This is a genomic window from Cupriavidus cauae, assembly GCF_008632125.1.
Taxonomy (GTDB): Bacteria; Pseudomonadota; Gammaproteobacteria; order Burkholderiales; family Burkholderiaceae; genus Cupriavidus; species Cupriavidus cauae.
Window position 1 is genome coordinate 115,343 of the sequence record NZ_VWRN01000031.1, and the last position, 56,477, is coordinate 171,819.

A 56,477-nucleotide genomic window follows, 5' to 3' on the forward strand; every position below is an offset into this window, starting at 1 on the left:
CCGATATCGGCATGCGCGGCATGGGCGGTATCGCGCTGGCGGACGCGCTGCACCAGCGCTATCCCGAGATCGCGGTGCTGATGCTGTCGATGCACGACAACCTCGAATACGTCCGCCAGGCGATGCGCGCCGGCGCGCGCGGCTACGTGCTCAAGGACGCCCCGGCCGACGAACTGCTGGCCGCGATCGACGCCGTGCTGGCCGGCCGCGTGTTCTACAGCGCCCGCATCGCGCGCCGCATGATCGAGGAAGGTCCGGCTCCGCATCCGCTCGATGCACTGACCCCGCGCGAACGCGACATCCTGAACGGCATCGGCCGGGGCCTCGCCAACAAGGAGATCGCGGCGTCCCTCGGCGTGTCGGTGCGCACGGTGGAGACGCATCGGCTGAACCTCAAGCGCAAGCTCGGCATCGAGGGGCGCGCGGGCTTGGTCAAGTATGCGGTGGAGCAGTTGGGGGGCGAAGCGAATGGCGGGTGAGGCGAAGGCGAAGCGTTGATGGCGCCCAGGCTGGCCTGTCGAGCAAAAACGCCGGACGAAAAAAAACCCTCGCTCACAAGATCGCGAGGGCTTCGTTTTTTGCCGTCGCGCTTGCCGATGGCAAGCGCGACGTGCGGCACTACCGCATCAGGCCGCCAGCCGCTTGGCCAGCGCGTCCTTGGTTTCGGACAGCGCCTGCGGCAGATGGTGCTTGAGCTGGGTGAACAGCTCTTCGTGCAGCGCCAGTTCCTGTTCCCAGGCGGCGCGGTCGATCGAGGTCACCTTCTGGAACTGCTCGGGCGAGAAGTCCAGGCCTTCCCAGCGCAGGTCCTCGTAGCGCGGCGAGGTGCCGAACACGTGCTCGGTGCCCTGGCCGCGGCCTTCGACGCGGTCGATCATCCACGACAGCACGCGCATGTTCTCGCCGAAGCCCGGCCACACGAAGTTGCCGGCCTCGTCCTTGCGGAACCAGTTGACGCAGTAGATCTTCGGCAGCTTGGCGCCGGCGGCCTCCAGCTTGTTGCCCAGCGCCAGCCAGTGGCCGAAGTAGTCGCTCATGTTGTAGCCGCAGAACGGCAGCATCGCGAACGGATCGCGGCGCACCACGCCCTGCTGGCCGGCGGCCGCGGCGGTGGTTTCCGAACCCATGGTGGCGGCCATGTAGACGCCTTCGGTCCAGTTGCGGGCCTCGGTCACCAGCGGCACCGTGGTCGAGCGGCGGCCGCCGAAGATGAAGGCGTCGATCGGCACGCCGGCCGGGTTGTCCCAGTTCGCGTCGATCGACGGGCACTGCGATGCCGGCGCGGTGAAGCGCGCGTTCGGGTGGGCGGCCTTGGCGCCCGTCTGCCTGGCGATCTCCGGCGTCCAGTCCTTGCCCTGCCAGTCGATCAGGTGGGCCGGCGCTTCCTTGGTCATGCCTTCCCACCAGACGTCGCCGTCATCGGTCAGCGCGACGTTGGTGAAGATGACGTTTTCCTTCAGCGTCGCCATCGCGTTGAAGTTGGTCTTCTCGCTGGTGCCCGGGGCCACGCCGAAGTAGCCGGCTTCCGGGTTGATCGCGTACAGGCGGCCGTCCTTGCCCGGCTTGATCCAGGCGATGTCGTCGCCGATGGTGGTGACCTTCCAGCCCTCGAAACCCTTGGGCGGAATCAGCATCGCGAAGTTGGTCTTGCCGCAGGCCGACGGGAATGCCGCCGCGACGTGGTACTTCTTGCCCTCGGGCGAGGTCACGCCAAGGATCAGCATATGTTCGGCCAGCCAGCCCTCGTCGCGGCCCATGGTCGAGGCGATCCGCAGCGCGAAGCACTTCTTGCCCAGCAGCGCGTTGCCGCCGTAGCCCGAGCCGAACGACCAGATCTCGCGCGTCTCGGGGAAATGGACGATGTACTTGGTCGGGTTGCACGGCCACGGCACGTCCTTCTCGCCGGCGGCCAGCGGCTTGCCGACGGTATGCACGCAAGGCACGAACTCGCCGTCGGCGCCCAGCACGTCGTACACGGCGCGGCCCATGCGGGTCATGATCCGCATGTTGACGGCGACGTACGGGCTGTCGGACAGCTCCACGCCGATGTGGGCGATCGGCGAACCGAGCGGCCCCATCGAGAACGGCACCACGTACAGCGTGCGGCCGCGCATGCAGCCATCGAACAGCCCGCTCAGGGTCTGGCGCATTTCGGCCGGCGGCATCCAGTTGTTGGTGGGGCCGGCGTCCTCCTGCTTCTGCGAGCAGATGAAGGTACGGTCCTCGACGCGCGCGACATCGGAGGGGTCCGACAGGGCCAGGAAGGAGTTCTTGCGCTTGGCGGGGTTGAGCCGCTTCATCGTGCCGGCGGCGACCATTTGCTCGCACAGGCGGTCGTATTCCTCCTGGGAGCCGTCGCACCAGTAGATGCTGTCGGGCTTGGTCAGCGCGGCGATCTCGGCGACCCAGGCGACCAGCTTCTGGTGCTTGACCCAGGCCGGAACGTTCAGCGCCGGTGTGCCTTGCATGGTGGGGTGGTTCATGGTGGTACTCCAAAGCAAAAAGAAATCTTTGGCAAAGCCTGGCCCGGGGCCGCGCTCTGAATATCGTCAAACAGCCGGGTGAAACGCGGAGCCGACGAGAACGCGTGCCATGGCCGCATGCTTGAGGGACCACTTCTTGTGGAAGCGGTTCCGCATGTGGGGCGGGCGTTGTGCCCGCATGGCGACCGCATGGTGGCCGGTCCTCGACCACGCTCGCTCGGGACCGTCACATCCCGTTACAAGTCCGGCGCGATCCTGTGGTGAATCGATCGCGGGGGTCCTTGCGGCTGCGCTACAGTGGCGGTTTTCCCGCGGACGTGTCGCAGCGGGTGCCAGTCAAGCTTTGTCCGGCGACAAACCGGCTGCGGGAGCGAAGCTCGACCGACAATCCGGGACGTCACCGAAGGCGGCAAGGATACCACCGCTGTCGTCCTCCGTTTTTTGCTCTGCAGCAAGCGGCGGGCGCGGAAATCGGTCGGAACGCCCTGTCGCCATGGCTTGTCGCAGCACTTTGGTGGCCCACCTTACTGGCCGCGGGCATGCCGGTCTGTGGGTACGCGTACCAACCGGATTGCTGGGTCAATTGCACCGCAATCGGGCATCCGGCCGCTCACCGCAGCGGACCGAGCCGCCCCGCCGGAACCGCCTTACCGAACCGCTTCACCGAATCGCCTCACCGAACCGCCTCACCGAACCGCCTCACCGAATCCGACGATGAAAATTGCCGTTCTCGACGACTACCAGGATGCCGTGCGCAAGCTGGCCTGCTTCCAGCTGCTGCAGGGGCATGACGTCAAGGTGTTCAACAACACCGTCAAGGGCGTGGGCCAGCTGGCGGCGCGCCTGTCCGATGTCGAAGCCGTGGTGCTGATCCGCGAGCGCACCCGCATCACGCGCCAGCTGCTGGAGAAGCTGCCGAAGCTCAAGATCATCAGCCAGACCGGCCGGGTCGGCGGCGCCGGCAGCCATATCGACGTCGACGCCTGCACCGACCGCGGCGTGGTGGTGCTCGAAGGCGTCGGTTCGCCGGTCGCCCCGGCCGAGCTGACCTGGGCGCTGATCATGGCGGCGCAGCGGCGGATCCCGCAGTACGTCGCCAGCCTGAAGCACGGCGCCTGGCAGCAGTCGGGTCTGAAATCGACCACGATGCCGCCCAATTTCGGGCTTGGCCAGGTGCTCAAGGGGCAGACGCTGGGCATCTGGGGCTACGGCAAGATCGGCCGCCTGGTGGCCGGCTATGGCCGCGCCTTCGGCATGAACGTGCTGGTGTGGGGCCGCGAGGGCTCGCAGACGGCCGCGCGCGAGGACGGCTTCGCGGTGGCCGAGTCCAGGGAGCAGCTGTTCGCCGACAGCGACGTGCTGTCGCTGCTGCTGCGGCTGAACGACGAGACGCGCCATATCGTCAAGCTGGCCGACCTGACCTCGATGAAGCCGACTGCACTGTTCGTCAACACCAGCCGCGCCGAGCTGGTCGAGGAAAACGCGCTGGTGGCGGCGCTGAACCGGGGCCGGCCCGGCATGGCGGCGGTCGACGTGTTCGAGTCGGAGCCCATCCTGCAGGGCCACGCACTGCTGCGCATGGAGAACTGCATCTGCACGCCGCATCTGGGCTACGTCGAGCGCGACAGCTACGAGCTGTACTTCCGCACCGCGTTCCAGAACATCCTCGACGTGCTGTCCGGCGAGCACGGCAGCGTGGTCAATCCCAAGGCGCTGAGCCCCGCCTTGACGCGCTAGGGGCAGCCCGCCGGGGCGGACCGGCCCGCCCGTCCCCCGCGCGCGCGGCCGCGGCGGCGCCCGACCCGATTGGCGCAAAACCGCTACACTGCCGGGATTTCGCGGGCAGCCCCCGCGACCGCCCGCGCCCCGCGGGCCGACTCCCCGCACGCGCCCCATCATGGACCCCAGGCTTCTGACGCTTTGCGTCGGCAATTTCGTCATCGGCACCGGTGCGATGATCGTCACCGGCATGCTGAACGACATCGCCGGCGATTTCCATTTGAGCGCCGCCACCGCCGGCCAGCTGATCTCCGCCTTCGCGCTGGCCTGCTGCGTCGGCGCGCCGCTGTTTGCCACGATCGGTTCGCGCATCGACCGCCGGCTGCTGCTGGCCGGCGCCCTCGCGCTCTATGGCGTGCTGCATCTGGCCTCGGCGCTGGCGCCGAACTTCGGCACGCTGGTGGTGCTGCGCTTCGTCACGGCAATCGGCGCCGCGATCTATACCCCGCAGGCCGCCGCCACGCTGCCGCTGCTGGTCGACGCCAGGCTGCGCGGCCGGGCGATCAGCTTCGTGTTCCTCGGCTGGAGCGTGGCCAGCGTGGTCGGCGTGCCGATGGGCACCTGGATCAGCACCACGCTGGGCTGGCGCGTCAGCATGGGCGTGGTCGGCGTGATGGCGCTGGGCGTCGCGCTCGCGCTGTGGCGGGTGCTGCCGCGCGGGCTGATGGTGGCGCCGGTGGGCCGCGCGGCCTGGGGCGCGGTGCTGCGCCATACGCCGCTGCTGATGGTGGTCGGCGTCACCATGGTGTCGTCGGCCGGCATGTTCACGATGTTCACCTATATCGCGCCGATGCTGCGGGACGTCCATGGCGTCAGCGGCGGCGCGCTGAGCCTGATGTTCCTGGCCTACGGGGCCTGCGGCGTGCTCGGCAACGTCGTCGCCGCGGCGCGCATGGACCGCGCCACGCCGGCCCGCGTGGTGCACGTCGCGCTGGGCACCTCGCTGGCGGCGATGCTGCTGTGGCCGCTGACCGGCGTCGGCGCGGTCGCGCTGGTGCTGATCTTCATGCTGTGGGGCGTGGGCGGCTTCGCCACCAACAGCGCGCAGCAGGCGCGGCTGGTGGCGCTCGCGCCGGAGCGGGCGGCGGTGTCGATCTCGCTCAATTCCTCCTCGATCTATCTGGGCCAGGCGATCGGCGCGATGGTCGGCGCGGCGATCTACGCCACTGCGGGCGCGCACGCGCTGCACTGGGGCGCGGCCGCCCTGATGCTCGGCGCCTTGCTGCTGTCCGGGCGAGCCCGCGCCCTCGGCTGCCGCTGGCTGCGCCGGCAGGCGCCGCAGCAGGCCTGAAGGCGCTGGCCTGAGCGTCGGCCAGAGCGCGCCGGCCTGGCGCGCGGTCCTTGCGTACCCGGTCGCGTACCCGTTTCACGTACCTCTTCGGTGCCGCGGCGCACGGCCCGCAGCCACCCGTGCCCCTGGCGGCCGGCCCGGCAGGTCCGTTTTCTGCTAATGTTTGATCCCTGATACAAAGACGGCCCCTCCCCTGTAATCGTTTGTAATACGGACGCGTCTGCCAACGCTTGCCAGATACGGCGCCATGGCGGTACCACTGGGGGCGGCCGGCCGCCCACCGGTTCCCAGAAGCCGGCGGCGGCCGTCCGGATGGGCACGGCGACAACGGGAGCGAACACGCGCATCAACAGCGCGGCGCAGCAGAGGGTCCTCGCATGAAATCGAAGGGTATCGACCAGGCCAAGGGCTTCGTCGAAAGCAACTGGAGCCAGGCCATGGGTACCGGCAGAAGTCGTGTGTCGCCCTGGCTGGCGCTGGCATTGGTCGTCCTGCTGGCGGGGGCCGGCTGGTTCGGCTGGAAGACATGGTTCGCCCCGAAGCCGCAGGCACAGGGACCGGCCCCGGTGGCGGTGACCACCGCGCTGGCGCGCCAGGGCGACGTGCCGCTGCAGGTCAGCGTCAACGGCAACGTGACGGCGCTGTCCACCGTCGAGGTGCGTCCGCAGGTCTCCAGCACCGTCCGCACCGTCCATATCCGCGAAGGCCAGACCGTCAAGCCCGGCGATCTGCTGTTCTCGCTCGACACCCGCATGGACGAGGCCAACCTGGCCCGCGCCCGCGCACAGCTGCTGCGCGACCAGGCCGATCTGGCCGACGCCCGCCGCTCGCTGGCGCGCAGCGAGGAACTGGTCGCGCGCAACTTCATCTCGCGCAGCGCCGTCGATACCGCGCGCGCCAAGGTCGATGCGCTGGAGGCCACGGTACGCGCCGACCAGGCCGCGATCGAGGCCAGCCGCGTCGCGGTCAGCTACGGCGCGATCCGCGCCACCATCAGCGGCCGCACCGGCGTGATCAACGTCTTCCCCGGTTCGCTGGTGCTGCCGACCGCGGCCCAGCCGATGGTGACCATCGCCCAGATCCAACCGATCGCCGTCACCTTCACGCTGCCCGAGCGCCAGCTCGCCGCGCTGCGCGACGCGCTGCGCAGCGGCCCGGTGCCGGTGAAAGCGCAGCCCAACGACGGCAATCCCGAACCGGTGCAGGGCCGCATCACCTTCGTCGACAACACCGTCGACCCGCAATACGGCACCATCCGCGTCAAGGCGCAGTTCGACAACGAGGCCCAGCGCCTGTGGCCCGGCACCTATGCGCGCGTCGAGGCGGTGGTGCAGACGCTGACCGGCGTGGTGTCGGTGCCGCCGCAGTCGGTGGTGACCGGACCCGAAGGCCGCTTCGTCTATGCGGTGCAGGCCGACGGCAAGGTCCGCGCGATGCCGGTGAAGATGCTGGCGGCGACCGCCGCCGCGGCAGTGGTCGAGGGCGTGCCGGCCGGCACGCGCGTGGTGGTCGAGGGTGTGCAGAACCTGCGCCCGGGCAGCGCCGTGCGCGAGGCCAGCGCCGCCGCCCCGGCGCCGGCCCCCGGGAAGCACTGACGCCATGACGCTGTCCGAACTCTGCATCCGCCGGCCCGTGATGACGGTGCTGCTGGCGATCGCGATCGTGGTCACCGGCATTGTGCTGTACCCGACCATCCCGATCGCCGCGCTGCCCAGCTTCAATTCGCCGGTGATCCAGGTCACCGCGCGGCTGCCCGGGGCGAGCCCCGAGACGATGGCCGCGTCGGTGGCCACGCCGCTGGAGAAGCAGTTCGCCACCATCCCGGGCGTGTCGGTGATCAGCTCGGCCAACACGCTGGGCAATTCCAGCATCACGATCGAGTTCAACAACGACCGCGACATCGATGCCGCGGCGGTCGACGTGCAATCGGCGCTGTTCCGCGCCCAGCGCTCGCTGCCGACCGAGATGAACGAGCCGCCGTCGTACCGCAAGGTCAATCCGGCCGACGCGGCGGTGATCCTGCTGGCGATCAATTCGCCGGCGATGAGCCTGGCCGAGCTGAACGCCTTCGGCGACAACCTGATCGCGCCGACGCTGTCGACGCTGCCCGGCGTCGCGCAGGTGCTGGTCTACGGCCAGAAGCGGTTCGCGGTGCGGGTGCGCGCGCGTCCCGATGCGCTGGCCGCGCGCGGCATGACGCTCGACGAGCTGGCCGGCGCAATCTCGCGCGCCAACGCCAACACGCCGGTGGGCACGCTCGACGGCGCGCGCCAGATGCTGACGATCCAGGCCAACCGCCAGCTGGCCGATGCCGACGCCTTCCGCAACATCATCGTCGCCAGCCAGCCCAACGGCTCGCTGGTGCGGCTCTCCGACGTGGCCGAGGTCGAGGACAGCGTCGAGACGCTGAAGACCGGCAGCTGGCTGAACAACGAACGCTCGATCGTGCTGGCGGTGCAGCGCCAGCCCGACGCCAACACGGTGGCGGTGGTCGACGCGATCCGCGCGGCGCTGCCGCGGCTGGTGCAGCAGATGCCGGCCTCGGTCAACGTCAACGTGGTCAATGACCGTTCCCGCTCGGTGCGCGAGTCGATCCACGACGTGCAGTTCACGCTGGCGCTGACCGCGGCGCTGGTGGTGATGGTGATCTTCCTGTTCCTGCGCCGCGCCGCGGCCACGCTGATCCCGACGGTGTCGCTGCCGATCTCGCTGATCGGCACGGTCGCGCTGATGAAGGCGTTCGGCTACAGCCTGGACAACGTGTCGCTGCTGGCGATCACGCTGGCGGTGGGCCTGGTGGTGGACGACGCCATCGTGATGCTGGAGAACATCGTCCGCCATATCGAGGAAGGCATGGCGCCGTTGAAGGCGGCGCTGGTCGGCTCGCGCGAGATGGGCTTCACCATCGTGTCGATCTCCGTGTCGCTGGTGGCGGTGTTCATCCCGATCTTCTTCATGCCGGGCGTGATCGGCCTGCTGTTCCACGAGTTCGCCGCGGTGGTGTCGCTGTCGATCCTGGTCTCGGCGCTGGTGTCGCTGACGCTGATCCCGATGCTGTGCGCGCGCTTCCTGTCGGCCGAGAACGTGCCGGTCGACGAATCGCAGCACGCCTACGGTGATGCGCCCCGCCATGCGCCCGCCCACGCCGCCGCGCCCGCCCAGCGGCAGAGCATCGGCCTGCGTTCGACGCAGTGGTTCGAGAACCTGTTCGAATACACGCTGCACCGCTATGCGCGCGGGCTCGACTGGTGCCTGGCGCATCGCCGCACCGTGCTGGCCGCGGCCGGCATGACCTTCGTGCTGACCGCGGTGCTGTTCGTGCTGATCCCCAAGGGCTTCTTCCCCGAAGAGGACATCGGCCAGATTCAGGTCAATGCCGACGGCCCGCAGGACATCTCGTTCGACGCGATGTCGACGCTGATGCGCGACGCGGCCGAGCGGATGCGCGCGAATCCGGCGGTCAAGAGCATCGTGGTGGCGATCGGCGGCGGCCCCTCGCCCGCCATCAATACCGGCCGCATGTTCATCGAACTGAAGCCCGGCGGCGAGCGGCCGAAGATGCCGCAGGTGGTCGAGTCGCTGCGCCGCGACGTGGCCGGCATTCCGGGGCTCAACGTCTATTTCCGTCCGGTGCAGAACCTGCAGCTGGGCGGCCGCGTCAGCAAGGCGCGCTATCAATACACGCTGCAGAGCGTGCAGTCGGGCAATCTGCAGACCGCCGCCGACAAGCTGATGGCCCGCATGCGCGCCGATCCGCTGTTCCGCGACGTCACCAGCGATTCGCAGCAGGCCGGCCTCGAGGCGCAGCTGGCGATCGACCGCGACAAGGCCAACTCGCTGGGCGTGCAGATGCAGGACGTGCGCACCGCGCTCTATACCGCGTTCGGCGAGCGCCAGGTGTCGACGATCTATACCTCGATCGACAGCTATTACGTGATCCTGCAGGCCGCGGACGTCGACCGCGTCGACGAGACCGCGTTCTCGAAGATCTATGTGCGCAGCACCAACGGCACGCTGGTGCCGCTGTCGGCGTTCGCGACCACCGAGCGCCGCGTCGGTCCGATCGCGGTCAATCACCAGGGCCAGCTGCCGTCGGTCACGGTGTCGTTCAACCTGGCCCCGGGCGCGGCGCTGGGCGACGCGTCGGCGCGCATCGACCGCTTCAAGCAGGAAACCGCGATGCCGCAGGAGATCTTCACCAGCTGGGGCGGCGATGCGGCGGTGTTCCAGTCGTCGCAGGCGACACAGGTGATCCTGCTGATTGCGGCGATCGCGGTGATCTACGTGCTGCTTGGCGTGCTGTACGAAAGCTATATCCACCCGCTGACGATCCTCGCTGGGCTGCCCTCGGCGGCGGTTGGCGCGCTGCTGACGCTGTTCCTGTTCCGCGTCGAGCTGTCGCTGATCGCGATCATCGGTGTGCTGATGCTGATCGGCATCGTCAAGAAGAACGCCATCATGATGATCGACTTCGCACTGGCCGCGCAGCGCGAGCAGGGCATGCCGCCGGCGAAGGCGATTCGCCAGGCCTGCCTGCTGCGCTTCCGTCCGATCATGATGACCACGCTGGCCGCCATCATGGGTGCGCTGCCGATCGCGCTCGGCCTCGGTGCCGGCGCCGAGCTGCGCCAGCCACTGGGCCTGGCCGTGGTCGGCGGGCTGCTGTTCTCGCAGGTCATCACGCTGTTCATCACGCCGGTGATCTACCTGGCGCTGGACCGCTTCTCCGGCAGCGGCCCGCTGGAGATCGACGCGGACGGCAATCGCGTGCCGGCGACGGTGGGAGCGGATGCGGGCCGCTGACGGCGGACCCCGCGGCATGGCGAAGGTCGCCGCCATGGCGGCCGCGCTGGCCCTGCTTGCCGGCTGCGCCACGGCGCCCGCGCATCCCGAGGGCGATGCGCATGGCTACGCGCATGACGGCGCGCATGTCGGCGCGCACGACGGCACGCATCGGCTCGCAGCGTTCCGCTATGTCTTGCTGGGCGAGGTCCACGACAACCCCGAAGGGCATCGGCGCCGGCTCGCGTCGCTGACCGAGGCGATCGACGCGGGCTGGCGGCCCGCCATCGCGATGGAGCAATTCGATCGCGAGCGGCAGGCGGACCTGGACCGGGCACGCCGCGAGCGGCCGGGCGATGCCGATCATCTGATCGCGCGGGCCGGCGCCGCCGGATGGGACTGGTCGCTGTACCGGCCCGTCATCGCGCTGGCGTTGCGGCACGACCTGCCGCTGATCGCCGCCAACCTGTCGCGCGACGATGCCCGCGGCGTGATGCGGGGCGGCGACGTGTTCGGCGCGGCCGAGCGCGAACGGCTCGGGCTGGCGCGGCCGCTGCCGGCCGATCTCGCCGCCGCGCAGACGGCGGTGCTACACGGCAGCCATTGCGGCCATTTCCCGCGCGCGATGCTGCCCGGCATGCTCAACGCCCAGGCCGCGCGCGATGCCGTGATGGCGGCCGCGCTGAGGGCGCACGCCGCGCACGGCGTGGTGCTGCTGGCAGGCAACGGCCATGTGCGCGAGGACATCGGCGTGCCGCGCTGGCTCGGCGCGAAGCCGGCCGAGGTGCTGACGGTCGCGTATCTCGAGAGGGCCGCGCCAGACGAGGCCGGCGCCTACGACCACGTGGTGCTGGTGCCGCCGGTGCAGCGGGCCGATCCCTGCGGCAACGCGCGCCCGGCCCCACGCTGAACACGCGAGGTCCTGCGCTGAGCGCGCCAGATTCTGTGCTGACGGGGCCGTTCCTGCGCCGAGCGCGCATGCCCCCGCGCTAGTCGTGACGGCGGCCCGTGCCGCCACCCCCCGTGCCGCCGCCCATCAGATGCGGCCACGGCCCCTGCCCCGCCAGCGTGTCGCCCGGATTGCGCAAGGGGCACGCCTTCAGAGACAGGCAGCCGCAGCCGATGCAGCCGTCGAGCTGGTCGCGCAACTGGGTCAGCGTGCGGATGCGCTCGTCCAGGTCTTCGCGCCACGCCGCCGACAGCCGGCGCCAGTCGGCCACCGTCGGCGCGCGTCCTTCCGGCAGCCGCGCCATCGCCTCGGCGATCGCTGCCAGCGGCAAGCCCATGCGCTGCGCCACGCGGATCACCGCCAGCTGCCGCAGCACCGCGCGCGCATAGCGCCGCTGGTTGCCGGCGCTGCGGGTGCTGCGGATCAATCCCTTGGACTCGTAGAAATGCAGCGCGGACACGGCCAGGCCCGTGCGTGCCGCTACCTCGCCGACCGACAGCAGGTCGGCGGCCTTGGGGCCGCGCTGGCGGACCGGCCGTTCGATCGGCTCGTCGCTGGATGGCTGGCGTCGACGGCGTTCGATCGATTCGTCGTTGGATGGCTTGCGTGGCGGCCGTTCGATCGATGGGTCGTTGGATGGCTTGCGTGGCGGCGGTTCGATCGATGGGTCGTTGGAAGGCTTGCGTGGCATGGCGGGATTGCGTCGGTCTTCGCGCGAAAGTCCCAATGCTAGCAGGGTCACGGTTGACCTCAGGTTAACTTGAGGTTCGATACTGGCGCCACTCCGTTTCCTCAACGGGCGAGCGCGCACTGAACCGCTGCGCGCCCTGCAACCCGATCCTCTCCTCTTCGAGAACCAAGCCATGATCGAATCGCGCCGTCCCGCCTGCAGCCTGCACTTCGTCAATCCGCACGGCCTGTACGACCCCAGTCCGAATGCCTACTCGCATGTCGCGGTGGCGACCGCCCCGGGGCGCATCGTGTTCGCCAGCGGCCAGGGCGGCGAGGACCAGCACGGCACGTTGGCGCCGGATTTCGCCGGACAGGTGCGGCGCGCGCTGGAGAACCTGGAGATTGCGCTGCATGCCGGCGGCGCGGACCTGCGCGACGTGGCCAAGCTGACCGTGCTGATCGTCGACCATTCGCTGGAACGCCTGCAGGAATTCGGCGCCGAACTGCGGCGCATGTGGGGCACGCGTCCGCCGCCGGCCTGCACGCTGATTCCGGTCTCGCGGCTGGCGCTGGACGGCATGCTGTTCGAGATCGAGGCGACCGCGGTGGTGTCGCGCTAGGCGCGGCGGAACGGCAGAGCGCGGGGCAGCGCAGCAGTGGAACGGCAGAGCGGTGAGCGACGAGCGGCGAGCGGCCGGGCGCAAACCCGCAGTGCCGCGGATCTGTGGCGACTCAGCCGAACAGCTCCTCGGCGACCGTCGGGTGCAGCTGCATCGTCGTCTCCAGATGCGACAGCCGCACGCCCAGCCGCAGCGCGACCGCGATCGACTGCGCGATCTCGGGCGCGGCGTTGTCGAGCAGATGCACGCCGAGCACGCGCCCGCTGCGCGCGTTGTAAACCACCTTCATCACCGACGGCATCGTGTTGCCGGCGAAGCGGTTCTCCAGCGAGACGAAGCGCTTGATGCGCGTGCCGATGCGTTCCGGCTTGCCGGCGGCTTCGATCGCCGCCGCTTCGGTCAGTCCGACGCTGCCGATCGCGGGCTCACAGAACACCGCGGTGGGAATCACGTCGAAGTCGGCGCGCTCGCCGCGCCGGCCGAACAGCCGGTCGGCCAGCCAGCGGCCCTGCGCGGTGGCCACCGGCGTCAGCTGCGGTCCTTCGGTGACGTCGCCGATCGCATGGATGCCGCGCACGCTGGTGCGGAACTGCCGGTCCACGCGCAGGCCGCGCTGTCCGGGCGCCACGCCCAGCGCCTCGAGGCCCAGCCCGTCGAGATTGGGTTCGCGCCCGATCGCGGCCAGCGCCGCCTGCGCGCGCACGCTGTGGATCCGTTCCCTGCCCTTGCCGTTCTTGCCACCGTTCCCGCCGCTTCCGCTGCTGCTGCCGCTGCTGCCGCTTCCGCTGATCGCGCCCTCCTCCACCTGCCGGTAGCAGACCTCGATCGCGCCGTTGGCCTGGTCGAGCAGCGTCACGTCGGTATTCAGATGCAGCCGCACGCCCTTGGCTGTCAGGGCCTCGGCCAGCGCGAGCGCGATGTCCTCGTCGAAGTTTTCCAGCAGCCGCGACTCGCGCACCAGCATGTCGACCTTGACGCCGTAGCGCGACAGGATCGATGCCATCTCGACCGCGATATAGCCGCCGCCGATCACCACCAGCGAGGCCGGCACGCCGTTCCACTGGAACACGTCGTCGGAGGTGCTGGCCAGCTCGCCGCCGGGCACGGGCAGCGGTGCCGGCCGCGAACCGGTAGCGATCAGGATGCGGCGCGCCTGCAGCGTGTCGCCGCCGACCCGTACCTCGCCCGCCGCGGTGACCATCGCCTCGCCGCGCAGCACCTGCACGCCGGCTTCCTGCAGCCGCTGCGTATAGCTGGCGTGCAGCCGCGCCATCTCGGCCTTGACGCGAACGATGGCGTCGTTCCAGTCCTCGCGTCCGCCGGTATGCGACAGGCAGCCCGACAGGATCGCGGCCCAGGTCGCGCCGTAGTGCAGCATCTTCTTGGGAATGCAGCCGCGGTTCACGCAGGTGCCGCCGATCTGCTCGCGCTCCACCAGGATCACGCTGGCGCCGTGCGAGGCCGCCCGCATCGCCGCGGCCACGCCGGCCGAGCCGCCGCCGATCACGACGAAGTCGGCCTGGCGCGCGCGGCCGGCGCCGGCGTTGCCCTTGCCGCGCGGCACGCGCTCCATCCGGGGTTCGGCCGATACCTTGCTTGCGCGCTTGCGTTCGTTGTCGTTGCCAGCTTGCCGCTTCGTCATCTATGCCTCCTGCCGCGGCGCGCCGGCCGCGAGAATTCCGCAAGAACACCGAAGGGAGCAGCCGCTGCGCCGCTCCCGCGCTACGAGGCCGGCGCCAGATCCGCTGGCGCCTGCGCCGTCCATTCGCGCAGGAAGGTTTCGCCATCGCGCCGGCCCAGGTCGTAGGCCAGCGTCATGCCTTCCGGGCGCGTGTAATCCCAGCTCGAGATCGGCACCCGCCGCGACGGTTGCACATACAGGCGCCGCTGGCCGTTCCACTCCATCACGAAACGGCGCGGGCGCGGATACAGCCGGGTCATCAGCACCAGCACGTCGCCGGGCGCGGCGTCCAGCGCGTCGACCGGCACGTTGTCGACCAGGCCGCCGTCGAGCACCGCGCGGCCATCGCGCCGCAACACGGGCGTGAACGGCGGCGTGCACGACGATTGCAGCAAAAGGTCTGCCAGCTGCTCCGGCGTGGCGCAGTCCTGGGCCCGCACGAACTCGGGATGAAAGCCCAGCGTGCGGCCCAGCCGCGGATGCAGCGTCTTGAGCAGATGCTTGTCGATGTTGTAGGCCAGCAGTCCCGCCATCACCGCCAGCCGCGGTCCGCACCAGCGCGGAATGTGGGCGACGCCGACGCGGATCTCGGGCGCCGCCTGCAGCCGCTCCAGGCGGCCGTCCCCCAGGATCGACAGCAGGGCCGCCCGGTAGATGCCGTAATGCGGAAACACGCGCTGGTTGCCGAGCAGGTTGCGCCAGTAGACGTTGCGCTTGTTGCCGGCCAGCACGCCGCGGTAGTAGTCCATCACCTGCCGCGACTCGTGCGTGTAAATCATGCAGGCGGTGGCAGCACCGGCCGAGATGCCGGCGATCACGCGCGGGCGCAGCCCGAGCTCGGGGGCGACGGTGTCCCACCAGCCCGCCTGCCACCAGCAGCGATTGCCGCCGCCGGCGAAGACCACCTGCTCGAAGGGCCCGCCGTACTGCGGCGCGCGCGACGGCGTGCGCGACGGCGCGGTGCTGGCGTCGGTGGCCATGTCCGGGCGGGCGGCCGACCCCGTCATAGCAGCGCGTAGGTGGTGGTTGCCTGCACGGCCAGCTTGCCGTCGGGGCCGCGCAGCGCGATCTCCCCGAACACGACGGTCTTGCCCAGCCGCAGCACGGTGGCCTGCACCAGCATGTCGCCCTCGATCACGGGGCGCATGAAATTGGTGGTCAGGCTGACGGTGGTCATCGGTCGGAAGCCGCCGAGCGCGCTGGAGATCGCGACGATCATCGCGGTGTCGGCCGCGGACATCAGCACCTGGCCGCAGACCACGCCGCCGGCGTGGCGAAGGGAAGGATCGAAGGGCAGCCGCAGCGTGACGCTGTCGGCGTCGACGCGCTCGGCGCGCAGGTTCAGCTGGCGGACCCAGGGCGCCAGCACGCGCTCCAGGATGGCGTCGATGTCGGCGATGGCAAGCGTCGTCTCTGGCATGGCGGCCCGTCGGTGGTCCTCGGTTGTCCTGGCCGCCCGGCTACTCGGTCTCCTCCGGGGCGGCGCGATGTTTCAGCCAATGATACAGGGGGCCGGTACACAGCACCACGAAGGCCATCCGGATCACGTGGAAGGCCGTGACCAGCGGCACGCCGAGCTCGAGCACCTTGGCGGTGATGCACATCTCGGCGATGCCGCCCGGCGTGGTACCGAGGATCACGGTGGCCGGATGCGCGCCGGACAGCGCCGCCAGTCCCCAGCCGAACAGCGCCGATATCACCAGCGCGACCAGCGTGTACAGCGCCACGCCGCCGAGGAAGCGCGGCGCGGTATGCAGGAATTCGCGCGAGAAACGCACGCCGAGCGAGACGCCGATCAGCAGCTGGCCGGCATGGCTCATCGAGGTGGGGATCGCGGACAGCTCGATGCCCGAGGCGGTCAGCACCGCGGCGGCGATCAGCGTGCCGATGACGAAGGGGTTGGGCAGGTTCAGCCGGTTCATCAGCAGCGCGAAGGCCACCGTGATGGCGATCAGCGCGGCCAGCCCGAGCGCATCGACGGTGCGCGGTCCCGGGATATAGGTATCGAGGCCATGAATACCACCATACTGAAAAAGCGCAGGCACGATTACTACCACCAATAACACGCGCAGCGAATGCGCGGCCGCGACCTGATCGATGCGCGCGCCGTTGCGCTCGGCAAGATTGGCCATCTCCGAGGCGCCGCCGATCGCGGTGGAGAAGAACGCGGTCTTGAAGGCGACCCCGGTGGTCCGGCGCAGCATCAGCGCGCCGGCGGTGCCGAGCACCAGCGCGAACAGCGAGCCGGCGATCACGTAGGGCGAGAACTCGACCAGCTTGGCCACCACGTCGGGCGTGAAGTAGAGCCCCAGCGAGGTACCGATGGCCCATTGGCCGGCGTTGCGGGCCTGCGATGGCGCGCGCAGGTCGGCGCCCATCATGCGGGCGGCGGCCACGGCCAGCAGCGGGCCGATCATCCAGGGCAGCGGCGTGCGCAGCCATTCGCACAGCAGGGCGGCGGCCAGTCCAAGCAGCAGCGTCAGCAGCGTCGGACGCCAACGGGAGAGTACGGATCGCATGGCGGTGGCAGGCTGGCGCAGGGCGCCGCCGCTTTCTTATGGTGAGAGGAGAGCAGGCAAACGACAAGGCCCGGGAGCCCCGGGCCTTGTGGCGTCACGCGCATTGTCGCGCATTGTGGCGCGGGATGTCGCGCTTCATGTCACCGCTTCATGTCGCCGCTTCATGTCGCGCCCGATGCCACGCCTGATGCCGCGCGACCCCTGCCCCCGCGCCGATCAATTGGCCGCGTCGGCCACGCCCCGCATCGCCGAACGCCGCGACAGCCAGCGCAGCAGGCGCGGGACCACGACGACCGCCACCGTCAGCGCCAGGATCGAGGCCGAGATCGGATGGCGCAGGAACATCGTCCAGTCGCCCTGGCTGATCGACAGCGCGTTGCGCAGCTGCTTCTCGGCCATCGGCCCGAGGATCATGCCGACGATCACCGGCGCGGTCGGGAAGTCGAAGCGGCGCATCGCCATGCCGAGCAGGCCGATCAGGAACAGCAGCAGCAGGTCGAAGGCCGACTGGCGGATGCCGTAGGCACCCAGACCCGCGAAGATCAGGATGCCGCCATAGAGCAGCGGCGTCGGGATGCGCAGCATGCGGACCCACAGGCCGATCGCCGGCAGGTTCAGCACCAGCAGCATCACGTTGCCGATATAGAGCGAGGCGAGCAGGCCCCAGACCAGGTCGCCCGAGGTCTGGAACAGCATCGGACCGGGCTGCAGGTTGTAGTTCTGGAACGCCGCCAGCATGATCGCCGTGGTGTTCGAGGTCGGGATGCCCAGCGTCAGCAGCGGCGCCAGCGTGGCGGTTACCGCGGCGTTGTTGGCCGCTTCGGGCCCGGCCACGCCCTCGATCGCGCCCTTGCCGAATTCCTCAGGATGCTTGCTCAGCTTCTTCTCGCTGGCATACGACAGGAAGGTCGGGATCTCGGCGCCGCCCGCCGGAATCAGCCCGAACGGAAAGCCGATGAAGGTGCCGCGCAGCCAGGCCGGGATCGAACGCTTCCAGTCCGAGCGCGACATCATCACCTGCCCGACCTTGTTGAAGGTGCCCTCCGGCTGCGGGAAGAAGGCGTTGAACAGCGCCTCGCCGACCGCGAACAGGCCGACCGCGACGACGACGATGTCGATGCCGTCGTACAGCTCCTGGATGCCCAGCGTGTAGCGGGTCTGGCCCGACAGCGAGTCCATGCCGATCAGGCCGATGCCCAGGCCCAGGAACAGGCTGGTCATGCCGCGCAGCAGCGAGGAGCCCAGCACGGCCGACACCGTGGTGAAGGCCAGCAGCATGATCATGAAGTACTCGCCCGGACCGAACTGCAGCGCGACGTCGGCCGCGACCGGCGCGAACAGCGACAGCAGCACGGTGGCGATGGTGCCGGCGACGAAGGAGCCGATCGCCGCGGTGGCCAGCGCCGGACCGGCACGGCCGCGCTTGGCCATCAGGTTGCCTTCCATCGCGGTGATCATCGTCGACGACTCGCCCGGCGTGTTCATCAGGATCGAGGTGGTCGAGCCGCCGTACATCGCCCCGTAGTAGATGCCGGCGAACATGATCAGCGCCGCGGTCGGCTCGACCTTGGCGGTCAGCGGCAGCAGCATCGCCACCGTCAGCGCCGGGCCGATGCCGGGCAGCACGCCGATCGCGGTGCCCAGGAAGCAGCCGACCAGGGCCCACATCAGGTTCAGCGGCGTGATGGCGACGGCAAAGCCGTTCATCAGTTGATTCAGCGTATCCATTTGCGTGTCTCCGGCCTTGCAGGCCCGCGATTTAGAGGCCGCGATTTACAGGCCGACGATCGGCAGCAGCGGCAGGTTGATGCCGAGCAGGAAATCGAACAGCAACCACATCGGCACCGTGATCGCCAGCCCGATCAGCGCGTCGCGGACGACGCGGCGGCTGCCGTAGCCGCGCGCGACGCAGACCATCAGCAGCGTGGACGCCAGCACGAAGCCCAGCGTGCCGATCAGCGCCATGTTCAGCAGCAGGCCGGCGGCAACCCACAACAGGCCGCGCAGGCTGTGCGGCTGCGACGGCAGCTCGGCGTCCTCCTCGGGCATCGCCCGAAAGCCGCCGCGCACGCCCTGCCAGGTCAGCAGCGCGCCGCAGATGGCCAGGCCCACGCCGACCAGCGTGGGAACGAAACGCGGCGACAGGCCGGCGTAGCCGGATTCGCCCGAGATGCCGCCCAGGCCGGCGAAGAAGCAGGCCGACAGCAACAGCACGACGATGCCGATGGCAGTGTGGGAAGGTTTCACGATGGGCTCCGGATCGAGGCCGGATGCGGGGTGCGCATCCGGCGGGGCGGAAAACGAACGGGCCGCGGTCCGGGAGGCCGCGGCGCCGGGGCAGCTGTCAGGTCCAGATCGGCCGGTAGGGCGGAAGGGCCGGAACGGCCGAATGGACCGGGTCGACAGGAAAGGCGCGCAAGGCGGGGAAGGCGAAAAATCCCCGAGGCCGCGACGGCCTTACTTGGCCACGCCCAGTTCGCGCAGCATCGCGCCCAGGCGGGCCGATTCGGCGTCCACGAACTTGCCGAACTCGTCGCCGGTCAGCAGGAACGGCGTCCAGTCGTTCTTGGCCAGCGCCTGCTTCCACGACGGCGATTCGGTCGCCTTGACCACCGCGTCGATCAGCGCCTTGCGCTGCTCGGGGGTGATGCCCGGCGCGCCATAGACGCCGCGCCAGTTGTAGATCTCGACGTTGATGCCCTGCTCCTTCAGCGTCGGGATATCGGCGACGCGGTCCTTCGAGGTCACCGCCAGCGCGCGCATCTTGCCGCTCTTGATGAAGGGCAGGAACTCGGACACGCCGGCGATGCCGGCCGTCACGTGGCCGCCCAGCACCGAGGCCGAGGCCTCGCCGCCGCCCTGGAAGGGCACGTAGTTGATGCGCTTCGGATCGACGCCGATGTCCTTGGCGATCAGGCCCGCCAGGATATGGTCGATCGAACCCTTGGAGCCACCGCCCCAGCTGACGCTGCCCGGATTGGCCTTGAGCTGCGCGGTCAGGTCCTTGATCGACTTGATCGGCGAGCTGGCCGGCACGGTGATCACCATCGTGTCGGTGAACAGCCGCGCCACCGGGGTGGCGTTCTTCAGCGTGACCGGCGGCTTGTTGGTCTCGATCGCGCCGACCATCACCGCGCCGGTGACCAGCAGCGCGTTGGGATTGCCCTTGTCGGTGTTGACGAACTGGGTCAGGCCGATGGTGCCGCCCGCGCCGCCGCGGTTGTCGTACGAGGCCGACTTGGCCACGCCGGCGGACACCATCGCGGCGCCCAGCGTGCGCCCGGCCTGGTCCCAGCCGCCGCCGGGGTTGGCGCCGATCATGAACTTGGCGGTGTCGACGGCGAAGGCCGGGCCGGCCGCCACGGCGGCGCCGATCAGGGCAAATTGGAAAAGGCGGGGAAGTCGGACGAGGGTGCGGCGCATGGCGTCTCCTGCTTGCGATATCGTGGTTTTATCGTTCAGTGGCCGCTTGTACGGCCATGGCGGCGATTCTAGGAGCCGGAAACTGTCAATAAGCTGTCAAAACGACAGCTTTTGGACTGGGGTTTACGCGGATCGGGTGGAGGCGGCGAGCCGGTGCCGGCGGGGTGTCGGGCGGGTAGTGCCCGCTCGTTGCGTCGGCTTGCCGTGCCGGCTTCCTGCGTTCGGCGCAAGCGTCCGCCCGCCGCGTTCGCCCAACGCGTCGGCCCGCTGCCTCCGCCTACGTATCGCCCACCAGCGGCAGCCGCAACTCGGCCCGCAGTCCCCGCCCCTGGCGGGCCTCGTGCAGCGTCACGCTGCCGCCGAAGCGCGCCGCCATCTCGCGCGAGATCGCCAGGCCCAGGCCCGAGCCGGGCTCGTCGTGGCCGACGCGGCGATAGAACCGCGCGAACACCTGCTCGCGTTCCTCGGCCGGAATGCCGGGGCCGTCGTCCTCGACCGCGAGGCAGGCGCTGTCGCGCTCGCGCGCGGCCGACAGCGTGATACGGCTGCCGCGCGGCGAATACTGGATCGCGTTGTGGACCAGGTTGGCCAGCGCCTCGCGCAGCAGCGCCGCGTCGGCGCGCACCGGCAGCGGCTGGCCGCCGCCGTCCTCCCAGCCGAAGTCCTGCTGCTTGGCGCGCGCCAGCGGCAGATAGTCGAGCGCGACCTGGCCGGCCACGGCGGCGGCGTCGATCACGGTGTCGGGCACGGCCGCTTGGCCGCCCGCTTGGCCCGCCTCGGCGGCCTGCGCCTCGTGCTGGCGTACCCGCGCCAGCGCCAGCAACTGGTTGGCCAGGCGCGAGGCCTGTTCCAGCTGCGACACGATGCCGTCGACCGCCTCGCGCGCGGGGGCCGCGTCCCCGTCCCCGCTGCCGTCGAGCTGACGGCGGGCGAACTCCGCCTGCGTCTTCAGGATTGCCAGCGGCGTGCGCAGCTGGTGCGCGGCATCGGCGATGAACTGCGCCTGGGCCTGCGCCATCGCCGCCGAGCGCGACACGTGCCGGTTGACCGCATCGACCAGCGGCCGCACCTCGGCCGGTACCGGGCCGACCGCGAGTGGCGTCAGGTCGTCCGGCGTGCGCGCTTCGACATCGTCGCGCACGCGCTTGAGCGGGCGCAGCACGAAGGTCACGCCGCCCACCAGGATCAGCGCGCTCGCCACGATCAGCAGTGCGTCGCGCGCCAGCGTGTTGCGCCATACGGCGCCGACCAGCGCCGCGCGCGGCTCGGCCGATTCGGCGACCTGGATGATCACGCGCATGTGGGCGTCGGGCCGGTAGACCGGGCGTGCCATCGCGGCGATGCGCACCGGTGCGTCGCGATAGACCGCGTCGTAATAGCGCGGCACGTTGTTGGCCAGCGTGCCGCGCGGCAGCGGCAGGTCGTCGTAGCCGGTCACGGTCTCGATGGCGCCCTCGCGTTCCAGCGCGACGCGATAGAACACGCGCGTCTGCGCCGCGGTCTCGAACATCTCCATGGCGGCGTCGGGCAGCGTCAGCTGCACGGTCTCGCCGGCCATGCCGATCGCGTTGTCGATCGCGCGCACCGAGCCGAACAGCGAGCGGTCGTAGGCGGTATTGGCGGCGTCGCGCAGCGTGCCGTAGGTCAGCCAGCTGTCGAGCGCCATCATCGCCGCCAGCGCCGGCAGCAGCAGCACCAGCAGCTGGCGGCGCAGGCTGCCGCGCAACCAGCGGCGCAGGGGACCGCTTCGGGGTCCACTTTGATGGCCATGGCGGTGATCACTGCGGTGACCACTGCCATGATCGCGCGGGGGACCACTTCGAGGATCGCCCCGAAGTTCGCCCCGCGGCCCGTCCGGCGCGCTCAAGCGGCGGCCTCCGCTTCGAGCAGATAGCCGAAGCCGCGCAGCGTGACGATGGTCACGCCGTGGCCGGACAGCTTCTTGCGCAGCCGGTAGATTAGCACCTCGATGGCATCGGGATTGACGTCGGCGTCGAGCGAAAACACCTTGTCGAGCAGTTGCGCCTTGGTCAGCGGCTGGCCGCTGCGGGCCAGCAGCGCGCCGAGCAGCGTCGATTCGCGCGGGGTCAGCGCCAGCGGCGCGCCGTCCAGCGTGAAGCTGCGCGTCTCGCCGTCGAATACCAGCGCGCCGCATTGCAGGCGCGGATGGGCGCGGCCGCGGCTGCGGCGGATCAGCGCCAGGATGCGGGCCTCGAGTTCGGCCAGCGCGAAGGGCTTGGGCAGGTAGTCGTCGGCGCCGAGATTCAGGCCGCGCACGCGTTCGTCGAGGGTGTCCTGCGCGGTCAGGATCAGCACCGGCGTGCGGTCGTCGCGGCCGCGCATCGCCTTGAGCACCGACAGGCCGTCCTTGCCGGGCAGGCGCAGGTCCAGCACCACGGCGTCGTATTCCTCGGCCTGCAGGCGCGCGTCGGCGAGCAGGCCATCGGCCACGTGCTCGACCACGAAGCCGCCCTGCTCCAGCGCACGCGCCACCCAGTGCGCGAGTTCGGTTTCGTCTTCGACCAGCAGAATGCGCATGCCGGCCTCCTGCCGGAGTTGGAACGCGGAAATAGGATGTCTGACGGAGGCGGAAATCGCCGCGGATTGCCGACGAAGGCCGGCCCGCGCGAGCCCGGCGTCGCCGTATCTTTGGCGGACGCTGTCGCCATGCGGGCGTGGACTCGTGCCCGATCCGGGCGCCTATAATACCGCTCCACCGTCGCGCCGGTTTGCCGCTTCCGCGCGCTGCCGCGACACCGTCCGCGCCCTGCCCGCTTGCCCGTCCTGCCGCCCTCCATGCCCGCCGATCCGACCGCGCCAGCCGAGCGCGGCGACCCGCCCTCCGCGCTGCGCCGCCGCTTGCTGGCGGGCGCCGGCGCGCTGGCCTGGCAAGGCGCGTTCGCGGCGACCGGCACGGGGTCCGGCACCGGGTCCGGCACTGCGCCCGGCCCCGCGCCGAACCCGCCTGCCCCGCCGCCTGGCTATCCGGCCGACTATCCCCAGATCATCGCGCGCGCCCAGCGCGAGGGCATGGTCACGGTCTATGCCTCGACCGACGAGGACGTTGCGCGGCCGCTGCTCAATGCCTTCGAGGCGCGTTTTCCCGGCGTCAAGGTCGCCTATCACGACCTGAACACGATCGAGCTGAACCAGCGTTTCCTTGCCGAGTCCGCGCAGCCGGTCCGCGCCGACCATGCCGACGTGCTGTGGAGCACCGCGATGGACCTGCAGATCAAGCTGGTCAACGACGGCCACGCGCTGCACTACCCCTCGCCCGAGCGCGCGGGGCTGCCGGGCTGGGCGAGCTGGCGCGAGGAAGCCTGGGGCACCACCTTCGAGCCGGCGGTGATCGTCTACAACCGCCGCCATTTCGACGGCATGCCGGTGCCGCGCAGCCGCAGCGCGCTGGCGCGGCTGCTGCAGGACAACGCAACGCGCTGGCGCGGCCGCGTGGTGACCTACGACATCGAGCGCTCGGGCGTGGGCTATCTGCTGGCGCAGCAGGACGCGCGCATGGGCGGCGAATTCTGGTATCTGGCGCAGGCGCTGGGACGCGCCGGCGTGCGGCTGTCGGCGTCGACCGCCGACATGGTCGAATCGGTGGCCAGCGGCGAACTGGTGCTGGCCTACAACCTGCTGGGTTCGTACGCGCTGTCGCTGATGGAGCGCGGCGCGGCGATCGGCGTGGTGGCGCCGAGCGACTACACGCTGGTGATGTCGCGCGTGGCCTTCATCGCCCGCCGTGCGCCGCATCCGTGGGCGGCGCGGCTATGGCTGGATTTCCTGCTGTCGCGCGAGGGGCAGGCGCTGCTGGCGCGCTCGGCCTCGCGGCTCTATACGATCCGCACCGATACGAAGAGCGGCCACACCGCGGCGGCGCTGGCCGAGCGGCTGGGCTACGCGTTCAAGCCGATCAGCGTCGGCCCGGGCCTGCTGGCCGCGCAGGACACGCTGCGCAAGCAGGCCTTCCTGGCGCGCTGGCGCGAGGCGATGAAGGGGTGAGGTCCGCACGAAGGTAGATGCGGGCCAATGCAGGGAGATGCGGTGGATGCGCTGCGGCGCGTCAGCCGCCCGAACACTGCTGGACCTTGAGCCGCAAGGCCGCCATTTCCTCGTCCAGCTTGGCCATCGGCCGCGGCACATAGCCCTTGCGCAGCGAGGGCGCGAGGCGCAGCGTGTCGACGAAGACATCGGCGAGCCGTTCCGCGTCGGCATTCAGGTCGAAGTCGCCCGGCGCGAACAGCCAGTGGGCCAGCACGCCGCCGATGGCGGCATGGAAGGCGTTGACCGCCAGGTCCAGGTCGAGGTCGGCCGACAGCTGGCCGCGCTCGACCGCGAGGCGCAGGTGCTCGCGCATCTTCAGCAGCCCCTGCTCGTGCGACTGGCGCTGGCGCTCCAGGATCGCGCCGTTGTCGTCCACCATCTCGCACTTGTGGAATACGATCTCGAACACGCGCCGCCATTGCGGATTGACCACCGTCTCGCGGAACACCAGCGCGACGATGTCGCGGATGCCGCCGAGCGGGTCTTCCTGGCTGGCGATCCGCTCCGGTTCGCACAGCGCCTCGACCGGCAGATGCACGCGGTCGCACATGGCGGCGAACAGATCGCTCTTGTTCTTGAAATGCCAGTAGATGGCGCCCCGGGTCACGCCGGCGGCTTCGGCGATATCGGCCAGCGAGGGCCGGGCCACCCCACGCGCATGGAACACGGCCTCGGCCGCGTCGAGGATGCGATGTCGCGTCTCGAGGGCTTCTTCCTTGGTACGTCTGGCCATAAGCGGTGTCTTCAGTGGGCGGTGGGGACAAATGGGACGGCTTCGCCCGGGATCGGGGCGGCGGCGCGCGGTCGCCGGCCAGCCACGAAAGAAACGAATCCGTCACGAAACTGCGATACCACTGGACTTCCTGCCTCTGTTTTGCTGCGGTGCGACGGGCGGCATGCTAACCGATCCGGGTCACACCCGCATATGCGGGCGATGCCCGACTGCAAAAGGGGACGGGCAAGAGACAGGCCATCCTTGCGGTGCAATATTTCTCTTACATACATGCTTGAATGTATATATACTACGCGCTAGCCACAATTTGGACCAGCCCCGCGCATCTTTCTACCAAGAGACCTTGACCATTCGGGTCCTGCGGGCTGCATGTTGTGACGCATACGCGACCATCTGTCGCAATCCATACGGCACCATTGCGGTTTGTGGCTAGTATTGTTCTTTTTCTCCACGACGGTCCGTCGTGGGGTTCTGCCGCACAGGACGTCCACGCCGGCCCCTTAGCTCTGGGCCGGCGTTTGGCGTATCCGGCCGATCTCAAATTGCCATCACGGGGTTATCGATGAGGAAGTCCCAACGTTCGAGTTTGCTTGCCGTTACCGCTGCGCTGACGGTTCTGACGCTGTCCGCCTGCGGCAACGACGCCCCGCAGGGCGGCGCGATGCCGCCGCCCGAGGTGGGCGTGGTGACGGTGACGCCGACGGCGGTACCGGTCGTCAACGAGCTGCCGGGCCGTCTCGAAGGCGTACGTACCGCCGAAGTGCGGGCGCGGGTCGAAGGTATCGTGCTGTCGCGCAACTACCGTGAGGGCGGCGAGGTCAAGGCCGGCCAGGTGATGTTCAAGATCGACCCGGCGCCGTACCAGGCCCAGCTGGCGTCGGCCAAGGCGAGCCTGGCGCGCGCCGAGGCCAACGCGGTCGCCGCGCGGCAGAAGGCCGAGCGCTACAAGCCGCTGGTGGCGGTCAACGCGGTCAGCAAGCAGGAATATGACGAGGCCGTCGCCGCCGCGGGCCAAGCCAGCGCCGAGATCGCCTCGGCCAAGGCCGCGGTCACCACGGCCCAGATCAACCTGGGCTATACCACGGTCACCGCGCCGATCTCCGGCCGTGCCGGCCGTGCGCTGGTAACCGAGGGCGCGCTGGTCGGCAACGGCGAGGCGACCCGCCTGGCGCTGGTCGAGCAGGTCGATCCGATCTGGGTGACCTTCACCCAGCCCGCCACCGAAGTGATGCGGCTGCGCCGCGGCATCGAGTCGGGCGCCATCAAGGGCGTCGACGGCGGCGCCAAGGTGCGGCTGTTCCTGGAGGACGGCACCGAATACAGCGAGACCGGCAAGCTGCTGTTCTCGGACATGACGGTCGACCCGAGCACCGGCGCGATCACGCTGCGCGCGCAGTTCCCGAATCCGCGGCGCGAGCTGCTGTCGGGCACCTACGTGCGGGTGCGGGTCGAGCAGGGTGTCGACGAGAACGCGCTGACCGTGCCGCAACGCGCGCTGATCCGCAACGCCCAGGGCGCCGCGGTGATGGTGGTCGGCGCGGACGGCAACGTCGCCGCGGTGCCGGTCAAGGCCGGCGCGGCGATCGGGGACCGCTGGATCGTCACCGAAGGCCTGAAGGGCGGCGAGAAGGTGATCGTCGAGGGCCTGCAGAAGGTCAAGCCGGGTGCGCCGGCCAAGGCCGTGCCGTTCCAGGCGCAGGCCCCGGCAGGCGGCGCCAGCGGCGCGGCGGCTGCGGCCGGCCAGGGCGGCGCTTCGGCGCCGGCGGCCGCTTCGGCGGCCCAGGCCAAGCAGGGCTGAGCACGGCTCCGGCAACGGGACCAGCGGTAAGCGCAAGTCAAGCGCAAGCAGATAGCGGAATACACAGGGAGCCAGCCTCATGGCCAAGTTTTTCATCGACCGGCCGGTGTTCGCGTGGGTGATCGCGCTGATCATCGTGCTGGGCGGGATATTGTCGATCATGCAGTTGCCGATCGCGCAGTATCCCAATATCGCGCCGCCGACCATCTCGGTCACGGCGACCTACCCCGGCGCCTCCGCCAAGACGCTCGAAGACTCGGTCACCTCGGTGATCGAGCAGGAGCTCAATGGCGCGCCCGGGCTGATGTACTACCAGTCGACCAGTGAGTCGACCGGCCTGGCGACCATCACCATCGCCTTCCAGCCGGGTACCAACGTCGACCTGAATTCGGTCGAGGTGCAGAACCGCCTGAAGCGGGTCGAGGCGCGTCTGCCGGCGGAAGTGCGCCAGCAGGGCGTGCGCGTCGAGAAGGCCGGGAACAACTACATGATGTTCCTGACCGTGACGTCCAAGTCCGGCAATGCCAGCGCGATCGAGCTGGGCAACTACGTATCGGCCAGCGTGCTGGACTCGATCCGCCGTGTGCCCGGCGTCGGCCAGGCCGACCTGTTCGGTACCGAGTACGCGATGCGGGTGTGGCTGGATCCGGCCAAGCTGACCGGCTACAACCTGACCCCGCTGGACGTCACCGCGGCGATCTCCGAGCAGAACATCCAGGTCGCCGTCGGCGAGCTGGGCGGCACGCCGTCGCCGCGCGGCACCGAGCTGAACGCCACGGTGACCACGCAGAGCCGGCTGTCGACGCCCGAGGAATTCGCCAACATCCTGTTGCGCGTGAATCCGGACGGCTCGCAGGTGCGCATCCGCGACGTCGGCCGCGTGGAACTGGGCGGCGCCGACTATTCGACCGTCGCCCGTACCAACGGCAAGCAGTCGGCCGCCATCGCCATCAAGCTGGCGCCGACCGCCAACGCGCTGTCCACCGCCACCGCGGTGCGCGCGAAGATGGAGGAGCTGTCGAAGTTCTTCCCGGCGGACTACGAGTACACCGTTCCGTACGACACCTCGGCCTTCGTCAAGATCTCGATCGAGGAAGTGGTCAAGACCCTGCTCGAAGCGATCGTGCTGGTGTTCCTGGTGATGTACCTGTTCCTGCAGAACTTCCGCGCCACGATCATCCCGACGCTGGTGGTGCCGGTCGCGCTGCTGGGTACGTTCGGCATGCTGCTGGCGTTCGGCTTCTCGATCAACGTGCTGACGATGTTCGGCATGGTGCTGGCCATCGGTATTCTGGTGGACGACGCGATCGTGGTGGTCGAGAACGTCGAGCGGATCATGAGCGAGGAAGGGCTGTCTCCACGCGAGGCGACCCGCAAGGCGATGGGCCAGATCACCGGCGCCATCGTCGGCATCACGCTGGTGCTGACCGCGGTGTTCATCCCGATGGCGTTCTTCGCCGGTTCGGTGGGCAACATCTATCGCCAGTTCTCGCTGTCGCTGATCGCCTCGATGGCGTTCTCGGCCCTGATGGCGCTGACGCTGACGCCGGCACTGTGCGCGACGCTGCTCAAGCCGGTCGAGGCGGGCCATCACCACGAGAAGAAGGGCTTCTTCGGCTGGTTCAACCGCAGCTTCGCGCGCGCGGCGACGGGCTACCAGAGCATGGTGGCGCGCATCCTGGGCCGCACCGGCCGCTACCTGATCCTGTACGGCGTGATCATCGTCGCGGTCGTGCTGCTGTTCCAGCGCCTGCCGTCGTCGTTCCTGCCTGACGAGGACCAGGGCTACACCATCACCGTGGTGCAGCTGCCCAATGGCGCGACGCAGGAGCGCACTCTCGGCGTGCTCAAGCAGATCGAGGACTACTACCTGCAGAAGGAAAGCAAGATCGTCGACCAGATGATCACGGTGGCGGGCTTCTCGTTCTTCGGCCGCGGCCAGAACGGCGGTATCGCCTTCGTGCGGCTCAAGGACTGGAAGGAGCGCAGCGGCTCGGACGAAACCGCGCAGGCCCTGGTCGGCCGGGCGTTCGGCGCGCTGTCGTTCATCAAGGACGCGATCATCTTCCCGCTGAACCCGCCGGCGATTCCGGAACTGGGCAACTCGTCGGGCTTCGACTTCCGCCTGCAGGACCGCTCGGGCCAAGGCCACGCCAAGCTGATGGAAGCGCGCAACATGATGCTCGGCATGGCCGCGCAGAATCCGGTGCTGGCCGGCGTGCGTCCGGAAGGCCAGGAAGACGCGCCGCAGCTGCAGATCGACATCGATCGCGAGAAGGCGCGCGCGCTGGGCGTGTCGATCGCCGACATCAACTCCACGCTGTCGATCGCGTTCGGCTCCTCGTACGTCAACGACTTCATCTACGAAGGCCGCGTGCGCCGCGTGATCGCCCAGGCCGAAGGGGCGGACCGCCGTCTGCCGGACGACCTGACCAAGCTGCGCGTGCGCAACAGCAACGGCGACATGGTGGCCTTCGCGGCGTTCGCGACGTCGAAGTGGATCATGGGCTCGCCGCGCCTGGAGCGCTACAACGGGCTGCCCGCCGTCAAGCTGGCCGGCCAGGCCGCGCCGGGCCGCAGTACCGGCGAGGCGATGGCGGCGATGGAAGAGATGTTCGCCAAGCTGCCGCCGGGCTTCGGCTTCGAGTGGTCGGGCCAGTCGTACGAAGAGCGCCTGGCCGGCGCGCAGGAACCGATGCTGTACACGCTGTCGCTGATCATCGTGTTCCTGTGCCTGGCCGCGCTGTACGAGAGCTGGTCGATCCCGGCCGCGGTGCTGCTGGTGGTGCCGCTGGGCGTGCTCGGCGCGCTGCTGGGCGTGACGCTGCGCGGCATGCCGAACGACGTCTACTTCAAGGTGGGCCTGATCGCCACCATCGGCCTGTCGGCGAAGAACGCGATTCTGATCGTGGAATTCGCCAAGGACCTGCAGGCGCAGGGACGCGGGCTGATCGACGCGACGCTCGAGGCGGTGCACCTGCGCTTCCGGCCGATCCTGATGACGTCGTTCGCGTTCATCCTGGGCGTGCTGCCGCTGGCGATCTCGACCGGCGCCGGTTCGGGCAGCCAGCGCGCCATCGGTACCGGCGTGATGGGCGGGATGATCACGGCGACGCTGCTGGCGATCTTCCTGGTGCCCGTGTTCTTCGTGGTGATCCGCAAACGCTTCAAGGGCAGCGAGCGTCAGCGCATGCTGGACCAGAAGTGGCTGGACCCGAAGGAGGAAATCTGACATGACGAAAACACTGACCGCGCTGCTGCTGGTGGCCGGCGTGCTGTCCGGCTGCACCCTGGCGCCGCGGTATGAGCGTCCGGCCGCGCCGGTGGCAACCGACTTCCCGGCCGCGCCGGAAGGCTACGGCCAGTCCGAGGTGAAGACCGGCGAGAGCCGCCGCGCGGCCGACATCGGCTGGCGCGAGTTCTTCCGCGATCCGCGCCTGCAGGCGATGATCGCGACCGCGCTGGACAACAACCGCGACCTGCGCACCGCCGCGCTGCGCATCGAGGAAGCGCGTGCGCTGTACCAGGTGCAGCGCTCCGACCTGCTGCCGACCGTCAACGCGACCGGCGGCTACACGCGCCAGCAGGTCTCGGGCGCCGCCTCGCCGCTGGGCCAAGGCTATATCGCCGAGTACTGGCAGGCCGGCGGCGCGATCACCTCGTACGAGCTCGATTTCTTCGGCCGCGTGCGAAGCCTGTCCAATGCCGCGCTGGCGCAGTACTTCGCCACCGAGGAAGCGCGCCGCGCCGCGCAGATCTCGCTGGTGTCGGAAGTCGCCAAGGCCTATCTGGCCGAGCGCGCCTACGACGAGCAGTACGCGATCGCGCAGAACACGCTGAAGACCCGCGAGGAAACCTTCCGCCTGGCGCAGCAGCGTTTCGAGGCCGGCGCCACCTCGGCGCTGGACCTGCGCGACAACGAGTCGCTGGTGGCCCAGGCTCGCGTCTCGGCCGCCGAGCTGGCGCGCCAGCGCGCGCAGGCACGCAACGCGCTGGAGGTGCTGGTCGGCACGCCGCTCGGTTCGATCCCGAACCTGCCGCCGCCGCGCACGCTGTCGGAGGAACGCTTCGTCACCGACATCCCGCCGGGACTGCCTTCGGACCTGCTCGAGCAGCGTCCCGATATCCGCCAGGCCGAACAGGAACTGCTGTCGGCCAACGCGAATATCGGCGCCGCCCGCGCCGCGTTCTTCCCGCGCATCACGCTGACCGGCACGCTCGGCAGCATGAGCCGCGACTTCTCGGGTCTGTTCGAGGCCGGCACCAAGGCGTGGTCGTTCGCGCCGCAACTGGTGCTGCCGATCTTCGACTTCGGCCGCAACATGTCGAACTTGGATCTGGCCAACGTGCGCAAGAACATCCAGGTGGCCAACTACGAGAAGACCATCCAGGTGGCCTTCCGCGAGGTGGCCGACGCGCTGGTCGCGCGCGGCACGCTGGAAGAGCAGGTCAGCAGCCAGGAGCAGGTGCGCAACGCCGAGGCGGCGCGCTTCGAACTGGCCAATCTGCGCTTCCGCAGCGGCATCACCGGGCAGATCGAGGCACTGGACGCGCAGCGGCAGCTGTTCACCGCCGAGCAGGCGCTGATCCAGGCGCGGCAGCTGCGGCTGAACAACGCGATCGACCTGTATCGCGCGCTGGGCGGCGGGCTGTCGGAAACCGGCCCGGTGGCCGCGGCGCCGACGCCGCAGAACGGCACCGCGCGCTGAAGGCGCGGCAGCCGGCAGGACAAGGAAAGCGCCTTCGGGCGCTTTCTTTTTTTCACTGACAGGCATCCCGGGTGCTGTTGCCCCGGACCCTGGCCAATGCTAGATTCGCCTGCATCCAGCCCTTGGCAGTAAGCCGTTGCAATCATCCAGCAGCGCGCCGAACCCCTGGGCTTTTTTCATTCTGGCGTAGCAACGCAGGCCGCAGGAGTCAGCATGCCGACAGCCATCCTTATCGACGGCGCCTTCTTCATCAAGCGCTTTCGGGCAATCGAGCCGCAGAACGCCCATGACGCGCGCCGGGCGGCGGAGTGCGCCCATCGATGGGCATGTGCCCATCTGTCACCACGTCGAAACGGCACTGGAGGCGATGCATTCCCGGATCGCCAGAGACGGCGGCTGGATCGTCGCGAGTTGTATCGCATCTTCTTCTACGACTGTCCGCCGCTGACAAAGAAGATGCACAACCCGATCAACAAGCGAATTGTCGACTTCGCCAAGTCGGCCGAGGCTGCTTTCCGGCTTCAGCTCCATGAGCATCTGCGAGGCATGCGCAAGGTCGCACTGCGGCTCGGGCATCTTTCCACCTACAGCCAATGGACCATCAAGGCGTCCAGGGTCGCCGACCTGTTGGCCGGCAAGATGCAGATGGCCGAGCTGACGCCCGACGATGTAATGGTCGATATCCGCCAAAAAGGCGTCGACATGCGAATCGGCGTCGATGTGTCCTCGTTGGCGTTCAAGAAGCAGGTTGACCAGATCGTGCTGATAGCGGGCGACGCCGACTTCGTGCCGGCGGCAAAGCAGGCCAGGCGCGAAGGAATCGACTTCATCCTCGATCCCATGTGGCAGCGCATTCCACCAAACCTCAACGAGCACATCGATGGTCTGCGATCGACTTGCCCGCGGCAGAGAGTCCTCGAATGCCGGGGCGATGCTTCGCAACCGTAGTTGCGTTTTGCCGTGTATGTGCGGGCTGTTCCTGGGGCGAAACATCGATAGCGGACAGGAGGTGGCCTGAGCGGCTCGCGGACTGTTAAAGCCCGGCGCGCTTTTCTACAGAACCGGCCGGCCGATGCACCTACGATCGCGTTTGTCGGTTCGCCCGTCAACGCTTGCGGGAGCCAGCTACCAACCCCAGCTCCTCGTTGGGTCGCACGTCATCCTTCCTTTGGTAGTTGGCTTTTTTTCTTCCCAGCCTTTTCCCGGCGGTTCCCTCCCCTCCCCTCGCCCGCTCCCTTCCGGTGCCGTTGCGATTCCATTTCGCTCGCGTTTTTCCCGGGCGCAGGCAGCATTAGCTTTCACGCGAAATTCACTAAAAAGCGTCGCCCGATCGGCGCCAGCTGTACGTGCACTCCTTCGGAAAGCGATACCTTGCGTCTCCACATCGTTCTTCAACGCCGGAGACCATGGGACATCGACCATGACAGACAATGCCAACGCCGACGGCGCCGACCGGCGCTACTACCAGACCGAGGACTCGTTGACGCGCATCGCCTGCCGGGTGCTCGACGGCAAGCTGTGGATGACGCTCGACAATATGGCGGCCCTGTACCGGACCTCGGAGCAGGATGTCGCCAGGCAATTGAAGGCCGCCTTCTGCGGGCGCCGGCTCGGTTCTGCTTCGATCCGCAAGGAGGCCCAGCGCGACGATGGCGTGGCGCCCGGCCCGACCTGCTACGCGCTCGACGCGGTGCTGCTGGTCGGCGTGCGGCTGGGCTCGTCGCGCGGCGAGGCCTTTGCGCAATGGGCGGCCGACGTGCTCGCCAACGAGCCGGCCGGGCCGGTGGAGGAGTCAGCGGGCGAGTCAGCGGACAAGTCAGCGGACGAGCCGGCGGCGCAGCGGGCAGCGCCGGAGGCAGGCACGGTAAAGTAGCCCACCGAACAACCTGCCGTGGGCAAGGACGCAGATGAAGCTGATTGAAACAGAGCGTTTGCAACAGGTGCTGAACGACTTCATCCGCGCCCGGGATTGGGCGCGGTACCACTCGCCGAAAAACCTGTCGATGGCCCTGAGCGTCGAGGTGGCCGAGCTGGTGGAGATCTTTCAGTGGAAGACGGAGCAGCAGTCCCACACCGTGATGGCGACGGACGAGCGCGAGCATGTGCGGCAGGAGCTGGCCGACATCCTGATCTACCTGGTCGAGCTGGCCAGTGTGCTGGAGGTCGATCTCGACGCCGCGGTGCGCGACAAGATCGCGCTCAATGCCGCCAAGTACCCCGCGATCACGCCATCGGAGTGAATCGCTAAATCGGAGGAGGATCGTCATGGCAGCGAATGCATCGACTCAGGCCGGCGCCATCCGCGTCGGCATCGGCGGCTGGACCTATGCCCCCTGGCGCGGCACGTTCTACCCGGAGGACCTGACGCAGGCGCGCGAACTCGAGTTCGCCAGCCGGCGGCTGACCGCGATCGAGATCAACAGCACCTACCACGGCACGCAGAAACGCGCGTCCTTCATCAAGTGGAAGGAGCAGACCCCCGACGATTTCGTTTTCTCGGTCAAGGCGTCGCGTTATGCGACCAACCGCCGGGTGCTGGCGGAGGCCGGGGAGTCGGTCGAGCGCTTCATCGACAGCGGTATTACCGAACTGGGCGTCAAGCTCGGGCCGATCGTCTGGCAGTTCGCGCCGAGCAAGGTGTTCGATCCCGAGGATTTCGAGGCCTTTCTCGCCTTGCTGCCGCAGGAAGCCGACGGCATCGGGTTGCGCCATGTGGTCGAAGTGCGCCACGCCAGCTTTGCCTGCCCCGAGTTCCTGGCGCTGGCCCGCCGCTACAAGGTGGCGACGGTCTTCACCGATGCCGAGAAATTCCCCTCGTTCGCGGATGTGACCGGGGACTTCGTCTACGCACGGCTGATGCGCAGCAACGCCAAGCTCAAGTACGGCTACGCGCCGAAATTGCTCGACGCGTGGGTCGAGCATGCCCAGGCGTGGGCGCGCGGCGAGGCGCCGCAGGGGCTGCCGCGGGTCGAGGACAACGACGCCCCGGCAAGCCGCCGCGACGTCTTCGTCTTCTTCATCAACGGCGACAAGGAGCGCGCGCCGGCCGCCGCGACCGCCCTGCTGTCGCGCCTCGATCCGGACTACGAGGCGCGCGTGCGGGTTTCCGGCAGGAACACGGCCAGCACGCCGAGCAGCGGCAAGTAGGCACACCAGCGGTAGACCGTCTCGATGCCGTGCGCGTCGGCGACCCCGCCGAGCACCGCGGCACCGATGCCGCCCATGCCGAAGGCCAGGCCGAAGAACAGGCCCGACACCATGCCGACCTTGCCCGGGATCAGTTCCTGCGCGAACACCAGGATCGCGGAGAACGCCGAGGCCAGGATGAAGCCGATCACCAGCGACAGCGCGGCGGTCCAGAACAGGTCGGCATGGGGCAGCATCAGCGTGAACGGGGCGACGCCGAGGATCGAGAACCAGATCACGCGCTTGCGGCCGATGCGGTCGCCGATCGGGCCGCCGAGGATGGTGCCGACCGCGACGGCGAACAGGAAGGCGAACAGATAGAGCTGGGCCGAGCGCTGCGGCACGCCGAAGCGCTCCATCAGGTAGAAGGTGTAGTAGGTGCCCAGCGACGCCATATAGAAATACTTCGAGAACAGCAGCACCATCAGCACGGCCATGGCGCGCGCCACGGTACGGCCCGGCAGCCGCGGCGCGCTGGCCATCGCCTTGCGCGCGGCGCGGGCATGCTCGGCGAGGCGCTGGCCATACCAGCCGCCCACGCGCCACAGCACCGCGATCGCCAGCAGGGCCGCCAGCGACAGCCAGGCGATGCTGCCCTGCGTGTGCACCACCACGGCCGCCAGCAGCGGTCCGGCCGCGCTGCCGACATTGCCGCCGACCTGGAAGATCGACTGCGCCAGCCCATGGCGCCCGCCCGAGGCCATGCGCGCCACGCGCGACGATTCCGGATGGAAGATCGACGAGCCGGTGCCGACCAGCGCCGCGGCGACCAGCAGCACGCCATAGCTCGGCGCAATCGACAACAGCAGCAATCCCGCCAGCGTGAATCCCATGCCAACCGCCAGCGAATGCGGCTTCGGATGCTTGTCGGTGTACAGGCCGACCAGCGGCTGCAGCAGCGAGGCGGTGATCTGGTACGTCAGCGTCAGCAGGCCGATCTGCACGAAGCTCAGGTTGAAGCCGCCCTTGAGCATCGGATAGATCGCCAGGATCAACGACTGGATCATGTCGTTGAGCATGTGGGCGAAGCTGATGGCGGACAGCACGCGGAAGCCGGTGCGTTCGCCGGCGCCGGCAGCGGCCGCGCTCGGCGTGGCCGGCGCAGCGGGCGCGGCCGGTGTCACGGCGGCATCGGGCACATTGCCCAATTCGGCAGACAGGGAATCGATTCGCGAAGCCATGGCAAAGGTCTCTGGTTGGACTTTTCTTGGGAGCGTTCGGGCGCGGTTGGGAAGTCGTCGGCAAGACGCGGGAGCAACACGGCAGCGAGGCCGCACGCGCGCGAACACGGTGATGCTATTCCTTGTGTTGGCGCCTGTCCTGCGAGATTGAGACTACAACCATCTCGAAACGGACAGATAATGGCCCTATTCCACGCTCTATGCGCCACGCTTTCGCCACATTCGGGATATCGATCCAGATGGCCGATGCCGCTTCCCCACCCGACCACCAACCCGACGCCCGACCCGACGCCCCGCCCTCGCCGCGGCCGCGCTACATGGCCTACGACCGCGGCCCGATGCCGGTGGCCGCGATGGCCGCCGACTATCAGCCGGGCCATCTGACCACGCGCCACCGGCATCCGCACGCGCAACTGCTGCATGCCGTGCATGGCGTCATGGTCGTGGGAACCGACGAGGGTCAATGGATCGTGCCGCCGACGCGGGCGATCTGGGTGCCGGGCGGCACCGATCACTGGATCCGGATGGTCGGCCAGGTGCGCATGCGCACCGCGTATATCCGCCCGGACGCGGCCGCGGGATTGCCCACGCGCTGCACCGTGCTCGGCGTCTCGCCCCTGCTGCGCGAACTGATCCTGGCCGCGATCGACATCGTTCCGCCCTACTCGGCCGATTCGCGCGACGGCCGCCTGATGCAGCTGCTGCTCGACGAGGTGGTGCTGCTGCCCGCGCTGCCGTTGCATCTTCCGCATCCGGCGGACCCGGCGCTGCGGCGCATCTGTGCCGCGATTCTGGAAGCGCCCGACACGCCGATGACGCTGGCGGACTGGGCGCGGCGAGTGGGCATCGATGGCAGGACCGTGCAGCGGCGCTTCGCACGCGAGACCGGCATGACGTTCGGCCAGTGGCGCCAGCAGGCGCGGTTGCTGGCCGCGCTGGAGCGGCTCGCGGCGGGCGTCAAGGTCGTCGAGGTAGCGCTGGAACTGGGCTACCAGAGTCCCAGCGCGTTCGCGGCGATGTTCCGGCGGCAGTTCGGCGTACCGCCCAGCGCGTTCTTTCGCTGAGCGGGTTTGCCTTTTGGGATTGAGTTGCCTGGAGAGCCCGCCGGTCAGGCGGCCAGATAGCGCTCGACCAGTCGCGTCCAGTACGCCGCGCCCACGGTCAGGTTGTCGTCGTTGAAATCGTAGGCGGGGTTATGCAGCAGCGGACGGCCGGCGCCATTGCCCAGGCGCACGAAGCAGCCGGGGCGCTGTTGCAGGAAATAGGCGAAGTCCTCGCTGCCCGAGATCAGCGGAATCTGGCCCACGACCTTGTCCGGCCCGACCAGCTCCTCGGCGACCTGGCGCGCGAACTCGGTCTCGGCTTCGCTGTTGACCACCACCGGATAGCCCGGGCGGTAATCGAGATCGACCGCGGCGCCATAGCCCTCGACGTGCGAGGTCACCAGCTGGCGGATGCGGGATTCGAGCGTGGTGCGCACCTCGGGGCTGAACGAACGGACGCTCAATTCGAGCTTGGCGCTTTCGGGAATCACGTTGGGCGCGTGGCCGGCATGCAGCGAGCCAATCGTGACCACCGCGGTTTCGTTCGGATCGATATTGCGCGACACGATGGTCTGCAGTGCCATCACCAGGCTGCCGGCGACCAGGATCGGATCGATCGACTGGTGCGGCCGCGCGGCATGGCCGCCCTTGCCGCGAATCGTAATCGTTACGGTATCGCAGGCCGCCATCATCGGACCGGCGCGGAACATGAAGGTGCCGGCCGGCACACCCGGATGGTTGTGCAGGCCGAAGATCGCATCGCAGGGGAAGCGTTCGAACAGGCCGTCGGCCAGCATCCGCTGCGCGCCGCTGGCGCCCGCGCCGATTTCCTCGGCGGGCTGGAAGATCAGATGGACGGTGCCGTCGAAATTGCGCGTCCGCGCCAGCTGGCGTGCGGCGCCCAGCAGGATCGCGGTATGGCCGTCGTGGCCGCACGCGTGCATCTTGCCGCAATGGACGCTGGCATACGGCAGGCCGGTCGATTCCAGAATCGGCAGCGCGTCCATGTCGGCGCGGATGCCGACGCTGCGCCCGCTGTCGCCGTTGCGCAGCGTGCCGACCACGCCCGTGCCGCCGACCCCGCGTGTCACCGCATAGCCCCAGCGCTCGAGGCGCTGCGCCACCAGTTCGGCGGTGCGGTGCTCTTCGAATCCGAGTTCGGGGTGTTGGTGGATGGTGCGGCGAATCGCCTCGAGTTCGGCGCGGCTGTCCAGGGTATCGGACAACTCGCAATAAGCCGGGGTGAGATCGGCTCCGAGGCGGGACACAAGAATGGGGGGATCAACTTCTGACATGACGGCGCTCGTACTGGCTTAGTCCATGAAGCACAGTATTCCACTTAGGATCGCGAGTGCCTATGCGATTCGCTCTTTGCGCCGCATTTGTTTTCAGAACTGTTGCTAACGGGGTACGGTCCACCATGACGCGCGCAGGGTTGGGGGAACTCGATCGCCTCGATGGGATCAGAGTCCCCTCCCGTTCGGCGCCTGTTCAGCGCCTATGCAGCGCCCGTTCAGTGCGCCATCACACCGAGCGCGAGTAGGGCAGCACGCGCTGCGTCTGCTCGCCCAATCCCTCGATGCCGAGCCGCATGGTGTCGCCCGCCCGCAGAAAACGCGGCGGCTTGAGGCCCATGCCGACGCCCGGCGGCGTGCCCGTGCAGATCAGGTCGCCGGGATGCAGCGTCATGAAGCGGCTGACGTAGCTGACCAGCGTGGCGACATCGAACACCATCGTCGCGGTGGTGCCGCTTTGCATCCGTTCGCCATTGACGTCGAGCCACAGCGACAACGCCTGCGGATCGGGGACCTCGTCGCGCGTGACCAGCCACGGACCCACCGGGCAGAAGGTGTCGCAGCCCTTGCCCTTGTCCCAGGTACCGCCGCGCTCGATCTGGAATTCGCGCTCGGAGATGTCGTTGACGACGCAGTAGCCCGCCACGTGATCGAGCGCGGAGGCCGCCGGCACGTCCTGCGCGCGCGTGCCGATCACCACGCCGAGTTCGACCTCCCAGTCGGTCTTGACCGAATCGCGCGGCAGCATCACGGGATCGTTCGGGCCGTTCAGCGAACTGGTGGCCTTCAGGAACACGATCGGCTCAGAGGGGATCGGCATGTTGGCCTCGGCCGCGTGGTCGGCGTAGTTCAGCCCGATGGCGACGATCTTGCCGATCCCGGTCCATGGCGTGCCGAAACGCTCGGCTTCGGCCAAGGGCAGGGCGGTGGGGTCCAGCGCCGCCAGTTCGGCCAGGGCGTTCGGCGCCAGCGTGCGCGCGTCGATATCGCCGACCACTGCCGACAGATCGCGCACGCGGCCTTGCGCATCGATCAGTCCCGGCCGCTCGGCGCCGGCGCTGCCAATTCGTACCAGCTTCATCGTTCTCCTCGTTTTGCTTGGTGGTGTTCTGCAGATCTTCAGACGGTTCGGCCATTCTTCAGCCGATCAATTTGCCGCCGCCGCATTCGCCTGGCGCGGTGCGGCCAGCAATTGCTCGATGCGCGAGACCAGTTGCCGGTCCGACGGTTTCACCGAGCTTTGATAGCTGGCAACCACGCGCCCGTCGCGGTCGATCAGGTACTTGTGGAAATTCCATTTGGGCGCCGTGCCGCTTTCCCTGGCGAGCCGCGCATACATCGGATTGGCCTGGTCGCCGCGCACGTGCGTCTTGGCCAGCATCGGAAACTTGACGCCGTAGGTGTTGAAGCAGAAGTCGGCGATCTCCTTTTCCGAACCCGGCTCCTGCGAAAAGTCGTTGGACGGGAAGCCCAGCACCACCAGGCCGCGCTCGCGGTATTTGGCGTAGAGCGCCTCCAGGCCTTCGTACTGCGGCGTGAAGCCGCAATAGCTGGCGGTATTGACGACCAGCACGACCTTGCCGGCGTACTGGCACAGGTTCTGTTCGGCCTCGTCCTGCAGCCGCGGGAAACGGAAGTTCAGCGTGGCCGGACAGCTGGCCGACGATGCCTGAGATGTCGCCGGGGCGGCGCCGGCAGCGCGGTTCGCGCCTGATTCACCGGCGGCATGGGCGAGCGGCGCGGACAGCGCGAGCGCGACGGCCCAGGGCAAGGCAGCGCGGCCGCGGCGTGGCGGCTGGCTCGAGAAGGCAGGGAAGCGGGTCATGGCGTCGATCTCCGGCGAACGGTGCGAACGGTGACCCGTAGTCTACGCCGGCGAGGGCGCTACGAGGCGAATGGGCCAAGGGCGGAAGGGCCGAAGGGGCGAAGGGGCGAAGGGGCGAAGGGGCGAAGGGGCGAAGGGCGAAGGGGCGGAGGGCGAAGGGCGAAGGGCGGAGGGCGAAGGGCGAAGGGCGAAGGGCGGAGGGCGGAGGGCGGAGGGCGGAGGGCGAAGGGCGGAGGGCGAAGGGCGGAGGGCGGAGGGCGGAGGGCAGAGGGGCCAACCGGCGTGCGGTTGGCCGGCGCCATTTATTCCATCGCCAGCGGCTTGACGTGGTCCGACACGGCGCCGCGCAGCTCGACGTCGGGCGTCCGCCGGACCAGGCCGAGCGCCAGCAGCGCGGCCGCGGCGCCGGTCGCGAAGATCCAGTGGAAACCCGCCTCGACGCCGCCGGTCAGCAGCCGCTGCACCTCGGGCGCCAGCTGGGCGAACGCCTCGCTGCCATGGCGCAGCACGCCCAGATCCAGCGGCGCAGCCCCGCTGTCGTGTCCGGCCGCGTGCAAGGCGCCGCGGAACGCCAGGGTCAGCAGCGTGCCGGCCATCGCGCCGCCGAGCGCGCTGCCCAGCGAGCGCAGCACCAGCAGTGCGCCGGTGCCGGCGCCGGTGTCGCGGCGCTCGAGCGCGTTCTGCACGTTCATCAGCGTGCCGACCATGCAGATGCCAAGGCCGACGCCGGTCACGATCATCGCCGCCAGCAGCAGCGTCAGCGGGCTGGCCGGCGTCGCGGTCGACAACGCGGCCAGCCCCAGCGCCGCGGCGGCAAAGCCGACGCTCAAGACCCCGCGCAGCCGGCCAAGCCGGGGCGCGAGCATCGCCACCACGAAGTTGCCGGCGACGGTGGACAGCAGGAAGGGCACCACCAGCATGCCCGACATCGCCGCATCGGCGCCGCGCACCAGCTGGAAATGCAGCGGCAGCGCGAAGACGCAGAGGAACAGCGCGGAAGCGGCCAGCGCCGAGGCGCAAACGCCCAATACATAACTGCGGTTGGCGAACAGGCGCGGCGGCAGCATCGGATCGCTGGCGCGCCGTTCCTGCCAGATCAACGCCAGCACGGCGAGGCCGGTCAGCGCGGCCAATCCGGCCATCGGCGCGGACAGCCAGTCGTACCGCTCGCCGCCCCAGCTCATCGCCAGCAGAAACGACACGATCGCCACGGTCAGCAGCAGCGCGCCGCCCCAATCGACGCGGGCCTTGCCGGCCGGCGCGGGCAGGGCGCGCAGGCCACGATGGCACAACCACATCGCCAGCAGGCCAAGCGGCAGATTGATCCAGAACAGCCAGCGCCACGACAGATGGTCGGACACCCAGCCGCCGACCAGCGGACCGGCTACCGACGCCACCGCCCATACCGCCGCCAGATAGCCCTGATAGCGCCCGCGCTGGCGCGGCGAGACCACGTCGGCGATGGCCGCCTGCGCCAGCGACATCAGGCCACCACCGCCGATGCCCTGCAGCGCGCGAAAGAGAATCAGCTGCTGCAGCGAGCCCGCCATCGCGCAGGCCAGGGAGGCGAGTACGAACAGCGCGATCGCGACCAGCAGCAGCCGGCGCCGCCCGAACGAGTCCGACAGCTTGCCGTAGAGCGGCGTGGTGACGGTCGAGGTAATCAGATAGGCCGTGACGATCCAGGACAGATGGCCGAAGCCGTCGAGATCCTGCGCAATCGCCGGCACCGCCGGAATCACGACAGTCTGATCGAGTGCCGCGAGCAGGATGCACAGCACGATGCCGCCGATCACGCGCATGATCGCGCGGTGGTCCACTGCACCGGCAACGGCTTGCCCTGACGCGGGGACCGCGGTGCCGGACGGTGCAATCGAAGAAGGGGTGGAAGCGGAGGCGGGGGTAGGGCGGTCGGAAACGGCGGGGCGGGACATCGGAGCAGCGGCGGCGGGCGGCCGGGGAGAGCGGCCGGAGCCGGCCCTGATGGACCGGCTTCATCTGTTATTCAGTAAACGCAGAATTATATTCGTTTACCGAATATGCCGCCCGCCCGCGCTGCGCTGCGGGGCGCTAGCGGCTGCCCGCGATGTACTGCTCCAGCTGTTCGATGATGAAGCGCTGCTCGGAGATGATGTCCTTGACCAGATCGCCGATCGACAGCATGCCGATCAGCTCGTCGTTTTCCATCACCGGCAGGTGGCGCAGCCGGTGCTGCGTCATCAGCGCCATGCATTCGTCGGTGGTCTGATGGGCGCGAACATAGACCACCGCGGTGGTCATGATGTCGCGCACCAGGGTTTCGCGGGACGTTCGCTGCATCAGAATGACCTTGCGCGCATAGTCGCGTTCGCTGAGGATGCCGACGATCTTGCCGTGCTCCATCACCAGCAGCGCGCCGATGCTCTTTTCCGCCATCAACTGGAGCGCGGCATAAACGGTCGCGCCCGGCTGGATGCTGTAGATGGCTTGCGTCGGTTTGGACGCAAGGACCTGTCGTGCAGTTTTCATCATCCACTCCTGGTCGGGTCGGGGAAGGACTGCGGCCCGCGCCGGCATCCGCGGCGGCGGGCGGTCCGCCAGTCGAGTCGGCGGTACGCCATTCCAGATTAGCAAAGGATCGTGAGGCGTCACAGGGTGACGGGGAAGAATCTTAGTGATGTGCATTTACCGGCATGTCGGCTTTCTTGCCCCACACGCGCGCCGGCTTGCGAGGCGCATCCGGCGCTTGCGCTCCGGCCGCACGCCGTTCCGTGGTCAGCGCATGGGCGCGCGCGACAAGGGCTAGCAGCTCGATCTGGCTGACACGGTCCCCATCGGGAAGGGCGGCAATGTTGCCCATGCACCGCAACATCGGACGGACTGCCGAGGTTGGCAAGCCAGGCAGGACGGCGGCGAGATCCTTCAGGTGCCGGCCGATCAGGTTGAGACCGTTCACGGTATTCGGGTCCACATCCGGGAGCGGCGTGGTGGGCCGCTCCATCGCGCCGGGATTGACTGCGGCAACGAGGGCGTCGGCCAGCTGCGTGGCGCCCTTCTCCAACCACTGCTGGAACGCCGAGCCGGCGGACAATCCGGCGGTCAGTTGCACGATGCGTCTTGCTGTGTCCATGTCGAAGCCATGTGTCCTGGCGAACCTGTCGCAGAGCGAGGCCACCATCTTGTCGCGCCGGCTCCGCGCCGGCGTGTCGGGGGCCAGGGCGAGGGAACACAGCGGCTCGAGGATCAGTTCAAGCTGGTCGCGAGGCAGTGCCTCGGGCAAGCCGCGCAGTTGCTTGTCCACCAGCTTCAAGTCTTCGTCGGACACGACTGCATCGCGGAAGTCGAGGCTGGCGGGCAGGTCGGTGTTGGGGTTTGGAGAAGCGCGCAATGTCCGGCAGACTTCGTGCAGCCAGGCCAGCCGATCGTCGCCAGGCAGAAAGCCCTGTTCAGGGACGAGTCCGGCTCGTTCTTCCGGCCGCGTGAAATGCCCGACGGTATGTCGGACACGTGCGACGCGTACGGACCCGCACGGAAGCATGCGGCGCAAGGTTCGTACGATGGCGAGCCATTGCTGCCGCCATGTCATGTGCCTGAATGGCACTTCGACCAGGGCGCCCTCCCACCGTCCCGGTCTGCACTCGACCAGCTCGAAGCGATAGCGGCTGGAGCCAAGCTGAACGATGTGGTGGGAACTGTCGCGATGAAGAACCTGCAGAAGCTCGCCGGGATGGCGCTGCACGGCCTGGCGGACATCCTGGATGCCGGCAAATCGATGGATGGTGAGAGGAACGCGCATGATGGATGGCAGGGTGGTGTCTGGCAGCGGGGCATGGCCAGCAGCACCGCCGTGAAGGACCGTCGTGCCGTTGCCACGCAGCGAACGCATGGCCGAAGTGTGACGAACTCGTCAAAAAAGAACTTTCGCCAATCTGCAGATTCCGCTTGAAGCGGCACGTCTTCGCAGGCGTGGACCTGCGTTTCGCGAACCATCGTCGGCAGTCGCGCGCAAGACCGCCCGCCAGCGCTGCGGGGATTTGCGGCATCATGGCGGCGTTGCCGATTTCATCGCGGGGCGATGCCGCCCCGCCCGCCGCCGTGCCCGCCAACGAAGTCCCTTCCCGCTCCAGCGATGCATTGCCCGCGCCCGGCGCATTCAATGCCTGCGCCCATTGCCTTGCGCTGGCCGCCGACATGCGCCGGCGCGAGCCGCATGAACGGCTGGCGTTGAAGCACACCGCGCCATTGGTCAGCCAGAGCGCGGCCGGTGTGCCGTTCAGCATGCTGACGTTCCAGTGCCGCGAGTGCGGCACCACCTGGCGCCTGTACGATCGGGCCAACGAGTTGTTCGTCTCCTGGGTGCCACAGTGGCAGCCCGGTGCCTTGGGCTAAGATAGCGCCCGACGCCGGCCTGGCGGCTCCATGCCAAGGTCTTGCCTGCGGTCCAGCTGCGCGATTCCTCTGTTATTCCGGCGTCATGGCTGCGTTATCGCTGCGTTGTCGTTGCGTTAAGCCGCTATGACCGCCGTATGACCGCCGTATGACCGCTCTGTGACCCCCATTTCCCGGCCAACTTCCTACAAATCCCTGTCGCTGCCACCATGCCTTTCGCCTTCCGCCTGCCCGGACTCGCCGCCTTTGCCGCCGTCACGTCGTTTGCCGCCATCGGCAGCGCGCCGGCCTCCGCCGCCGACAACTATCCGTCGCGCCCGATCCGCCTGATCGTCGCCTATCCGACCGGCGGCATCAGCGATACGGTGGCGCGTGCGCTCGCCGAGCGGCTGTCCGACCAGATGGGGACGTCGGTGGTGGTCGAGAACAAGGCAGGCGCCGGCGGCAGCATCGGCATGGACGCGGTCGCCAAGGCGGCGCCGGACGGCTACACGATCGGTTTTTCGTCGACCAGTCCGCTGACCTTGAACCCGCACGTCGGCAAGGTGCATTACGACCCGCAGCGCGATATCGCACCGGTGATGAGCGTGATGTATTCCCCGGTGATCGTGGTCGCCACGTCCAGCTTCACCGGCAAGAGCTTCCAGGATCTGGTCGCGCAGGCCAAGGCCAAGCCCGGCTCGGTCCGGTGGGCGACCTCGGGCCTCGGCACGGTCGGCCATGTCGTGCTGGAGCAGGTCAAGGCCAGGTCGCAAGCGGACCTGACGCTGATTCCGTACAAGGGCGCCGGCCAGCAGATGAACGACGCGCTCGGTGGCCAGTTCGAGGTCATGAGCACCAATGCCAGCCCGGCGCTGACCCAGCAGATGCAGGCCGGACGTCTGCGTGCGCTGGCGGTCGGCGCCCCGAAGCGCATCGACGCGCTGGCCGAGGTGCCGACCTTCGCCGAACTCGGCTATCCGAAGGCCAATCTGACTTCCACCTTCGGCGTGTTCGCGCCCGGCAAGACGCCGGCCGCGATCGTCGCCCGTCTCAATGCCGAACTGAACAAGGCGCTGGCCGCGCCGGAGGTCCGTGAACGCCTGCTCAAGGGCGGCGAGGTGCCGACCGGCGGCAGCGCGGCACAGTTTGCCGCCGCGATCCGCGCCGAGTACGACGACAACGGCCGCATCGTCAAGGAAGCCGGCATCAAGGCGGACTGAGCCGCCGCGCGGGCCCGGTCGCCGCGACTGCCGTCCCACCATCGCACGATCGCTAGCGCCCTCATGTCGGCGATTGCGGATCGCAGCCGGGCTCGGCCGCCTCGGCCGCGGCCCAGCGCGCCAATGCCGTCAGCTCGTCCGGTTCGGTCAGCAAGCCATCCTCGTCGAGCAGGCAGAACGCGATCAGCCCACCCATCAGCCCGCCCGCTGCGGGCGCCAGCCAGAACAGCCACAGCTGCGCCATCGCCCAGCCCTGCACGAACAGCGCCTGGCCGGTGGCGCGGGCTGGATTGAGCGCGGCATAGGTGACCGGCAAGGCGAGCAGATGCGCCATCGCCAGCGCCGGCCCCAGCACCACGGGGCCCGCCGCGATCAGCCGCCGCCGGCGCGTGACACTGGCGGTCACCAGCGCCAGCATCGCCGTCGCCGCGAATTCGATCGCCAGGGCGCTCGGCATGTCGTAGCCCGCGGGCGAATGCAGACCGTAGCCGTTGGCGGCGAAGCGCTCGGACGACAAGGCGAAATCCGGCCGGCCCTGCGCCGCCAGCATCAGCAAGGTCGCCGCCGCCACGGCACCCACCAGCTGCGCGATGCCGTAGGGAATCACCTCGCGCCACGGAAAGCGCCGTGCCGCCGCCAGTCCGAGGCTGATGGCCGGATTCAGGTGCGCGCCGGAGATCGATCCGACCGCCCGTGCCATCGCATAGGCCGCCAGCCCGAAGGCGAGCGCGATGCACAGCAGGTCCGCGGCGGTGTCCGGCTTGCAGCCGGCCAGCACCACCACGCCGCATCCGGCAAAGATCAAGCCGAAAGTGCCGACCGCTTCCGCGAGCAGCCTTCTGGCGAGAGAGGCCATGGTTCGCTCCTTAGATGGGGTCGACCACATCGAGCCGGCAGCCGGCCGAATACACCGTGGTCAGCCGCACACCGTTGTGCGGCCACAGGGCCAGCTTGGTCCGCACGCGCGACAGATGGCTGTCGAGCGTGCGGGAACCGTCGGGCAGCGGGCGGCGCCAGACCTCGTCGATCATGGTCTGGCGCAGCACCAGCTGGCCGAGATGCCGGAACAGCAGAATCGCCAGATCGAATTCCTTGGGTGACAGCATGACGGGGGCGCCGGTCAGATACGCGCGCCGGTCGGTGGTCGAAAAACGGTAGGCGCCGACCGACAGATCGAAGCACCCTTCGCCCGTCTCGAGCATTCGCCGCGCCAGTGCCTGAACGCGCGCGGCCAGTTCCGCCCGCCGCACCGGCTTGGTGATGAACGCGTCGGCGCCTTCGGCAAGACCGCGACACAGCTGGCACTCCTCGGTGCCATCGCCGAGCAGCATCACCGGCAAGCGGCTGCCCAATGTACGCCGTACCCACAGCAGCACGTCCTGCGCGGCGATTCCCGGCACCTCCCAATCCAGCAGCAGCATGTCGAACGCTTCCTGGCGCAAGGCCATCATCAGGGTCCGTCCCTCCCGGAAGCGGATGCATCGATGGCCTTGCAGGCTGAGCGTTTGCTCCAGCACGACGGCTTGCGTGGGATCGTCCTGCAGCGCGGCGATTCTCATGGCGTCTGCTCTCCTCGCGTGTCGATTCGATTGCGCGCGGGTCGCGGCGGCACCCGGGCGCGACAAGGAAGTTTGCCGGCAGGGCTATCGCCGATCACCGGCCATGGCCGCGGATCGCGAGAGCGCATGCATTCGCCTTCGCGGTCGATCGCCACTGGCTTCGGCGCGGCGATTTCCATCCGCGCAGGCATCGTACGTTCAGACCTCGGTATGCCGAAAGTGAGATTTTGTTGAAACCTCAAATTGAGGCAATTCCTATTTGTAAACGGCCGCGCGCCGTCTTAAATGCGGGGTGGTTCGATGCTCGATGGGAAGGGGCCGGCCGCACGCAAGCCGGCGTTCGATCGCTCTACACCGTGAACGGAGTTTGCGCATGAAGATCGCATCGCTCGAAGACGAACCCGCGCAGGCCGCGTGGATTCAGCAAATCGTGACCGAGGCCGGCCATTGCTGCGTCAGCTTCGGGCTGAGCCGGCAGTTGCTGCTGCGCTTGCGCGACGAGAGTTTCGATCTGTTGCTGCTCGATTGGCAGATGCCGGACATGAGCGGCAAGGAGGTTCTGCACTGGACCCGCGCCAATCTGGACCGGCGCGTGCCGGTGATGTTCCTGACCTGCCGCGGCGCCGAAGAAGATGTGGTCAGTGGCTTGTGCGCGGGGGCCGACGACTACATGGTCAAGCCGATCCGCCCGGGCGAGCTGACCGCGCGCATCCAGTCCCTGCTGCGCCGTACCGACAGCCACCGCGCCGGCACCGACGCGCGGGTCAGCCTGGGCGGTTATGTGTTCGACAGCGCCGCGCGTACCGTCACGCTGAACGGCTGCCCGGTCGAATTGACGCCGAAGGAATTCGACCTCGCGCTGCTGCTGTTTCGCAACGAGGGCCGCATCGTGGCCCGCAACTATATCGTTGCCGCGGTCTGGGGCAGGGAGATTTCCCCGTTGTCGCGCACCATCGATACCCATATGTCGCGCGTGCGCAGCAAGCTGGGCTTGCGCGCCGAGCGCGGTTTCCGGCTGATGCCGGTCTATACCCACGGCTATCGGCTGGAGGCGGTGTCCTTGCCATGAGACTGCGCGACTGGTTTGCACGCCTCGCGGCATGGCGCCGCCGCTGGGTCCGCAGCGCGGCGCGGCGCGGCGATCCGGTATGGCGCACGGTGGCGCACGGGTTGGCCCACGATCTGCGTGTTCCGCCCACCGACATGCTGGCACTCGCGGGGCTGTATCGCGCCGGTGCACTTGCCGGGCCTGCGTTCGCCGTGCAGGTCGTCGCGCACGCGCGCGAGGCGCTGACCCGGGTCGACGAACTGGGCTGCCTGATCGAGGAGGCCGTTCACCGGTATCGCCACGAAGCGGTCGATCTGGCGGCACTGATCGCGGCATGCCTCGATGCGGCATGGAGCGCAGCCGATGAGACGGGCGTGGTCCTGCATTGCGAGGACCTGCCGACCTTCACATGGGTCGATGGCGATGCCCGCATGCTGGAGATGGCGGTTACCCGGCTGCTGGCCCGCGCGATTCTCAATGCCTCGCCCGGCGCGGCCGTGCATCTGCGGATCGGCGTCACGCGCGGTGTCGGCTGGGTCGAGATCGCGACAGCGGCCGCATCGCCCGATGCCGTCGTCGCCGCGCTGTCACGCAGTGCCCCGGCCGGAATGTTCGTGCGTCGCGTGATGCGATGCCACCGGGGCAGGATGACGCTGCGCAAGGAGGGCGGGGCTGCCATCTGGCGGCTGGTGCTGCCCCAAAGCAAGAAAGCACCCGAAGGTGCTTTCCTGCCTGTCGATCGGTAAAAAAACGATGCCGATCAGAAGATGTGGCGGATACCCACGGCCACGCCGGTCTGGTTGCTCTTGCCCGGCAGTTCGGTGCGAGCACCGTCCTTGACCTTGTTGTAATCGACCGTACCGTAGACCTGGGTACGCTTGGACAGCGCGTACTCGGCCAGCAGCACGCCGGTGTAGCGCTTGCCGTCGTTGCCGGCAACGCCGTCCTTGTTGTCGATGTCGTCGTAGTAGAACGCGCCGGTCAGGGCCAGGGCCGGGGTCAGCTGGTAGCTGGCGCCAACGTAACCGATCTTGTCCTTGCGCGGGTTGGCAGCGTGGTTGCCGCCCACCGGAATCGGGTTGCCGGTGGTGGCCTGGTCCGGGTTCAGGAAGCCGTTGTCGATCACGCCGGTGTGGTCCTTGCCGCCGATATAGCCGACGAACAGCTTGGCTGCGCCGATGGTGTACTTACCGGCCACGCCCCACATCTGCTGCTTGTTCTCGTTGATGTCGCGGATTTCCTGGTACACGCCGCCGATGCCGAACGGGCCAAAGGCGTACGAGGCGCGGGCACCCCAGTACTGGTTGGTGCGGACGCTGCCGGCTTGTTCGCCGAAGCCATAGCTGGCGCCGACGTTCAGGCCGCCGAACTTGCCGTCGTAGCTGATGACGTTGTCACGGCGCAGCTGGGTCAGGAAGAACGGCCAGGCGTTGTTGTTGTAGTTGCCGATCGTCAGCGGATCGTAATCACCGAACAGGTTGAAGCCCTCGGTATATTGACGGCCCAGCTTGATGGTGCCGAAGTCGCCGGACAGGCCGACGTAAGCCTGGCGGCCGAACAGCGTGCCGGTGGCCTGGTTGCCGCGGCCGGTGTCCGGATCGAAGCCGTTTTCCAGCTGGAAGATCGCCTTCAGGTTGTTGCCCAGGGCTTCGCTGCCCTTGATGCCCCAGCGGCTGTTGGTGATGGCGCCGTTGGTCAGTTCGACCAGGCCGTCATCGTTGGCGTTGGCGTTGGTGGTGTAGCGGATGCTCTGGTCGACGATCCCGTACAGCGTGACCGAGGTTTGTGCGTAGGCGCTGCCGGCGAGCAGGGTGCCGAGTGCGAGAGTCAAGGCCGATTTCTTCATGGTGCTCCTTTTCTGTCTTGTGGTTCTGTCGCCGGATCGCGGCGGCATTTATTGGCTCTACGTTGTCGGTAGACGCCGCGAAAATTTATCAAAACGTAAACGGTTCCGACACCAATCCGTGCTCGGGCGGCTCCGAATGGACGCGGCTGGTGCAATTCCGTTGTCAGGCCGCGACAGTTGCCCGCAATGGTGCATTGCGGCGTGCAAACTCGCGCCGGCGAGGGCGTGGGGAAACCGAAAGGGAGGGAGGCGGGGAGGGCGGGGGCGTCCGCATCGGGACACCCCGCCAAAGGGGGGAGGCGGCCGGACCGGGCGGTCCGCCGCCGGCGGTCAGCTCTGCGGGATCTCGATCTTGACCTCGAGCACCTCGAGGTTGTCCTGGCGCTCGAGACTGACGCGCAGGTCCTGGTCGCCGATCTTCACGTACTTCGAAATCACGGCAACGAGCTCGCGCTGCAGTGCCGGCAGATAATCGGCCGGCGCGGAATGGCCGGTGCGTTCATGGGCGAGGATGATCTGCAGCCGCTCCTTGGCGACCGACGCGGACTTCTTTTTCTCCCCGAGCAGGAAGGACAGGATCGACATGGGGATGAGCCCTCCTTACTTGTTGCCGAACAGGCGCGACAGCAGGCCCGGCTTCTGATAATCGACGAAGCGCATCGGCTTTTCCTTGCCGAGGAAGCGGTCCACCACGTCGCCGTAGGCGTCGGCGACGTCCGTGCCCTCCAGATGGATGGCCGGCGTGCCCTGGTTCGAGGCGTGCAGCACGGCCTCGGACTCCGGAATCACGCCGATCAGCTTGATGCGCAGGATTTCCTGGATGTCGGTCAGCGACAGCATCTCGCCGCCGTGCACGCGCTTCGGGTTGTAGCGCGTGATCAGCAGGTGTTCCTTGATCGGCTCGCCTTCGCTGGCGCGCTTGGTCTTGGACGCCAGGATGCCCAGGATCCGGTCGGAGTCGCGCACCGACGAGACTTCCGGATTGGTGACGATCAGCGCCTCGTCGGCGAAGTACATCGCCATCAGCGCGCCGGTCTCGATGCCGGCCGGCGAATCGCAGACGATGTATTCGAAATCCATGTCGATCAGGTTCTTGATCACCTTCTCGACCCCTTCGTGCGTCAGCGCTTCCTTGTCGCGGGTCTGCGAGGCCGGCAGGATGAACAGGTTCTCGCACTTCTTGTCCTTGATCAGCGCCTGGTGCAGATTGGCTTCGCCCTGCACCACGTTGATCAGGTCGTAGACCACCCGGCGCTCGCAACCCATGATCAGGTCGAGGTTGCGCAGGCCGACGTCGAAGTCGATCACGGCGGTCTTGTGGCCGCGCAGGGCCAGCCCGGCGGCGAAGCTCGCGCTGGTGGTGGTCTTGCCGACGCCTCCCTTGCCGGAGGTCACAACGATGATTTTTGCCATGGCTCTTGGTCCAGTAATAGGGTTGAAGCTTGCGCTGCGATGTTGCGGGACTCGGCCGGACTCACTTCATGCGAAGCGGCTCGAGAATCAGGGTTTCGTCGGCAAGCCGGACCTGCGCGGGTTTGCCCAGCACGTCGGGCGGCAGGGTCTGTTCGGCGGTCCGGTAGATGCCGGCGATCGAAATCAGTTCGGGTTCCAGGCAGGTGCAGAAGATGCGCGCGTCGGGATTGCCCTTGACCCCCGCCAGCGCACGGCCGCGCAGCGGGGCGTAAATATGGATGTTGCCTTCGGCAATGACCTCGGCGCCGAAGCTGACCACGTCCATGATGACGACGTCGCCGTGCGCGTAGATCTGCTGGCCCGAGCGTAGCGGCTTGTCGATCAGCAGCGTCGTGGCGGCGCGCGGCGGCTCGGGTGCCGGTGCGGGTGCCGGTGCGGGAGCGGGGGCTTCGCTGGCGGCAGCGGCCGGCTCGGCCTCGCGCGCGGCGCCGGTACGTCCATTGCCGCGGCGGCTCTGGCTGTCCAGCATCGGCAGCCCGCAGGCCTGGGCCCAGTCGTGCTGCTCCTGGCGCGCCACCACACCGATCGCGCGGGCCTTCAGCGTGGACAGCGTGTCGATTACCGCGCCCAGTTCCGGGCGCTGGCCGTCTTCCAGAGAGCGCAGGTCCAGCGCGATGACATCGTTCGAGAAGAAATCGGGGGTCGCTTCGAAGCGCGACAGCAGATCGTCTCGCAGCGCCGAGGTATCCGCGGTATGGAGCGCAAGAAGGAGGGCGTCGACGTTGCCACTACGCAGCTCGAAGTGTGGCGATTTCTTCTGGGACATAGCCGGGTAAGCGTGGAAATATCGCATTCTAACTGCCTCTTCCCGGCTAACTGTAACAATTGTCGATCAGGTGACCTGCAGGGCGCGATGTTTTGCCGCGCGGGGCGGCAGGGGCCGCAGGGGACCGACGGATTCGCCGCAAGGCCGGCCTTCGTTCTTCACCGGCGCCGCCGCTTGTTACGATTGCGCATCCTGACCGAGGAGCATTCATGGGTGCGATCGTCAATTGCGTGGCCTACCGCGGCGGCAAGCGGCTGGGCGAGGTCTCGTTGGAGGACATCAGCGAGGTACTGAAGACGCCGGACACCTTCGTCTGGCTGGGCCTGTACGAACCGGATCTCGCGCTGCTGCGCCAGGCGCAGCTCGAGTTCGGCCTGCACGACCTGGCGGTCGAGGACGCGCTGAACGCCCATCAGCGCCCCAAGCTGGAGGCTTACGGCGACAGCGTCTTCATCGTCCTCAATACTGCCCAGCTGGTCGGCGACAACGTCGAGATCGGCGAGACGCATCTGTTCGTCGGCCCCAACTACGTGGTGTCGGTCCGCCACGGGGCCAGCAGCACCTACGCCCCCGTGCGCGATCGCTGCGCGCACGAGCCGCACGCGCTGGCCAATGGGCCCGGCTACGTACTGTATGCGCTGATGGATTTCGTGGTCGATCACTACATGCCGATCGTCAACGGGCTCGAGGACACCTTCGAGCAGCTCGAGCAGGGCCTGTTCCGCGACCAGTTCGACCGGAACGCGATCGAGCGGCTGTACCACATCAAGCGGCAGGTGCTGCGGCTGCGCAATGCGGTCTATCCGATCGAGGAGATGTGCGGGCAGTTGATCCGCCTGCACGAGGAGCTGGTGCCCAAGGATCTGCGCGCCTATTTCCGCGACGTCGAGGACCACGCCAGCCGGCTGCTGAGAACGCTCGATGTCGTGCGCGAAATGCTGACGACCGCGGTGCAGGTCAATCTGGCGCTGGTCACGGTGGGACAGAACGAGGTGGTCAAGCGGCTCGCCGGCTGGGGTGCCATTCTCGCGATCCCGACGGTGGTATTCAGCCTGTACGGCATGAACTTCGAATTCATGCCGGAGCTGAAACTGCCGTTCGCCTATCCGGCCGTGGTCGCCGGCACCGCGCTGGCCTGCACGGCGCTTTGGCGCAAGCTGCATCGGGCGGGATGGGTTTGATCCAAGTCGCTGTTATGCAGTGCTGCCCGCTCAGGTCGAACGTTTCACCCGCTTTGGATACTGCTGGCGAGAGTGCATGACACGAAGTATCTGTATCTCTGCGTTGACGAGCCGATAAACCACATAGTAGTTCGGATGGATAACCAGCTCCCGGGTGCCGCTGACACGGCCGCGTCGATATAGATACGGACGATCCGGCAGGGCAGCCGTCATCCGGTCAATGTCCTCGTATAGCGAATATGCTGCCTGGGCATTGTGCTCGGCGATATGGGACAGGATGGTATCGAGGTCCGCAAGCGCGGAATCGAGCCAATGAACCCGAGGCATTGCCTGGCTTCTACTGGTAATCGTGACAGGGAAGGGGCGGGCCGTTACTGGGGCTTGTCGGACCCGGCGGCCCCCATCTTGAGCAAGCGGGTGCGGATGTGCGCCATTGCTTCCCGGTGCGGAATGAAGGTGGCGTCGGGCGAATCGGCCGCACGAATGGCGGCTTCAACCTCGGTCCGGAACCAGCGGTCATATTCCGCTGCCTCTTCGGCACTCTTGAATTTGGGCTGGAGGGGAGAACTTGCGTCGCTCATGCGGGGCAGTATAAAGCCGCCGAGTCGTGCAGTACTTGAATTCATATCGTGGCTGAGCATGGCTGGGTGGGATACCCAGGTACTCCGAAAAAAAACCGGCCACCACCCCCGGTGCCGGGGCGCGACGTTGCGATGGTGGTGGCCGGGTCCGCGCAAGCTGCCCGTGTGATGAACAACGGAAGGGCATGTTACGAGCGCGGCGCTCGATCGTTTTCGGGAACGGCCCGTGGCTTTTGCATTCGGCGTGCGGAGGCGCACGCGTCACGCAAAAACTGCGCGCTTTGCACATTCGCGATGGCAGCGATGCAGGGCACGGCAGCGCATAGACGGCGAAAAGACGGCAAACGAGCGGCAAACGAGCGGCAAACAGGCTTGGAACAAGCGGGGAACAAGGGACAACAAGGGGGAACAAGCGGCGAGCGCGCGGCGCCAGGCGTCGGAATGCAATTTGCATCCTCGTGCGAATCCATCTTTCGGAGGAGCGACGATGAACGATCCGCACGATCTGTCGGCGGTCGCCGCCACGTCGGGGGCCGCGGAAATTGCCGGACGCCAGGACGCCGTGGCACACCGGACGCTGGACCTCGACGGCATGCGCGTCTTCTACCGCGAAGCCGGACCGAAGGACGCACCCGCGATCCTGCTGCCGCACGGCTACCCGTGCTCGTCCTATCAATACCGCCGTCTGCTGCCGGCGCTGGCCGACCGCTGGCACGCCGTGGCGCCGGATTTCCCGGGATTCGGCTACAGCGATACACCGGACTTCGGGCAGTTCGGCTACGACTTCGACGCCTACGCGGCCTTTCTGCAGCGCTTCGCCGACGCGCTCGGCCTAAAGCGGTACGCGCTTTACTTGCACGACTACGGTTCGCAGATCGGACTGCGGCTCGCGATCCGCGCCCCCGAGCGGATCGCCGCGCTGATCGTGCAGAACGGCGACATCTACGAGGACGCGCTCGGGCCCAAGTACGAGACGATCCGGCGCTATTGGGACGACCCGTCGCCGGCCAATCGCGCGCCGCTCGAAGCCGCCGCCAGCGAGCATGGCTTTCGCGACGAGTTCATCGGCGAAATCCGGTCCGAACACGTGCCGCGACTGTCGCCCGATCTATGGACGCTGCATTGGCGCCTGATGGACACACCGGTCCGGCGCGAAGTGGCGGTGCGGCTGATGGAAGGGCTGAAGGCGAATCTCGACTGGTTCCCGCGCTACCAGGCCTATCTGCGCGAACACCAGCCACCCACGCTGATTCTTTGGGGGCCGCACGACGGCTATATGCCCGAGGCCGCGGGCCGTGCCTATCTGCGCGATCTGCCGCGCGCGGAACTGCATATGACCGACGGCGGGCATTGGCTGCTGGAGACGCATTTCGCGCAGGTATGTCCGCTGATCCGGGGCTTCCTGGGGCGGGTCTGGAACGCAGCGTAGTGGGGTGCGTTCCGTCAAGCTGTTGAGCGGGTGCCCTCTCCGTTTGGCGGGAGAGGGCAGGGAGGAAGAGAAGCGGAGAGGAAAGCGGAAAGGGAAGCGGCCGCATGAAGCCCACGCCGTCGGCGAACAAGCCGCGGCTCTCCGCTCCCCGCCCCTTCGCTATTCCTCCTGGAACGCCTCCTCCCGCTTGGCCTTGACCGCGGGCAGCGCCACCACCGCCACCAGCGCGGCGGCCGCGACCAGCAGGCCCAGCGACAGCGGCCGCTCGATGAACACATGGAAGTCGCCCCGCGAGAGCAGCAGCGTGCGGCGGAAGTTCTCTTCCATCATCGGCCCCAGGACGAAGCCGAGCAGCAGCGGCGCGGGCTCGCAGCGCAGCTTCATGAAGACATAGCCGATCATCCCGCAGGCGGCGGCGACGAACACGTCGAACACGGTGTTGTTGACCGAATAGACGCCGATGCAGCAGAACGTCAGGATCGCCGGATAGAGGAAGCGGTACGGCACCTTCAGCAGCTTGACCCAGATGCCGATCAGCGGCAGGTTCAGGATCACCAGCGTCAGGTTGCCGATCCACATCGAAGCGATCAGGCCCCAGAACAGCGAGGGGTTGCTGGTCATCACCTGCGGGCCGGGCTGGATATTGTGGATCGTCATCGCGCCGACCATCAGCGCCATCACCGCATTGGACGGAATGCCCAGCGTCAGCAGCGGAATGAACGAGGTCTGCGCGGCCGCGTTGTTGGCCGATTCCGGTCCGGCCACGCCTTCGATCGCGCCCTTGCCGAATTCGTGCGGATGCTTCGAGGTCTTCTTTTCCAGCGAATACGCCGCGAACGACGACAGCGACGCGCCGCCGCCCGGCAACACACCCAGCGCCGAGCCGAGCGCGGTGCCGCGCAGCACGGCGGGAATCATGCGCCTGAAGTCTTCCCTGGTCGGAAACAGGTTGGTCACGCGGTCGGTAAAAGTCTCGCGCGACTCCCGCTGCTCCAGATTGACGATGATCTC

Annotated in this window: 50 protein-coding genes (2 of these 50 running past the window's edge); 22 read left to right on the plus strand and 28 right to left on the minus strand. The window is 68.2% G+C overall.

Annotated features, from left to right (window positions below; translation table 11 throughout):
• On the plus strand, positions 1-479 hold the 3' portion of the coding sequence (locus tag F1599_RS11470; protein WP_150083192.1) for a response regulator. It extends 196 nt beyond the left edge of the window; the window shows 479 of its 675 coding nt (coding positions 197-675); its start codon lies beyond the left edge, outside the window; the stop codon is at positions 477-479.
• Between the two features lie 147 nt (positions 480-626).
• Here the strand turns inward: F1599_RS11470 and F1599_RS11475 are convergent, their stop codons facing one another.
• A complete protein-coding gene (locus F1599_RS11475; protein ID WP_149317421.1) occupies positions 627-2,483 on the minus strand; it encodes a phosphoenolpyruvate carboxykinase (GTP) in 1,857 nt (618 codons plus the stop codon).
• A 714-nt stretch (positions 2,484-3,197) separates the two neighbouring features.
• Between F1599_RS11475 and F1599_RS11480 the strand changes: the two genes are divergently transcribed.
• From F1599_RS11480 to F1599_RS11500, 5 genes are all read left to right on the plus strand, one after another.
• The gene (locus tag F1599_RS11480; protein WP_150083193.1) at positions 3,198-4,220 is read left to right on the plus strand and encodes a D-2-hydroxyacid dehydrogenase family protein; all 1,023 of its coding nucleotides are present in this window, start codon (positions 3,198-3,200) and stop codon (positions 4,218-4,220) included.
• 160 nt (positions 4,221-4,380) lie between these two features.
• Positions 4,381-5,553, plus strand: coding sequence for an MFS transporter (locus F1599_RS11485; protein WP_149317419.1), 1,173 nt, complete (start codon positions 4,381-4,383; stop codon positions 5,551-5,553).
• Positions 5,554-5,930: 377 nt separating this feature from the next.
• Positions 5,931-7,148, plus strand: a complete 1,218-nt coding sequence (locus F1599_RS11490) for an efflux RND transporter periplasmic adaptor subunit (RefSeq protein ID WP_150083194.1) — start codon at positions 5,931-5,933, stop codon at positions 7,146-7,148.
• 4 nt (positions 7,149-7,152) lie between these two features.
• Positions 7,153-10,356 carry an efflux RND transporter permease subunit gene (locus tag F1599_RS11495; protein WP_150083195.1) on the plus strand — a complete coding sequence of 1,068 codons (3,204 nt, stop codon included), beginning with the start codon at positions 7,153-7,155 and terminating at the stop codon, positions 10,354-10,356.
• 16 nt (positions 10,357-10,372) lie between these two features.
• Positions 10,373-11,245: a ChaN family lipoprotein gene (locus F1599_RS11500; protein ID WP_150083196.1), complete on the plus strand. Its 873-nt coding sequence runs from the start codon at positions 10,373-10,375 to the stop codon at positions 11,243-11,245.
• 79 nt (positions 11,246-11,324) lie between these two features.
• Here the strand turns inward: F1599_RS11500 and soxR are convergent, their stop codons facing one another.
• A complete protein-coding gene (gene soxR, locus F1599_RS11505) occupies positions 11,325-11,828 on the minus strand; it encodes a redox-sensitive transcriptional activator SoxR (protein WP_149317618.1) in 504 nt (167 codons plus the stop codon).
• Positions 11,829-12,147: 319 nt separating this feature from the next.
• On the opposite strand from soxR, the gene F1599_RS11510 reads away from it, so the two are divergent.
• On the plus strand, positions 12,148-12,576 hold the full coding sequence (locus tag F1599_RS11510; protein ID WP_149317416.1) for a RidA family protein: 429 nt from the start codon (positions 12,148-12,150) through the stop codon (positions 12,574-12,576).
• Positions 12,577-12,688: 112 nt separating this feature from the next.
• Here F1599_RS11510 and F1599_RS11515 read toward each other — a convergent pair whose 3' ends face one another.
• The 9 genes from F1599_RS11515 to F1599_RS11555 form a co-directional block, all read right to left on the minus strand.
• The gene (locus tag F1599_RS11515; protein WP_150083197.1) at positions 12,689-14,218 is read right to left on the minus strand and encodes a dihydrolipoyl dehydrogenase family protein; all 1,530 of its coding nucleotides are present in this window, start codon (positions 14,216-14,218) and stop codon (positions 12,689-12,691) included.
• An 80-nt stretch (positions 14,219-14,298) separates the two neighbouring features.
• A complete protein-coding gene (locus F1599_RS11520; RefSeq protein WP_395895546.1) occupies positions 14,299-15,237 on the minus strand; it encodes a patatin-like phospholipase family protein in 939 nt (312 codons plus the stop codon).
• 23 nt (positions 15,238-15,260) lie between these two features.
• Positions 15,261-15,677 (minus strand): PaaI family thioesterase, encoded by a 417-nt coding sequence (locus F1599_RS11525; RefSeq protein ID WP_006579522.1) that lies wholly within the window; start codon positions 15,675-15,677, stop codon positions 15,261-15,263.
• A 40-nt stretch (positions 15,678-15,717) separates the two neighbouring features.
• Positions 15,718-16,776 (minus strand): AbrB family transcriptional regulator, encoded by a 1,059-nt coding sequence (locus F1599_RS11530; protein WP_150083198.1) that lies wholly within the window; start codon positions 16,774-16,776, stop codon positions 15,718-15,720.
• 216 nt (positions 16,777-16,992) lie between these two features.
• Positions 16,993-18,504: a tripartite tricarboxylate transporter permease gene (locus tag F1599_RS11535; RefSeq protein ID WP_149317413.1), complete on the minus strand. Its 1,512-nt coding sequence runs from the start codon at positions 18,502-18,504 to the stop codon at positions 16,993-16,995.
• Positions 18,505-18,549: 45 nt separating this feature from the next.
• Entirely contained in the window at positions 18,550-19,023 is a 474-nt protein-coding gene (locus tag F1599_RS11540; protein WP_150083199.1) for a tripartite tricarboxylate transporter TctB family protein, read from the minus strand.
• Positions 19,024-19,233: 210 nt separating this feature from the next.
• Complete coding sequence (locus F1599_RS11545) at positions 19,234-20,199, minus strand: tripartite tricarboxylate transporter substrate binding protein (RefSeq protein WP_149317411.1); 966 nt, start codon at positions 20,197-20,199, stop codon at positions 19,234-19,236.
• 277 nt (positions 20,200-20,476) lie between these two features.
• Positions 20,477-21,868, minus strand: a complete 1,392-nt coding sequence (locus F1599_RS11550; protein ID WP_223819602.1) for a sensor histidine kinase — start codon at positions 21,866-21,868, stop codon at positions 20,477-20,479.
• Positions 21,869-22,062: 194 nt separating this feature from the next.
• Positions 22,063-22,737 (minus strand): response regulator, encoded by a 675-nt coding sequence (locus F1599_RS11555; RefSeq protein ID WP_149317410.1) that lies wholly within the window; start codon positions 22,735-22,737, stop codon positions 22,063-22,065.
• A gap of 258 nt (positions 22,738-22,995) precedes the next feature.
• Here F1599_RS11555 and F1599_RS11560 point away from each other — a divergent pair, with 258 nt between their 5' ends.
• Positions 22,996-24,201 (plus strand): ABC transporter substrate-binding protein, encoded by a 1,206-nt coding sequence (locus F1599_RS11560; protein ID WP_149317409.1) that lies wholly within the window; start codon positions 22,996-22,998, stop codon positions 24,199-24,201.
• 61 nt (positions 24,202-24,262) lie between these two features.
• On the opposite strand, the gene F1599_RS11565 is transcribed toward F1599_RS11560, so the two are convergent.
• Positions 24,263-24,976 carry a TetR family transcriptional regulator gene (locus tag F1599_RS11565; protein ID WP_149317408.1) on the minus strand — a complete coding sequence of 238 codons (714 nt, stop codon included), beginning with the start codon at positions 24,974-24,976 and terminating at the stop codon, positions 24,263-24,265.
• Positions 24,977-25,538: 562 nt separating this feature from the next.
• Here F1599_RS11565 and F1599_RS11570 point away from each other — a divergent pair.
• The 7 genes from F1599_RS11570 to F1599_RS11600 all read left to right on the plus strand — a co-directional run bounded on the left by F1599_RS11570 (position 25,539) and on the right by F1599_RS11600 (position 34,630).
• Positions 25,539-26,774: an efflux RND transporter periplasmic adaptor subunit gene (locus F1599_RS11570; RefSeq protein ID WP_149317407.1), complete on the plus strand. Its 1,236-nt coding sequence runs from the start codon at positions 25,539-25,541 to the stop codon at positions 26,772-26,774.
• A gap of 79 nt (positions 26,775-26,853) precedes the next feature.
• Positions 26,854-30,006, plus strand: coding sequence for an efflux RND transporter permease subunit (locus F1599_RS11575; protein WP_149317406.1), 3,153 nt, complete (start codon positions 26,854-26,856; stop codon positions 30,004-30,006).
• A 1-nt stretch (position 30,007) separates the two neighbouring features.
• The gene (locus F1599_RS11580) at positions 30,008-31,483 is read left to right on the plus strand and encodes an efflux transporter outer membrane subunit (RefSeq protein WP_149317405.1); all 1,476 of its coding nucleotides are present in this window, start codon (positions 30,008-30,010) and stop codon (positions 31,481-31,483) included.
• Positions 31,484-31,696: 213 nt separating this feature from the next.
• Complete coding sequence (locus tag F1599_RS11585) at positions 31,697-32,431, plus strand: NYN domain-containing protein (RefSeq protein WP_150083200.1); 735 nt, start codon at positions 31,697-31,699, stop codon at positions 32,429-32,431.
• Positions 32,432-32,903: 472 nt separating this feature from the next.
• Entirely contained in the window at positions 32,904-33,356 is a 453-nt protein-coding gene (locus tag F1599_RS11590) for a hypothetical protein (RefSeq protein WP_149317404.1), read from the plus strand.
• Between the two features lie 34 nt (positions 33,357-33,390).
• Positions 33,391-33,723: a nucleotide pyrophosphohydrolase gene (locus tag F1599_RS11595; RefSeq protein WP_149317403.1), complete on the plus strand. Its 333-nt coding sequence runs from the start codon at positions 33,391-33,393 to the stop codon at positions 33,721-33,723.
• A gap of 25 nt (positions 33,724-33,748) precedes the next feature.
• Entirely contained in the window at positions 33,749-34,630 is an 882-nt protein-coding gene (locus F1599_RS11600) for a DUF72 domain-containing protein (RefSeq protein ID WP_150083201.1), read from the plus strand.
• On the opposite strand, the gene F1599_RS11605 is transcribed toward F1599_RS11600, so the two are convergent.
• Entirely contained in the window at positions 34,567-35,850 is a 1,284-nt protein-coding gene (locus F1599_RS11605; protein ID WP_149317401.1) for an MFS transporter, read from the minus strand. The two genes, F1599_RS11600 and F1599_RS11605, sit on opposite strands and share 64 nt — an antisense overlap.
• A gap of 317 nt (positions 35,851-36,167) precedes the next feature.
• Between F1599_RS11605 and F1599_RS11610 the strand changes: the two genes are divergently transcribed.
• Complete coding sequence (locus F1599_RS11610) at positions 36,168-36,914, plus strand: AraC family transcriptional regulator (RefSeq protein ID WP_395895476.1); 747 nt, start codon at positions 36,168-36,170, stop codon at positions 36,912-36,914.
• A gap of 44 nt (positions 36,915-36,958) precedes the next feature.
• Here F1599_RS11610 and F1599_RS11615 read toward each other — a convergent pair whose 3' ends face one another.
• The 6 genes from F1599_RS11615 to F1599_RS11640 all read right to left on the minus strand — a co-directional run bounded on the left by F1599_RS11615 (position 36,959) and on the right by F1599_RS11640 (position 43,878).
• Complete coding sequence (locus tag F1599_RS11615; protein ID WP_149317399.1) at positions 36,959-38,188, minus strand: M20 aminoacylase family protein; 1,230 nt, start codon at positions 38,186-38,188, stop codon at positions 36,959-36,961.
• A 229-nt stretch (positions 38,189-38,417) separates the two neighbouring features.
• Entirely contained in the window at positions 38,418-39,269 is an 852-nt protein-coding gene (locus F1599_RS11620) for a fumarylacetoacetate hydrolase family protein (RefSeq protein WP_150083202.1), read from the minus strand.
• Positions 39,270-39,335: 66 nt separating this feature from the next.
• Positions 39,336-40,013, minus strand: a complete 678-nt coding sequence (locus F1599_RS11625) for a glutathione peroxidase (protein ID WP_149317397.1) — start codon at positions 40,011-40,013, stop codon at positions 39,336-39,338.
• Positions 40,014-40,315: 302 nt separating this feature from the next.
• Positions 40,316-41,815, minus strand: a complete 1,500-nt coding sequence (locus F1599_RS11630) for an MDR family MFS transporter (RefSeq protein WP_150083203.1) — start codon at positions 41,813-41,815, stop codon at positions 40,316-40,318.
• A gap of 268 nt (positions 41,816-42,083) precedes the next feature.
• The gene (locus tag F1599_RS11635; RefSeq protein WP_150083204.1) at positions 42,084-42,521 is read right to left on the minus strand and encodes a CBS domain-containing protein; all 438 of its coding nucleotides are present in this window, start codon (positions 42,519-42,521) and stop codon (positions 42,084-42,086) included.
• A gap of 142 nt (positions 42,522-42,663) precedes the next feature.
• Complete coding sequence (locus F1599_RS11640; RefSeq protein WP_150083205.1) at positions 42,664-43,878, minus strand: hypothetical protein; 1,215 nt, start codon at positions 43,876-43,878, stop codon at positions 42,664-42,666.
• Between the two features lie 158 nt (positions 43,879-44,036).
• Between F1599_RS11640 and F1599_RS11645 the strand changes: the two genes are divergently transcribed.
• Positions 44,037-44,381, plus strand: coding sequence for a hypothetical protein (locus tag F1599_RS11645; RefSeq protein ID WP_370639559.1), 345 nt, complete (start codon positions 44,037-44,039; stop codon positions 44,379-44,381).
• A gap of 209 nt (positions 44,382-44,590) precedes the next feature.
• Positions 44,591-45,583, plus strand: a complete 993-nt coding sequence (locus F1599_RS11650) for a Bug family tripartite tricarboxylate transporter substrate binding protein (protein WP_150083206.1) — start codon at positions 44,591-44,593, stop codon at positions 45,581-45,583.
• 61 nt (positions 45,584-45,644) lie between these two features.
• Here F1599_RS11650 and F1599_RS11655 read toward each other — a convergent pair whose 3' ends face one another.
• Positions 45,645-46,439, minus strand: coding sequence for an aquaporin (locus tag F1599_RS11655; protein WP_150083207.1), 795 nt, complete (start codon positions 46,437-46,439; stop codon positions 45,645-45,647).
• A gap of 10 nt (positions 46,440-46,449) precedes the next feature.
• Positions 46,450-47,208, minus strand: coding sequence for a response regulator transcription factor (locus tag F1599_RS11660; RefSeq protein ID WP_317845741.1), 759 nt, complete (start codon positions 47,206-47,208; stop codon positions 46,450-46,452).
• A 307-nt stretch (positions 47,209-47,515) separates the two neighbouring features.
• On the opposite strand from F1599_RS11660, the gene F1599_RS11665 reads away from it, so the two are divergent.
• Both F1599_RS11665 and F1599_RS11670 read left to right on the plus strand, forming a co-directional pair.
• Positions 47,516-48,211 carry a response regulator transcription factor gene (locus tag F1599_RS11665; protein ID WP_149317391.1) on the plus strand — a complete coding sequence of 232 codons (696 nt, stop codon included), beginning with the start codon at positions 47,516-47,518 and terminating at the stop codon, positions 48,209-48,211.
• Entirely contained in the window at positions 48,208-48,936 is a 729-nt protein-coding gene (locus F1599_RS11670) for a sensor histidine kinase family protein (RefSeq protein ID WP_150083208.1), read from the plus strand. Before F1599_RS11665 ends, F1599_RS11670 begins: the two co-directional genes overlap by 4 nt.
• Before the next feature lie 14 nt (positions 48,937-48,950).
• On the opposite strand, the gene F1599_RS11675 is transcribed toward F1599_RS11670, so the two are convergent.
• From F1599_RS11675 to minC, 4 genes are all read right to left on the minus strand, one after another.
• A complete protein-coding gene (locus F1599_RS11675; RefSeq protein ID WP_149317389.1) occupies positions 48,951-50,036 on the minus strand; it encodes a porin in 1,086 nt (361 codons plus the stop codon).
• 330 nt (positions 50,037-50,366) lie between these two features.
• Positions 50,367-50,621 (minus strand): cell division topological specificity factor MinE, encoded by a 255-nt coding sequence (minE, locus tag F1599_RS11680; RefSeq protein WP_006578294.1) that lies wholly within the window; start codon positions 50,619-50,621, stop codon positions 50,367-50,369.
• 15 nt (positions 50,622-50,636) lie between these two features.
• Positions 50,637-51,449, minus strand: a complete 813-nt coding sequence (gene minD / locus F1599_RS11685) for a septum site-determining protein MinD (RefSeq protein WP_149317388.1) — start codon at positions 51,447-51,449, stop codon at positions 50,637-50,639.
• A 61-nt stretch (positions 51,450-51,510) separates the two neighbouring features.
• A complete protein-coding gene (gene minC / locus F1599_RS11690) occupies positions 51,511-52,275 on the minus strand; it encodes a septum site-determining protein MinC (protein WP_150083209.1) in 765 nt (254 codons plus the stop codon).
• A gap of 209 nt (positions 52,276-52,484) precedes the next feature.
• Here minC and F1599_RS11695 point away from each other — a divergent pair, with 209 nt between their 5' ends.
• A complete protein-coding gene (locus F1599_RS11695) occupies positions 52,485-53,456 on the plus strand; it encodes a magnesium and cobalt transport protein CorA (protein WP_149317386.1) in 972 nt (323 codons plus the stop codon).
• A 30-nt stretch (positions 53,457-53,486) separates the two neighbouring features.
• Here the strand turns inward: F1599_RS11695 and F1599_RS11700 are convergent, their stop codons facing one another.
• Both F1599_RS11700 and F1599_RS11705 read right to left on the minus strand, forming a co-directional pair.
• On the minus strand, positions 53,487-53,783 hold the full coding sequence (locus F1599_RS11700; RefSeq protein ID WP_149317385.1) for a type II toxin-antitoxin system RelE/ParE family toxin: 297 nt from the start codon (positions 53,781-53,783) through the stop codon (positions 53,487-53,489).
• A 44-nt stretch (positions 53,784-53,827) separates the two neighbouring features.
• On the minus strand, positions 53,828-54,037 hold the full coding sequence (locus F1599_RS11705; RefSeq protein ID WP_149317613.1) for a hypothetical protein: 210 nt from the start codon (positions 54,035-54,037) through the stop codon (positions 53,828-53,830).
• A gap of 592 nt (positions 54,038-54,629) precedes the next feature.
• On the opposite strand from F1599_RS11705, the gene F1599_RS11710 reads away from it, so the two are divergent.
• Positions 54,630-55,466 carry an alpha/beta fold hydrolase gene (locus F1599_RS11710; RefSeq protein WP_317845742.1) on the plus strand — a complete coding sequence of 279 codons (837 nt, stop codon included), beginning with the start codon at positions 54,630-54,632 and terminating at the stop codon, positions 55,464-55,466.
• Positions 55,467-55,625: 159 nt separating this feature from the next.
• On the opposite strand, the gene F1599_RS11715 is transcribed toward F1599_RS11710, so the two are convergent.
• Positions 55,626-56,477: the 3' portion of a tripartite tricarboxylate transporter permease gene (locus tag F1599_RS11715; protein WP_150083211.1), read on the minus strand. 651 nt of this gene lie beyond the right edge of the window; the window shows 852 of its 1,503 coding nt (coding positions 652-1,503); its start codon lies beyond the right edge, outside the window; it ends in the stop codon at positions 55,626-55,628.

What these genes read in the sequence shown, in the direction of transcription:
- F1599_RS11595 (WP_149317403.1), top strand. Translation starts at nt 33,391, where the DNA reads ATGAAGCTGATTGAAACAGAGCGTTTGCAACAGGTGCTGAACGACTTC.
- F1599_RS11530 (WP_150083198.1), bottom strand. Translation starts at nt 16,776, where the DNA reads ATGCGATCCGTACTCTCCCGTTGGCGTCCGACGCTGCTGACGCTGCTG.
- minE (WP_006578294.1), bottom strand. Translation starts at nt 50,621, where the DNA reads ATGTCGATCCTGTCCTTCCTGCTCGGGGAGAAAAAGAAGTCCGCGTCG.
- F1599_RS11705 (WP_149317613.1), bottom strand. Translation starts at nt 54,037, where the DNA reads ATGAGCGACGCAAGTTCTCCCCTCCAGCCCAAATTCAAGAGTGCCGAA.
- F1599_RS11580 (WP_149317405.1), top strand. Translation starts at nt 30,008, where the DNA reads ATGACGAAAACACTGACCGCGCTGCTGCTGGTGGCCGGCGTGCTGTCC.
- F1599_RS11495 (WP_150083195.1), top strand. Translation starts at nt 7,153, where the DNA reads ATGACGCTGTCCGAACTCTGCATCCGCCGGCCCGTGATGACGGTGCTG.
- F1599_RS11545 (WP_149317411.1), bottom strand. Translation starts at nt 20,199, where the DNA reads ATGCGCCGCACCCTCGTCCGACTTCCCCGCCTTTTCCAATTTGCCCTG.
- F1599_RS11565 (WP_149317408.1), bottom strand. Translation starts at nt 24,976, where the DNA reads ATGGCCAGACGTACCAAGGAAGAAGCCCTCGAGACGCGACATCGCATC.
- F1599_RS11635 (WP_150083204.1), bottom strand. Translation starts at nt 42,521, where the DNA reads ATGAAAACTGCACGACAGGTCCTTGCGTCCAAACCGACGCAAGCCATC.
- F1599_RS11655 (WP_150083207.1), bottom strand. Translation starts at nt 46,439, where the DNA reads ATGGCCTCTCTCGCCAGAAGGCTGCTCGCGGAAGCGGTCGGCACTTTC.
- F1599_RS11560 (WP_149317409.1), top strand. Translation starts at nt 22,996, where the DNA reads ATGCCCGCCGATCCGACCGCGCCAGCCGAGCGCGGCGACCCGCCCTCC.
- F1599_RS11585 (WP_150083200.1), top strand. Translation starts at nt 31,697, where the DNA reads ATGCCGACAGCCATCCTTATCGACGGCGCCTTCTTCATCAAGCGCTTT.
- F1599_RS11700 (WP_149317385.1), bottom strand. Translation starts at nt 53,783, where the DNA reads ATGCCTCGGGTTCATTGGCTCGATTCCGCGCTTGCGGACCTCGATACC.
- F1599_RS11570 (WP_149317407.1), top strand. Translation starts at nt 25,539, where the DNA reads ATGAGGAAGTCCCAACGTTCGAGTTTGCTTGCCGTTACCGCTGCGCTG.
- F1599_RS11520 (WP_395895546.1), bottom strand. Translation starts at nt 15,237, where the DNA reads ATGGCCACCGACGCCAGCACCGCGCCGTCGCGCACGCCGTCGCGCGCG.
- F1599_RS11555 (WP_149317410.1), bottom strand. Translation starts at nt 22,737, where the DNA reads ATGCGCATTCTGCTGGTCGAAGACGAAACCGAACTCGCGCACTGGGTG.
- F1599_RS11615 (WP_149317399.1), bottom strand. Translation starts at nt 38,188, where the DNA reads ATGTCAGAAGTTGATCCCCCCATTCTTGTGTCCCGCCTCGGAGCCGAT.
- F1599_RS11600 (WP_150083201.1), top strand. Translation starts at nt 33,749, where the DNA reads ATGGCAGCGAATGCATCGACTCAGGCCGGCGCCATCCGCGTCGGCATC.
- F1599_RS11510 (WP_149317416.1), top strand. Translation starts at nt 12,148, where the DNA reads ATGATCGAATCGCGCCGTCCCGCCTGCAGCCTGCACTTCGTCAATCCG.
- F1599_RS11590 (WP_149317404.1), top strand. Translation starts at nt 32,904, where the DNA reads ATGACAGACAATGCCAACGCCGACGGCGCCGACCGGCGCTACTACCAG.
- F1599_RS11515 (WP_150083197.1), bottom strand. Translation starts at nt 14,218, where the DNA reads ATGACGAAGCGGCAAGCTGGCAACGACAACGAACGCAAGCGCGCAAGC.
- F1599_RS11480 (WP_150083193.1), top strand. Translation starts at nt 3,198, where the DNA reads ATGAAAATTGCCGTTCTCGACGACTACCAGGATGCCGTGCGCAAGCTG.
- F1599_RS11710 (WP_317845742.1), top strand. Translation starts at nt 54,630, where the DNA reads ATGCGCGTCTTCTACCGCGAAGCCGGACCGAAGGACGCACCCGCGATC.
- minD (WP_149317388.1), bottom strand. Translation starts at nt 51,449, where the DNA reads ATGGCAAAAATCATCGTTGTGACCTCCGGCAAGGGAGGCGTCGGCAAG.
- F1599_RS11645 (WP_370639559.1), top strand. Translation starts at nt 44,037, where the DNA reads ATGGCGGCGTTGCCGATTTCATCGCGGGGCGATGCCGCCCCGCCCGCC.
- F1599_RS11650 (WP_150083206.1), top strand. Translation starts at nt 44,591, where the DNA reads ATGCCTTTCGCCTTCCGCCTGCCCGGACTCGCCGCCTTTGCCGCCGTC.
- F1599_RS11525 (WP_006579522.1), bottom strand. Translation starts at nt 15,677, where the DNA reads ATGCCAGAGACGACGCTTGCCATCGCCGACATCGACGCCATCCTGGAG.
- F1599_RS11625 (WP_149317397.1), bottom strand. Translation starts at nt 40,013, where the DNA reads ATGACCCGCTTCCCTGCCTTCTCGAGCCAGCCGCCACGCCGCGGCCGC.
- F1599_RS11550 (WP_223819602.1), bottom strand. Translation starts at nt 21,868, where the DNA reads ATGATGGCGCTCGACAGCTGGCTGACCTACGGCACGCTGCGCGACGCC.
- F1599_RS11675 (WP_149317389.1), bottom strand. Translation starts at nt 50,036, where the DNA reads ATGAAGAAATCGGCCTTGACTCTCGCACTCGGCACCCTGCTCGCCGGC.
- F1599_RS11485 (WP_149317419.1), top strand. Translation starts at nt 4,381, where the DNA reads ATGGACCCCAGGCTTCTGACGCTTTGCGTCGGCAATTTCGTCATCGGC.
- F1599_RS11640 (WP_150083205.1), bottom strand. Translation starts at nt 43,878, where the DNA reads ATGCGTTCGCTGCGTGGCAACGGCACGACGGTCCTTCACGGCGGTGCT.
- minC (WP_150083209.1), bottom strand. Translation starts at nt 52,275, where the DNA reads ATGTCCCAGAAGAAATCGCCACACTTCGAGCTGCGTAGTGGCAACGTC.
- F1599_RS11490 (WP_150083194.1), top strand. Translation starts at nt 5,931, where the DNA reads ATGAAATCGAAGGGTATCGACCAGGCCAAGGGCTTCGTCGAAAGCAAC.
- F1599_RS11575 (WP_149317406.1), top strand. Translation starts at nt 26,854, where the DNA reads ATGGCCAAGTTTTTCATCGACCGGCCGGTGTTCGCGTGGGTGATCGCG.
- F1599_RS11630 (WP_150083203.1), bottom strand. Translation starts at nt 41,815, where the DNA reads ATGCGCGTGATCGGCGGCATCGTGCTGTGCATCCTGCTCGCGGCACTC.
- F1599_RS11620 (WP_150083202.1), bottom strand. Translation starts at nt 39,269, where the DNA reads ATGAAGCTGGTACGAATTGGCAGCGCCGGCGCCGAGCGGCCGGGACTG.
- F1599_RS11605 (WP_149317401.1), bottom strand. Translation starts at nt 35,850, where the DNA reads ATGGCTTCGCGAATCGATTCCCTGTCTGCCGAATTGGGCAATGTGCCC.
- F1599_RS11670 (WP_150083208.1), top strand. Translation starts at nt 48,208, where the DNA reads ATGAGACTGCGCGACTGGTTTGCACGCCTCGCGGCATGGCGCCGCCGC.
- F1599_RS11610 (WP_395895476.1), top strand. Translation starts at nt 36,168, where the DNA reads ATGGCCTACGACCGCGGCCCGATGCCGGTGGCCGCGATGGCCGCCGAC.
- F1599_RS11665 (WP_149317391.1), top strand. Translation starts at nt 47,516, where the DNA reads ATGAAGATCGCATCGCTCGAAGACGAACCCGCGCAGGCCGCGTGGATT.
- F1599_RS11500 (WP_150083196.1), top strand. Translation starts at nt 10,373, where the DNA reads ATGGCGAAGGTCGCCGCCATGGCGGCCGCGCTGGCCCTGCTTGCCGGC.
- F1599_RS11535 (WP_149317413.1), bottom strand. Translation starts at nt 18,504, where the DNA reads ATGGATACGCTGAATCAACTGATGAACGGCTTTGCCGTCGCCATCACG.
- F1599_RS11695 (WP_149317386.1), top strand. Translation starts at nt 52,485, where the DNA reads ATGGGTGCGATCGTCAATTGCGTGGCCTACCGCGGCGGCAAGCGGCTG.
- F1599_RS11475 (WP_149317421.1), bottom strand. Translation starts at nt 2,483, where the DNA reads ATGAACCACCCCACCATGCAAGGCACACCGGCGCTGAACGTTCCGGCC.